The 57,671-nt window shown below is 59.1% G+C and carries 38 protein-coding genes (1 of these 38 running past the window's edge); 21 read left to right on the top strand and 17 right to left on the bottom strand.

Going from position 1 to position 57,671, the window contains the following annotated elements; translation table 11 throughout:
- Nucleotides 1-851: the beginning of a PQQ-dependent sugar dehydrogenase gene (locus QEH54_RS11220; RefSeq protein WP_309018767.1), read on the bottom strand. The gene continues 8,725 nt to the left of window position 1, outside the view; only the first 851 of its 9,576 coding nucleotides appear in the window; the start codon lies at nt 849-851; its stop codon lies beyond the left edge, outside the window.
- A gap of 734 nt (nt 852-1,585) precedes the next feature.
- On the opposite strand from QEH54_RS11220, the gene QEH54_RS11215 reads away from it, so the two are divergent.
- Entirely contained in the window at nt 1,586-1,726 is a 141-nt protein-coding gene (locus QEH54_RS11215; RefSeq protein WP_309018766.1) for a hypothetical protein, read from the top strand.
- Between the two features lie 304 nt (nt 1,727-2,030).
- Here QEH54_RS11215 and QEH54_RS11210 read toward each other — a convergent pair whose 3' ends face one another.
- Nucleotides 2,031-2,411, bottom strand: a complete 381-nt coding sequence (locus QEH54_RS11210; protein WP_309018765.1) for an STAS/SEC14 domain-containing protein — start codon at nt 2,409-2,411, stop codon at nt 2,031-2,033.
- 162 nt (nt 2,412-2,573) lie between these two features.
- Between QEH54_RS11210 and QEH54_RS11205 the strand changes: the two genes are divergently transcribed.
- The 3 genes from QEH54_RS11205 (at nt 2,574) to QEH54_RS11195 (ending at nt 4,557) form a co-directional block, all read left to right on the top strand.
- Complete coding sequence (locus tag QEH54_RS11205) at nt 2,574-3,176, top strand: cyclic nucleotide-binding domain-containing protein (protein WP_309018764.1); 603 nt, start codon at nt 2,574-2,576, stop codon at nt 3,174-3,176.
- An 89-nt stretch (nt 3,177-3,265) separates the two neighbouring features.
- The gene (locus tag QEH54_RS11200; RefSeq protein WP_309018763.1) at nt 3,266-3,724 is read left to right on the top strand and encodes a DMT family transporter; all 459 of its coding nucleotides are present in this window, start codon (nt 3,266-3,268) and stop codon (nt 3,722-3,724) included.
- Between the two features lie 2 nt (nt 3,725-3,726).
- Nucleotides 3,727-4,557, top strand: a complete 831-nt coding sequence (locus tag QEH54_RS11195; RefSeq protein WP_309018762.1) for an arylamine N-acetyltransferase — start codon at nt 3,727-3,729, stop codon at nt 4,555-4,557.
- A 42-nt stretch (nt 4,558-4,599) separates the two neighbouring features.
- Here QEH54_RS11195 and QEH54_RS11190 read toward each other — a convergent pair whose 3' ends face one another.
- Genes QEH54_RS11190 through QEH54_RS11170 form a run of 5 tightly spaced genes read right to left on the bottom strand, consistent with a single transcriptional unit; the run spans nt 4,600 to nt 11,422 of the window.
- Nucleotides 4,600-4,977 carry a response regulator gene (locus QEH54_RS11190; RefSeq protein ID WP_309018761.1) on the bottom strand — a complete coding sequence of 126 codons (378 nt, stop codon included), beginning with the start codon at nt 4,975-4,977 and terminating at the stop codon, nt 4,600-4,602.
- 10 nt (nt 4,978-4,987) lie between these two features.
- Complete coding sequence (locus tag QEH54_RS11185; protein ID WP_309018760.1) at nt 4,988-6,247, bottom strand: hybrid sensor histidine kinase/response regulator; 1,260 nt, start codon at nt 6,245-6,247, stop codon at nt 4,988-4,990.
- Entirely contained in the window at nt 6,248-8,899 is a 2,652-nt protein-coding gene (locus QEH54_RS11180; protein ID WP_309018759.1) for an ATP-binding protein, read from the bottom strand.
- A gap of 19 nt (nt 8,900-8,918) precedes the next feature.
- Complete coding sequence (locus QEH54_RS11175; RefSeq protein ID WP_309018758.1) at nt 8,919-10,346, bottom strand: class I SAM-dependent methyltransferase; 1,428 nt, start codon at nt 10,344-10,346, stop codon at nt 8,919-8,921.
- The gene (locus QEH54_RS11170) at nt 10,346-11,422 is read right to left on the bottom strand and encodes a hybrid sensor histidine kinase/response regulator (RefSeq protein WP_309018757.1); all 1,077 of its coding nucleotides are present in this window, start codon (nt 11,420-11,422) and stop codon (nt 10,346-10,348) included. Before QEH54_RS11170 ends, QEH54_RS11175 begins: the two co-directional genes overlap by 1 nt.
- A gap of 357 nt (nt 11,423-11,779) precedes the next feature.
- On the opposite strand from QEH54_RS11170, the gene QEH54_RS11165 reads away from it, so the two are divergent.
- Nucleotides 11,780-12,835 carry a hypothetical protein gene (locus tag QEH54_RS11165; RefSeq protein WP_309018756.1) on the top strand — a complete coding sequence of 352 codons (1,056 nt, stop codon included), beginning with the start codon at nt 11,780-11,782 and terminating at the stop codon, nt 12,833-12,835.
- Nucleotides 12,836-12,886: 51 nt separating this feature from the next.
- Here QEH54_RS11165 and QEH54_RS11160 read toward each other — a convergent pair whose 3' ends face one another.
- The 5 genes from QEH54_RS11160 to QEH54_RS11140 form a co-directional block, all read right to left on the bottom strand.
- Nucleotides 12,887-13,930, bottom strand: coding sequence for an aldo/keto reductase (locus QEH54_RS11160; protein WP_309018755.1), 1,044 nt, complete (start codon nt 13,928-13,930; stop codon nt 12,887-12,889).
- Between the two features lie 57 nt (nt 13,931-13,987).
- On the bottom strand, nt 13,988-14,761 hold the full coding sequence (locus QEH54_RS11155) for an AraC family transcriptional regulator (protein ID WP_309018754.1): 774 nt from the start codon (nt 14,759-14,761) through the stop codon (nt 13,988-13,990).
- A gap of 66 nt (nt 14,762-14,827) precedes the next feature.
- Entirely contained in the window at nt 14,828-16,741 is a 1,914-nt protein-coding gene (locus QEH54_RS11150) for an ATP-binding protein (RefSeq protein WP_309018753.1), read from the bottom strand.
- A 20-nt stretch (nt 16,742-16,761) separates the two neighbouring features.
- Nucleotides 16,762-18,663, bottom strand: a complete 1,902-nt coding sequence (gene amt / locus QEH54_RS11145; RefSeq protein ID WP_309018752.1) for an ammonium transporter — start codon at nt 18,661-18,663, stop codon at nt 16,762-16,764.
- A gap of 235 nt (nt 18,664-18,898) precedes the next feature.
- The gene (locus QEH54_RS11140) at nt 18,899-20,317 is read right to left on the bottom strand and encodes a malonyl-CoA decarboxylase (protein ID WP_309018751.1); all 1,419 of its coding nucleotides are present in this window, start codon (nt 20,315-20,317) and stop codon (nt 18,899-18,901) included.
- Between the two features lie 492 nt (nt 20,318-20,809).
- Between QEH54_RS11140 and QEH54_RS11135 the strand changes: the two genes are divergently transcribed.
- The 9 genes from QEH54_RS11135 to QEH54_RS11095 all read left to right on the top strand — a co-directional run bounded on the left by QEH54_RS11135 (nt 20,810) and on the right by QEH54_RS11095 (nt 32,176).
- On the top strand, nt 20,810-22,720 hold the full coding sequence (locus tag QEH54_RS11135) for a DNA translocase FtsK (RefSeq protein ID WP_309018750.1): 1,911 nt from the start codon (nt 20,810-20,812) through the stop codon (nt 22,718-22,720).
- 139 nt (nt 22,721-22,859) lie between these two features.
- Nucleotides 22,860-24,359, top strand: coding sequence for a hypothetical protein (locus QEH54_RS11130; RefSeq protein ID WP_309018749.1), 1,500 nt, complete (start codon nt 22,860-22,862; stop codon nt 24,357-24,359).
- 4 nt (nt 24,360-24,363) lie between these two features.
- Complete coding sequence (locus tag QEH54_RS11125; RefSeq protein ID WP_309018748.1) at nt 24,364-24,711, top strand: hypothetical protein; 348 nt, start codon at nt 24,364-24,366, stop codon at nt 24,709-24,711.
- Between the two features lie 89 nt (nt 24,712-24,800).
- Nucleotides 24,801-25,202, top strand: coding sequence for a hypothetical protein (locus tag QEH54_RS11120; protein WP_309018747.1), 402 nt, complete (start codon nt 24,801-24,803; stop codon nt 25,200-25,202).
- A gap of 53 nt (nt 25,203-25,255) precedes the next feature.
- Complete coding sequence (locus tag QEH54_RS11115) at nt 25,256-26,239, top strand: PEGA domain-containing protein (protein ID WP_309018746.1); 984 nt, start codon at nt 25,256-25,258, stop codon at nt 26,237-26,239.
- Between the two features lie 311 nt (nt 26,240-26,550).
- Nucleotides 26,551-27,879 carry a VWA domain-containing protein gene (locus tag QEH54_RS11110; RefSeq protein WP_309018745.1) on the top strand — a complete coding sequence of 443 codons (1,329 nt, stop codon included), beginning with the start codon at nt 26,551-26,553 and terminating at the stop codon, nt 27,877-27,879.
- Entirely contained in the window at nt 27,876-29,372 is a 1,497-nt protein-coding gene (locus QEH54_RS11105; protein ID WP_309018744.1) for a HAMP domain-containing sensor histidine kinase, read from the top strand. The genes QEH54_RS11110 and QEH54_RS11105 overlap by 4 nt, the downstream gene beginning before the upstream one ends.
- A gap of 13 nt (nt 29,373-29,385) precedes the next feature.
- Nucleotides 29,386-30,087: a response regulator transcription factor gene (locus QEH54_RS11100; RefSeq protein ID WP_309018743.1), complete on the top strand. Its 702-nt coding sequence runs from the start codon at nt 29,386-29,388 to the stop codon at nt 30,085-30,087.
- 121 nt (nt 30,088-30,208) lie between these two features.
- Complete coding sequence (locus tag QEH54_RS11095; protein ID WP_309018742.1) at nt 30,209-32,176, top strand: VWA domain-containing protein; 1,968 nt, start codon at nt 30,209-30,211, stop codon at nt 32,174-32,176.
- 163 nt (nt 32,177-32,339) lie between these two features.
- On the opposite strand, the gene QEH54_RS11090 is transcribed toward QEH54_RS11095, so the two are convergent.
- Complete coding sequence (locus tag QEH54_RS11090) at nt 32,340-35,072, bottom strand: valine--tRNA ligase (RefSeq protein WP_309018741.1); 2,733 nt, start codon at nt 35,070-35,072, stop codon at nt 32,340-32,342.
- 276 nt (nt 35,073-35,348) lie between these two features.
- On the opposite strand from QEH54_RS11090, the gene QEH54_RS11085 reads away from it, so the two are divergent.
- Complete coding sequence (locus QEH54_RS11085) at nt 35,349-36,242, top strand: TIM barrel protein (protein ID WP_309018740.1); 894 nt, start codon at nt 35,349-35,351, stop codon at nt 36,240-36,242.
- Nucleotides 36,243-36,434: 192 nt separating this feature from the next.
- Here QEH54_RS11085 and QEH54_RS11080 read toward each other — a convergent pair whose 3' ends face one another.
- Complete coding sequence (locus QEH54_RS11080; protein ID WP_309018739.1) at nt 36,435-37,358, bottom strand: sugar phosphate isomerase/epimerase family protein; 924 nt, start codon at nt 37,356-37,358, stop codon at nt 36,435-36,437.
- Nucleotides 37,359-37,563: 205 nt separating this feature from the next.
- On the opposite strand from QEH54_RS11080, the gene QEH54_RS11075 reads away from it, so the two are divergent.
- The 6 genes from QEH54_RS11075 to glnD all read left to right on the top strand — a co-directional run bounded on the left by QEH54_RS11075 (nt 37,564) and on the right by glnD (nt 53,099).
- Nucleotides 37,564-40,920 carry a HEAT repeat domain-containing protein gene (locus QEH54_RS11075; RefSeq protein WP_309018738.1) on the top strand — a complete coding sequence of 1,119 codons (3,357 nt, stop codon included), beginning with the start codon at nt 37,564-37,566 and terminating at the stop codon, nt 40,918-40,920.
- A 343-nt stretch (nt 40,921-41,263) separates the two neighbouring features.
- A complete protein-coding gene (locus tag QEH54_RS11070; RefSeq protein WP_309018737.1) occupies nt 41,264-47,230 on the top strand; it encodes an alpha-2-macroglobulin family protein in 5,967 nt (1,988 codons plus the stop codon).
- Between the two features lie 271 nt (nt 47,231-47,501).
- Nucleotides 47,502-47,888, top strand: a complete 387-nt coding sequence (locus tag QEH54_RS11065; protein WP_309018736.1) for a GntR family transcriptional regulator — start codon at nt 47,502-47,504, stop codon at nt 47,886-47,888.
- On the top strand, nt 47,881-48,789 hold the full coding sequence (locus tag QEH54_RS11060; RefSeq protein ID WP_309018735.1) for an ABC transporter ATP-binding protein: 909 nt from the start codon (nt 47,881-47,883) through the stop codon (nt 48,787-48,789). The genes QEH54_RS11065 and QEH54_RS11060 overlap by 8 nt, the downstream gene beginning before the upstream one ends.
- The gene (locus tag QEH54_RS11055) at nt 48,776-50,197 is read left to right on the top strand and encodes a hypothetical protein (RefSeq protein WP_309018734.1); all 1,422 of its coding nucleotides are present in this window, start codon (nt 48,776-48,778) and stop codon (nt 50,195-50,197) included. Before QEH54_RS11060 ends, QEH54_RS11055 begins: the two co-directional genes overlap by 14 nt.
- Nucleotides 50,198-50,294: 97 nt before the next feature.
- Nucleotides 50,295-53,099 (top strand): [protein-PII] uridylyltransferase, encoded by a 2,805-nt coding sequence (glnD, locus tag QEH54_RS11050; RefSeq protein ID WP_309018733.1) that lies wholly within the window; start codon nt 50,295-50,297, stop codon nt 53,097-53,099.
- A 77-nt stretch (nt 53,100-53,176) separates the two neighbouring features.
- Here glnD and QEH54_RS11045 read toward each other — a convergent pair whose 3' ends face one another.
- From QEH54_RS11045 to rho, 3 genes are all read right to left on the bottom strand, one after another.
- Nucleotides 53,177-54,259 (bottom strand): type IV pilus twitching motility protein PilT, encoded by a 1,083-nt coding sequence (locus QEH54_RS11045; protein ID WP_309018732.1) that lies wholly within the window; start codon nt 54,257-54,259, stop codon nt 53,177-53,179.
- Nucleotides 54,260-54,427: 168 nt separating this feature from the next.
- Nucleotides 54,428-56,143, bottom strand: a complete 1,716-nt coding sequence (locus QEH54_RS11040; protein ID WP_309018731.1) for an ATPase, T2SS/T4P/T4SS family — start codon at nt 56,141-56,143, stop codon at nt 54,428-54,430.
- 147 nt (nt 56,144-56,290) lie between these two features.
- The coding region (rho, locus tag QEH54_RS11035) for a transcription termination factor Rho (RefSeq protein WP_345785653.1) at nt 56,291-57,671 on the bottom strand (1,381 nt) is incomplete at its 5' end.

Below are 57,671 nucleotides of genomic sequence, written 5' to 3'. Positions count from 1 at the left end.
TCCTCAGCGGTTCCGTAGTCGTCGTCCACGATCTGATTGGATTCCGGATCCCATTGGATAACATGCAGATCCTCCCAAGCAGTAGTCTGAGTGTTGCCTCCAACCTCGCCAATGTAGTAGCGGTTGGTCTCCAAATCCCAACGGGACCGGAAGGGATTTCGCAGACCATAGGCGACGATCGTGTCGACTGCCCCACCTGGCCCATCCACAAACGGATTGTCCTCTGGAATGGAGCCGTCCTTGCCGAAGCGATGAATCTTGCCACCTCCAGCTTCGAGGCTTTCAGCGTAAGACCCTTGGAAGTGGTCGCCAGTGGAAAGCCACAGGTTTCCATCAGGGCCAAAGTCCAAGCCGCCACCAAAGTGGCAACAGGAGTCGTAGCCGTGCGTATCCTGCCACAGCATCAGTTCGGACGCTGGATTGCCACGGCTCGTCAAACCGCCAGAATTCTCCACGTGCGCGAACCGCGAAACGCGGGACCTCGGACCGTTCGGCCCGGACGCCGGGGTGTAGAAAATGTAGATGTAAGGATCCGTGGGGAAATTCGGATCGAGGGCGATATCGATAACCCCTCGCTCCTGAGTGGAAACAAGGCCCGCCGCATGCGACGGATCGCTCAGGTCCATGTAGGTCGCGAATGTCGCCGGCCCCTCGCCCGTCACGTCCGCGATCAGAATCTCACCCCGCTTGAGAAGAAGCAGCAATCGGCCATCCGGGAGAAACCGCATGCTCATCGGTTGCTCCAGATCCGATAGGACGACCTCGACCGCGAAATCGCCAGGCGGCGCTGACTCCGCGTCTTGCACCTGGTAGGACATGATGCCGAGCACCAGCGCGCATAATAATGTCATTCGGATTAGGAGCTTGCGCAAGCTCCGCCCTCCAGAGCGAGATGAATGAGCCATAGTTGATACAATGTTGGATTCCTGCCTCCCCTCTCGCTCACATCCGCTGGTAAGGCGGCTGATCACAAAGAGAGTTCTTCACTAAGCGGATTCACTAGAAATTTAAACTTACTAATCATGGCAATAAAATTAACAACTACTTCGACACGAGCAAACCATGAGACATCTCCTTTTCACTATATAGTGCATTTACAACACCTCCTCAGAGAATTCCTCATAGGATAAATTGAGCGCCTTTTAAGCCTTTACCCTTAATCCAGCAGGGCACTCTAGAGATTATCTTATCCTCCACTATTCTCTCTGATCCAATATCTTATGAAACAATTCTTAACCCTAAATCATAAACTTTTTACTAGCTAATTGTTTACCCTTATTTTATTCGCCGTTTTTACTAGAAAGTCTCAATCCATGACGCAAAAACTACACAAAGCGACTGATATATCACTTATAAATAAACTAAATTCCTCAACAAAAGGAACTTACCCTAAGAAACCCAAAACAGAGTGTTTACCCTTATTTTTTAAACTTTTATACCCTCATTATAACCGCAATATTTTACGTCTTTACTCGCAATGCGAGACCGACCGCTAAAGTTGGTTTCAGCATCCCCTGCCCGTAGTGTTCTTACCTCGCACATCCTAAAGCTTTTCCCTGTACGCCTCTCTTCCTGCGCTTAATCCGTGCCAAAAAGCGCGTTCATCTGCGCATTCCAGGAAGTCCTTCCGGAAACCATCACCTCCTATCCCTTCCGCAATCGCGTCAATCCCTGCGCTGGAACAGCGATTTCGCCGCAAATGATCAATTTGATGCCGGAAAAGTGACCTTAATCGTTTTCCCCAGTCGGCATAGCGCCTAGCTGCGGATCATTTCTGATCAAAAAGGGCCGCGAACCTTTCGGGATTCCGATCAAAGGGAAGCAATTTTACAGAATCGCAGGCTAGGTTCGTTCTCGATTTCGCTAAAACCGCCTACAAACGTAGGCTCTGATTTTCGAAATCCATCAGACGAATCCCTAGGATGCCTATCAATGACACCCTAATTCCCTGCGGCGCTTCACGCCGCAAGCGATCTCTGCGCGACCGACGCGCAAAAGAGAGCCCGAAAAGCCCTGCTCGCCTCGCCTTATCAGGTGCCTTCCCTGAGCCAAGCCTTGGCCAGATCCATATCGGAGAGGTCGTAGAAGTAGATCTGCGCTTTCGTGAACGGCTTGCAGAGGCTTGCCATGACGCGCTCCCATTTCTTGTCGCCAACCATGGCGATGCGGGTGATCGCATGATAATGGGTGATGGCGAACTTCACGTCTTCGAAAAACGCCCCTACCGTCATGCCTTGAAAGCCGGCGAAGTCCAGCAGCAGACGGACCTGGCCATGCCGCTTCACTTCCTCATCGATTTCCGGGACGAAAATTTCATAGTCCGCTCGCTCGAGCTTACCTGAAATGCTAACGAGTAGAATCTTCCCGTTCGCTTCCTTGCGAACGGATACGTTGTGAGCCACTTCCTGCATGCCGACCTCCTTTGAGTTGCGCCGAGATCACCGCGATCCCGGAGGCCTAGAGACTACTACACTGCGGACCTAAACGCAACGCTCCCTGCAACAAATGCTCTCCGATTCCCGGACGGCAGCAGAGACTTGCCAGGGAGGCCGCGTCGAGACAGCTTTCCGCTCATGAGCGACCACAAGCTCCAACTCATGCGCGACGCGATGGAGCGGTACGCCAAACTCAGCGACGACACCTGGTCGCGCCTGCGCAGCCAATGCCGGGAACGGCGATTCGACAAGGGCGACTTGCTCGTGCGCATCGGAGAGCCGAGCCGCTACCTCTTTTTCGTCTGCCACGGGCTGATCCGTTCGTTCACCCTCTCGGAGGACGGAAAGGAGTACAACAAGCACTTCTTCCCCGAAAACAGCTTTCCGGCTTCCATCCGAACCCTGCTCCGAGGAGGCCCTTCGGAGTTTGCCCTGCAAACGCTCGAGCCAAGCGTGGTTCTGGAAATCGATCATGCCGCCTATCGCCGCATCCTGGAAGCTCGCGAGGACTTGAAGTGGTATCACATCCAATACCTGGAAAAGAACTGGGTGCTAGATAAGGAGCCGATCGAGGTGGGGCTTGCCATCTCCGACTCCCGAACGCGCTACCAGACGTTTCTCAAAACGTATCCCGAGCTCGCTCACCGGATCCCGCTGCACCACATCGCCTCGCGCATCGGAGTCACCCCCACCCAGCTGAGTCGTATTCGCAAGTCGCTGACAGAGCGCGAGGCCGATTGAGGGGCGAGCTTGCGCCAACCAACTGCTTTTTTCGCCCGCTCTCAACCCATGTTGAGGCGCCGTCGACGACTCGCTGCTATGCTCCGCCCATGAACACGTTTCTTCTACCAGCCGTCGGCCTGCTCGCAGGGGCCGCCATCTCCATCCAAAGCGCCCTCAGCGGACAGCTCAGCCAACGGCTGCGCAATCCGATGCTGGCCAGCGCCTCGGTCTATCTCGTGGGGTTCGTCTGCATCGCCCTCTTTCTCTCCATACGCTCCAGCTCCTTCCCTTCACGCTCCACCCTGCTGGAAACGCCTCGCCATTTGTGGGTGCTTGGCGGCGCCATCAGCGCCACTGCCCTTTCCTCCGTCTACTGGGCCATGCCCAAGCTTGGAATCGGCTCCACGCTGATCTGGGTCATCTGCGGCCAACTGATCTGCGGCGCCCTGGCCAGCCACCTGTCATGGTTCCACCTTCCAGCCAGCCCTCTCTCGACTCAACGCCTCCTGGCCCTTGCCCTGGTATTCGCGGGAGCGCTTCTCTACACACGACAACCGACGATCTAATCATGCCCACTCTTGCCCCCCCTCCCTCCGCCGGTCCGTCGATCGACCTCGACGCGTACCTAAGACGCATCGGACTCTGCGAACGCCCGGAACCGAGCCTGGCGTTTCTCAAACGCCTTCACCGGCTGCACGAATCCACCATCCCCTTCGAAAACCTGGACGTGCTGCTCGGCCGAGAAATCTCGATCGAACTTCCCGCCATCCAACGCAAACTGGTCGAGCAAGGACGTGGCGGATATTGCTTCGAGCAAAACAGCCTCTTCGCCGCGGCGTTGCGAGCGATCGGCTTCACCGTCACCCCCATGCTCGCTCGCGTGCTCTGGATGCAACCCACGCAGGCCGTCCCCCCTTTGAGCCACATGATTCTTCGCGTGGAGACCGAGCGTGGTCCTCAGCTGGCCGATGTGGGCTTTGGCGGCGTGGGACTGGTCGAACCGATTTCGCTGAGCTCGACCAGCGTGCAGCACCAGGCCTTCGAACCACGACGACTGCTCAAATCAGGAAGCGACCTGTCCCACCAGATCCAATTGGGCGAGCGGTGGCAGGATATCTATCGCTTCACCCCGATCGAAGCGGCTCCGATCGATCTGGAAGTGGGAAACTGGTTTTCCTTCACCCACCCGAAGGCTCGCTTCCGCAACTCGCTCCTGGTGGCCCGCCTCGCCGAAACTGGGCGCATCATCATCTCCAACAACGAGCTCATCCAGCGGAGCTGGGATGGCGAGGTCTCGCGAGAGACCCTGCGAAGCGAGGAAGGGCGTCTCGATGCCCTAGGGCAGCTCTTCGGCCTCACGTTTCCCGAAGAGACCCGATTCGGCCTGCTGGACCCGTAGAAAGCGGCAGCGGACCGTCGACCGAGCTCGCCGAGCGAGCAGCTAGCGTGAGATCTCCTTCAGAGCCTCGATCATTTCCGATGCTTGGATGGGCTTGGAGAAATAGCGGTCCGCCCCGACCAGTTCGGCCGCCTCTCGAATCGCTGGATCCACGCAGCCCGTCAGCATGAAAACCGGGGCCGTGGAAATGTTTTTGAGCTCCCGGATGACTTCCACCCCATCAGCCCCCTCCATCAGGTGGTCAACCACCGCGAGTTGGTAGTCGATCGGTCGCAGGCTCTCCAGAACGATATCTCCCGATTCCACCGCCAGAACCTCCCAGCCGTAGTGCTCGAAAAGCATGGTGAGCGATTCGCGCACGCCTTGGTCGTCATCGATAACCAGCACGCGCTTGCTTGCGGCTTGCGTTGCTTGTGGCATCTGTCGCTCTCTAGTCCCCAATTAGCTTCTTCTCCCAGGCTCGTTCCGCCTCCATGACCTTCTGCATGAACGCGTCTTCGCCGCGAGGCGCCGGGATCGACGCCGGATCCTGCGGCAGCCAGATCTCAAATCGCACACCTCCCATCGCCGAGGCTCCAGCGCTGATCGATCCGGAATGATGGTGCACTAGAAAGAAGGCCGCCAATAGATTGATGCCATACTGATCCGGCTTGCCGTTTCGCGTGAAGAAGGGGTCAAACAGGCATTGCAGGTTGCTCGCCGTGAGTCCCGGGCCATCGTCCTCCATCACGATACGCACCCCTTGCACCCCTTGGCTGTCCGCTTCGTCCACCAGAGAGAGGCAGAATCGCCCTCCCTCGTTGGAGTTCGCGAGCTCATCCTTGATCATCAAATCGAAAAACCGGTCGATCATGGAGCGGTTGACCGCGATCTGCGACACCTCTGCGGGTTCGAACTCCACCGTGATCGAGCGGGATTCGAGGGCGTTTTTCTGTCGCTGCAAAGCGGCCGCGATCACCTCGTTCAAATCGACGTCATCCCCGTTCGGCACGGACGGCGGCTCTGGGATCTCCTGCACCTCCTTGAGCAGCTCGAGCACCTTCTGAATGGAATCCTGAGCCGTTGCGTAAAAGTGGTTCCAGTAGTTCGGATTGCGCAGGTTTTCCAGATCGACGTTCTCGCTTTGCAGCTTCAGCGGAGCGAGATCGAGAAAGGTCTTCACCGCAGTGAGCCCGTTGCGCATGTGATGGTTCAGTCCAGCCGCGAAAATCCCCAGGCTGATCAGCCGATCCGTCATCATCAGCCGCTGCAAGGCGGAGAGCTTTTCGCGCATCAGCAGATCGCGCTCTCGCTGGATCAGGAAGAACTCCATGGCGCGCATGATGTTCACCTCCAGCTCCGGCGTCTCGACCGGCTTGGTGATGTATTTGTAGATCGCCCCTTCGTTCACCGCCGCGATAGCGGCATCGATGTCAGCGTAGGCAGTGCAAAGAATGCGGATGGTCCGCGGCCGCGAAGCTCGGATCTTCTCTAAGAGATCGGTCCCCTGATCACCAGGCATGCGCTGGTCAGTCACGATGACGGCGAAGGAATCAGGAGCCTCCTCGAAAGCCGACCAGGCCTCCTCGGCGTCGTAAGCCGTCACGACATCGAACGTATCCAGCAGATACTCACGAACCAAATCCGTCGTCTGCTCCTCGTCGTCGACGAAGAGAACGCGAAACTTCTTATAATCGTAAGGGACTGTCATCTACTTGTGGATACTATTGGGTTTTTTACGCTCGTAAGCCGGGAAATCGATCGCGAAGCGGCACCACTGCCCAGGCTCGCTCTCGACTCTCACAGAGCCTTCATGCTGCTGAATTATTCGGTGGCAGATGCTAAGACCCAAGCCCACTCCTTGTCCAACCTTCTTCGTCGTAAAGAAAGCGTCAAAAATTCGCGTCTGCTCCTCGCGAGAGATCCCGATCCCGTTGTCGCCAAAGACCAGATACACTCGTCCCGACTCCTCGCGGCAGCTGATAGCGATCTCGCGTCCTTCGCCGCCTTTCTCCTTCAAACTGTCGACGGAGTTCTGCAACAGGTTGATGAACAGCTGCACCAGCTGGCTCTGGTTTCCCCGGATCATCGGCGCTCCCTCCATCTCCTGGGTGAGCTTGATCTCCGCAGCGGGGATCTGCACGAAGCGGATGGCGTTGGCAATGGCCTCCTTCAAGTCGACTCGCTCGAATCGAGTGGTATCTGGGTGCGTGAACTCCCGCAAGCTGGAGACAATGGTGGAGACGCGCCGGATCCCATCGTGCAGGTCGCTGAGCGGCTTCTCGATCAGCTCCGGATCCGGATGCGGCGATTTGCCAAGGCGCTTGCGTATCAGATGAATGGATGCGGTGGCGTAGTTGAGCGGATTGTTGACTTCGTGCAGCAAGCCGGCGCTCAGCTGGCCGAGCGTGGCCATCTTGGCCTGCTGCACCATTTGCGTCTCCGTTTGCTTTATGAGATCCAGGGCCTCCTCCAAGCGCTTGGTTCGATCTTCGATCTGCTGCTGCAGCTCGTACACCGAAGCGAGATTGCGACAGCGGGCCATGAGCTCGGTAGAGGAGAACGGTTTGGTCAGGAAGTCGGTCGCTCCAGCGTCCAAAGCCTGAAATTTCGATTCTTCGTCCATGCGAGCGGTCAGGATGATGATGGGCACTCCGCGATGGCTCGGCATCTCCCGCAAGCGCCGCGTCGCTTCGATCCCGTCGACCTGCGGCATCATGAAGTCGAGCAGGATCAGGTGGTGCCTCCGTCGAGCGGCCAGCTCAAGCGCTTCGGCGCCGTTGCTCGCTTCGTCCATCTGGAACCGTCCCCGAAGCTGCGATCGCAAAAACCGCATCATTTCCGGTTCGTCGTCGGCGACTAGGATTCTCGGGCGGCCATCGCCCGTTTGCTCCTCCTCGTCACCGAGCGTCTCCTCCGTCACCTTGTCCGCGTTGGCTCTGCTCTGCACATGAGCGGGGAAAAACTCCGCCCTTCGATAGAGCTGCTCCAGCCATTTCGTATCCACCTGAACTTCTCCTTCGCTCACCTCGATGGGCGCGGGCTGCAGCTCCAGCTCCACATTCAAGCTGACCTTCATCACCGTGCCCGATCCTAGTTCGCTGCTGGCCTCCACGTTTCCGCCATGCAGTCGCGCAAGGTCCCTCACCAGGGCCAAGCCGATGCCCACTCCTTGATAGCGCCGGTTCGAAGAGCTCTCCGCCTGCCAGAATCGGTCGAAGATGCTGGCCAGCTCCTCGGGAGCGATTCCCTGCCCCGTATCCTCCACTTCGATACGAACCAAAGATCCGTCTCGGCGGGCCCGCAATACGATGCTGCCGCCAGGCGGCGTGAACTTGATGGCGTTGAACAGCAGGTTCAGGAGAATCTTCTCCACCTTGTCCTGGTCAAGGTGAACCTGCCGCTTACCTTCGTCGTCTATTTCCCAACGAAACTCCAGATGCCGCTCCTGGGCCATGGGGAGAAACGACCGACAAATGCCCTCCAAATAGGGACGCAGATCGATGGCGGCCGGACGCAGCTTCAATGAACCGCTTTCCAGACGGACCAAGTTAAGCAGGTCGTTGATCAGGCGCATCAGGCGCATGGCGTTCTGCTGCATGATGTCGAGCAACTCGTCGCGCTCCCGCTCCGAAACGCTCTCCCGAGGGCTTCGCAACCGATCCAACGGACCGATCAAGAGCGTGAGCGGCGTCCTCAGCTCGTGGCTGATGTTGGCGAAGAAATTGGTCTTCGCCTTGTCCATCTCCACCAGCTTCTGGTTCGATTCCGTCAACTGGCTTCGATTCTGATCGAGCTCGTGACGCAGCACGAACTCCCGAAACTTCATGCGGTTAAGTATGTAGGTTCCGGATACGACTATAATGCCAGTCAGTCCCAGAAAGTAGAGATTGTTGAACAATATCGACTCCGACGCATTCCCGTTTGAATACACCGCCGCGCCATACATCAGCAAGGTAATCGCCACCGCCACCAAGGTATCCAAAGTATACATTTGCACCACCCAGGAGAGCCCCACGAACACAAGATTGAGCCCCGCGTAGTACGGCGATTCGGCGCCTTCGGTGAAATAGACCATCAGGCTGATGAAGAAGGATGGGAGCAGGAAGATGAAAAGCCCGAAGGGCCGATAGACGTGCTTTCCAAGCGGCGTCTTCAAAAACCACCACCCGGCAAGGGCGATGGCCGAGCACAAGAGCCTCAACTCGAGGAAGAAGCCCAGCTGACCAGGATAGACGAAGTAGTCCAGCAGGCTTCCCAGCGGCATCAATGCGACGATGAACAGGGCCGCCACTTTCGAGGTCCCCAACTGCAGCCCTTTGTTGTACTCGCGGTATTCGCGGTCCAGGCTGCTCTTCTTCATCGAGGGAGCCTGCTGCATGTTACTCCGGCTTGCGAAGCTCCAGAAAGATATTCGCAGCGGACGCGTCCTTGTGCACGCTCACCCTATCAGCGGGCGCCTCGGAAGGAGCGAGCTCCGCGAATTGCTCGGCATTGCGATAAATGAGGTGCCATTCCGTCACGTATTCCATGACGTTGCGCACGGGATTGCTATCGTCCACATTGGTCGCCACCACGATCCCTCCCGGAGCGGTCATCTTGTAGAACGTTTCCAGCAGGCGCTTGCAGACACGATCCGAAAGGTAGTCGAAAAGGCCGGCGCAATACACCAGGTCGTACACCGCCTCTTCGCCCTGCACATCGCCGATTCTCGGTCCTTCCTTCAGGATCTGGTTCACGGAGCGCTGGATCATGCGGATCGAGGTCGAGCGGCGATGCCTCGATTTCAAATCCCTCAGCAGCTGCCCCGTACGAGTGATGGTTTCCTCATTGAAGTCGAGCAATGCGAAATCCGCCATTTCGCAGAGCTCGTCCTTGGCGAGAAACTGCTGAACCTCCTTCGCCGGTCCACAGCCAAGATTGAATATGCGCGCCCGTCGGCCCTTGCTCCGGCAGCGACGCGTCTCGTTCGAAATGGTCGTAAGCAAATAATCGATACGGTTTCGATGACCCTCCGCTGGAGGTGTCGCCAAAAACTGGATATTCACGACCTTGGCGAATATCGACGCTCCTTCCATGGGGTCGCGCAGAATCATGTTCACCATTTCATAGTCGCCAGCATAGCCCAGGGGCTTTTCGAAGGTTCGATGCACAAAGGGTGCGCACAGGAGCAACGGGTGCAACTGGCGCCGGCAAAACGCTCGGTGGATGTCGCGGATCTGCTCGGGCACCTCCTCCGCTATCTCCTCGAAGCGCTTGAACTGATCGGCGATGACGGGCGCCACCAGACTGTTCACCTTCTCCACCACCTTCACTTCGTAGTTATCCCGCTCCGGTGGCGGGGCCGAACGCACCGACATCTCGATGTTCTCCGTCCAACGGCGTATGTCCGTGAGAAAGGTCTCGATGTCCGATATCAGAATCTTGAGCTCCGCGGAGATGCTGCCCACCTTCTCCCATTCCTTGATCAACCGGTCGAAGTCGTCCGACAGCCGCTCTACCTGAGCCGTGGGCGAGAGCAGCTCCACATCCAGCCAGCTGTCTTCGTCCAGCGTGGCTTCGCACACCAGCACCAGTCCGGTGTTCACCATGTTGCTGACGATCGCTCTGCCTTGGTAGACCTTACGGGAGTTGATGACGATCTCGAATTCGCCAAGCACCTCCGAGAGCTGAAGGATGCTGTAGGGATTGTAGACCTCGAAGGTGACCAGATAGCGGGTCATCCTCATCAGCGTCGCCCTCAGCTGGGTGCCTTGGCTATTGCGACATACGATTAGGCTTTCGTTCTCTAGATCTTGGGAGGCGCTCATCAAATGGCGGGAAGCTGTACGGTAAATGTCGTTCCCCGACCAGGACGAGAGCAAAGCGAAATCGAGCCGCGGGCTGAGTCGACGATGCGACGCGCGATGAACAGCCCCAATCCGGTTCCCTTCTTCTTCGTCGTGTAGCGGGGTTGAAATATCTTTTGCCCGACGGCGGGATCGATGCCTGCTCCGTTGTCGCTCACGCTAAACTCCACCATGCCATCCCTCTCCCCTGCTCGAAAGCGCACCCATCCCGCCTCGCGCGGCACCGCTTCGATCGCGTTCTGCAGCAGGTTCACCAAAATCCGAATCGTGGCATAGCGATTCAGGCGCGGGCTGACCAGCGGCGATTGCACCTCGAGAAGCAGCTCCACCTTCTTGGCCTCCGCTCGCAGGCGAACCAGACCGATCGCCCACTGAGCGATCTCCTCAGCGGAAGCGTAGTCTCCGCGCAGGTTCTCCGGTTCGGCAAACGCCCGCCATTGCTCGATCAACGACGAGGCGTACTCCACATTCTTGTCGATCATCTCCGCCAGACGAGCGCACTTTTGGGCATCGCCCACGCATTCCTGCATCATGGCGGAAATCGCCGACAGGCTAGTCAGCGGGTTTCCGATGTCATGGAGAAAGGACGAGGCGACCAAGCTGTCGTCGGACGGCTCCAAACGACCGTACGCCGCACTCGACTCCTCCACCTCAGGGCCCAGCACATCGTCAAGATTCGAAAGCTCGCGCAGCCGCGAGCGCAGAGCCAGAGCGTCGAAGGGCTTGTGCAAGCAGTCCGAAGCGCCAAGCCGCATCGATTCCTCGACCGCCTCCAAAGTGGCGTATCCAGTCAAGATCACAACCGGGGCCGAACGATTCATGCGTCGGATCGAACGCAAGGCGTCGAGCCCATGCTGATCAGGCAAATGCAGGTCCAGGACCACCACGTTCGGATTGAGCGAATCAAACAGCTCGACCCCTTCTCTAACCGTGCCAGCAGCGTGCGCATCGAACTCGTCCTTCAGCAACATGAGCAAGGCGCTGCAGACCGAAGGGTCGTCGTCGATCAATAGTATTCTCTTTTTCGTGTCAGTCAAAACGTGGCTCTCAGCAGATAGATAACAGTTGTAGGAACAGGTACTTAACATACAAGTGCCAAAGCCCGCCCGCATCGCTAAAGATGCCCTCGACTCAAGGCTTCGATTGGGGAAACTAGGATAACAAACTAGAGCTTTATACCGACGCTTGGGTGACTTACCTCAGAAAAGACCAGCGGGCAAACGCGTAGACACGATTCCGGAACATTTCCCCTTCGACGATTCGCTGGCCCAAGCTTTGGAAACCTCAAAAAGGCTTCCTCAAACGACTTCCATCTCCGCTCGCCAAGGTGAACGAGCCAGCGTAGCCAAACTATTTTTGTTGCACTTGTGTGCATCTTATATGACGTTTCGGCCATGAGGTCGCATACCCCAGTTCGCCCCTTTCTCCTATCATTCGCGAGCGCATTCGCTCTTGCAGCCGGCCTGACCAGCGCCGAGCCGCAGGGAAACGCCAGCGAGGCGACTCAGCCTGCGCTCGCCCAGTCCTCGCATGCCCTGCTCGCCAGCTGCCAGCGGGGCGTGGCCTACTCGGGCTTTCGCCATGGACAGCATCCCGATCGGGGAGACGGAGCGTCGCTGCCCACCGACGAGCAAATCCTGCAGGACCTGCGGATCATCGCCTTCGACGCCGGCTTCGAGCTGATTCGACTCTATGACAGCCAGCAAAACTCTCAGGACGTGCTGCGTCTCATTCGCGAGCATGATCTTCCCCTCAAGGTGATGCTTGGCATCTGGCTGAAGGCGGAGCTGAGCAATCACCACGATTGCGCCTGGCTCACCGAGCCGATCCCAAGCGCCCAGCTTGAAAAGAACAAGCTCGCTAATCGTCTCGAAATCGAACGCGGTATCGAGCTCGCCAACAAGTATTCGGACATCGTGGTGGCGGTGAACGTCGGCAATGAAGCGCTTGTCACCTGGAACGACCACCTCGTCTCGCTCGACTCAATGATCGACCACCTGGAAACCGTGCGATCGCGTATCCAGCAACCAATCACAACCGCTGACAACTACAAGGTGTTCGCCGACTACGGACCAGAGCTGGCGGATCACCTCGATTTTCTTGGCGTGCACACCTACCCGGCGTGGGAGAGCAAGACTGTAGAGCAAGCGCTCGAGTACACCATCGAGAACTTGCTCGAAATTCGCTCCGTCCTGCCAGACAAGCCGATCGTCATCACCGAAGCGGGCTGGGCCACAGTCGCCAGCGAATTTCCCGAACAAGCCAGCGAAGCCAACCAAGCTCGCTACTATCGCGAGCTTTTCGACTTCACCCAGCGCCACAACATCACCCTGCTCTGGTTCGAAGCCTTCGACGAGGACTGGAAGGGCAACCCAGCGAATCCCGACGGAGCCGAAAAGCACTGGGGCCTCTACGACATTGACCGCGAGCCCAAAGCAGCCATGCGATAAAGCTAGGGTGCAGGCGCCGCCCCGGACCACCACATAACGTCTCTATTGCAGCTACTCCGCAGCGCGCTCCAACCGCCCCAACATCTCCTCGCCCAGTTCGATCGCCACCGACTGCAGATTGCTGAGATACTGATCGAAACGACTAAAGCCCAGCAAGGGGATCACCTTCGGCCTTTGACTCATCAACCAGGCGTACACGAGCTGGCTTGGCAGGACGCCCATCTCCGCTGCTCGCGTTCGAATCCGTCTCAGACGTTCCCACGAGGCTTCGCTTTCAAACTGGCCCCAAGCATAGTATGCTTTCCGTTTCTGATCATCGTCGTACAAGCCTTTAAGCAGAGGCGAATAGGCAAGCAGCTGCACCTCCGGATTTTCCTTCAAATAACGAAGTAGCTCCGTATCCACATTTCGCATCACACCGAAGTCCGCCCCGGCATTTGGCTGCAGGTAGGAATACTGTTGCTGGATCGCCACGATGTCCGCCCAGCCCTCGCGCTGGCAAATCTCTCGAGCCTGCCGCAGACGCTCGGTCGAATAGTTGCTACACCCCAGATAGCGCGCCTTACCCGTCTCCACGAGGCTATTCAGGGCCTCCAGCGTCTCCTCCAACGGCACCCGTTCATCCATGATATGGGCATAGAAGAGGTCGACACGATCCGTTCTCAATCGACGTAGGCTCTCGTCCATGGAGCGCCGGATGGTCTGAGCATTCTGCAGCTCGTAGTTGTCCGGCAGCAGGCTCCAGTCAATCTCGCCAGAGGCATCCCTCATGGCGGAGAGATCCCTCAATCGGCCGCCCTCTTTCGTCGCGAGAAAGACCTGATCCCGCGCCCTTCTCTCACGCATCCATTTGCCCAATACAACTTCGCTTTCGTCGCCCACATTCTCGCCAGCGCCAACCCACCAAGCATAGCAATTCGCCGTATCCATAAAATTCCCACCAGAGGAGCGAAAATGATCCAGAACGCGAAAGGACTCCTCCTGACCGATCGAGGACCCCATCAGCATGCAGCCCAAGCATAGTTCGCTAACGCGTTCTTCCGTGGCGCCGAGCGGTGTTTTCTTCAGTTCTATTCGAGTTGATACCTGTGTCATAACAACGGACAGCGTATCAGCCTCGAACCGCCTCGTATTGAAGAAATGCGAACAGCCTTAGTCCAAGCCTCCCGCCCAGCCGGGAGGCATGAGCTCCACTCTCTCCTGAAAGCGCCGAGGAGTATATCCCGTCATATTGGAAACGTCCCTGTTCATATGGGCCTGGTCGGAAAACCCGAAGTCAGAGGCCACGCCGGACCAGTTTCCCTCGATAGCTCGGATACGGTTCGCCAAGGCGCCGAGTCGGGTTATCTTCGAAAACGCCTTGGGCGAAATGCCGAGCGAACGCTTGAAAACGAGCTCAAGAAAGCGGCGACTCACTCCTAAAGCGTCCGCCAGGTCCTCGATCCGCATGGTCCCGCGGGAGCCAATGATCCGATCCGTGGCGCGACGAATCCAAATCGTATCCGAATTCCCCTTACCGATGGAGCGATCCAGAACCGGCGACAAACAGGGCTCCACAACGCTGGCCGACTCGCCTGCGGGAAATCCCTCGACCAAATCGCTAGCGGCCACCCCTGCGATCTTCGTCAAGGACAGCTCGTCGTCTTTGGCCCGCGCCAAGCCTGCCAGCTCACTCACGAGAGGCGCTCCGGGACGCAAGCGAACGCCCGCGTAGCGAACGCCCGCTTCCATGGAAAGTAGCCTCGGCTTAGTGGCCACCCCGTACGCGACGAAGCGCGGGGTCTGCCTCGAGAGAACGATTCCCAGATCGAAACGACCATCAGGAATCACTTCGAAAGTCCCCTCCTCGGAAGCCTCGGTCAGCCAAAAGTACTCGACCCATCGGGCCCACTTCTCAGACGGCAAGGCGACTGTCCAGCGTTTCATAGCGGGAGGCATCATCGCGCAAGCTCGTCCGAAGGCAACCCTGCGATCGTCCGGATCGCGCCCCGCTTATGCGACTTGGTCCGGACTGGTCCACTTCTTAACCGCCGCTTCGAGGTCGCCCTTTTTCAGGGGCTTGGAGAGAAAGTCGTCCATGCCCGAGCTGAGAGCCTTCTCGCGATCTCCTTGCAAGGCGTTCGCGGTGAGCGCGATGATGGGCGTCTTTCGCCTTTGCTCGTCCGGCAGGGCTCGGATTCTCCGCGTCGCTTCGTACCCATCGAGCACCGGCATCTGACAGTCCATGAGGATCAGCTCGAAGCGGCGCGTTTCCAATAGCTCCAACGCCTCCCTCCCATTGCTGGCGATCGTCGCTTCGTAGCCGGCCTTTTTAAGGAAACGGGCCGCGATCTTCGAATTGATCGGATTGTCCTCCACCACCAAAACGCGGCCGTGCGATGAAAGGGCCTCTCCTGGGAGGTTCGCAGCGCTCTCGTCCGCGCGAGAGTCGCCTCGAGAGGCGACGCTTCGGGCGCAGACGGAATTGAGCGCGTTGACCAGCTGGGTCTGCCGTATCGGAGATTTGACTACGCCATTCACCATAGCCACCGCTGCCTCGTCGCGTTTTTCCCCAAAGCGTTCCACCGCGAGGACCTTTATGTCTCTGCCCGGGTACGCCCTATCGCAGGCGGACCGCAAGGCCCCTGCGTTGTCGACGTTCAGCTGACCGTTCCAGATAAGGGCGTCGAAGGGCGAAGAGGCATGAAGCAGCTGCGCGGCGAGCTGATCGACCTTCGAGACGCTCACGACTTCGATCTTGAAGCATCCCCAATTGCGCAGGTGAGCGACCAGCATTTCCGCGGCTGGCCGAGACTGATCCTGCGCGATGAGGAATCGCTTGCTGCGAATCTCGGGCAGCAAAGCCACCGAAACCGGCACCCCGCGCGGCTGTTTCTTCAACGGCAGCGTGACAGAGAATCGCGAGCCTTTCCCCAGAACGCTTTCCACCGAGATGTCGCCGCCCATCAGCTCGACGAGCCGCTTCGAAATCGCCAATCCAAGCCCGGTCCCGCCAAATACGCGGGTGTGCGAGCTATCGACCTGCACAAAGGACTGGAAGAGCTTGTCGAGCTTCTCCTCGGGGATCCCAATCCCAGTATCGCGTACCGAAATTTCCAATACAACGTCGCACCCTTTGCGGCTCACCAGCTTCGCCTGTACATCGATGGCGCCTTGATGGGTGAACTTGATGGCGTTGCTCACGATGTTCACCAGGACCTGACGGATGCGATGGCTATCCCCGATGAGCAAGGTCGGGACCATGGGCTCGATGTTGGATGACAAGTCGATCCCCTTCTCCATCGCTCGACTGGAGAGCAAACCCACCACGTCATCGAAAAGCTTCATCAGGTCGAAGCGATGGCGATCGACCTCCATCTTGCCCGCCTCCATCTTGGAAAAATCCAGTATGTCGTTGATGATGCCCAGCAACGCTTCCGCGGATTGGTAGCTCGACTCGGCGTACTCCAGCTGCTCCTCGTCCAGCTTCGTATCCAAAAGCAGCTGCATCATGCCCAGCACCCCGTTCATGGGAGTGCGTATTTCGTGACTCATGTTGGCGAGAAACTGGCTCTTGGTCTCGCTAGCCATTTCGGCTTCCTTGCGGGCCTGAAGGGAGTCTTCCAAAATGTTCTGCATGGCCTCTCCCATGTCCCGATAGAGCTTGGCCTTGCGATCTCCTTCCTCCATGGCGAGCTCCTTCACCGCGAGCGCCGACTCCAGACTCGAAACCTCGCGGCAGAGCTGCTCGACGCGCGAACCAGCCCGATCCCTTGATTCCTCCAGCAGCTCCACCTTGCGCTCCAGCAATCCGGCATAGCGGCCCAGCTCGCTCGCGCGATCGTTCGCTCGCCGAAGCGCCGTCCAGACGGAAAACAGACCGAGGCCTGCCGCGGCCACTAGCATTGAGATCCAAAACACGCTCATCTCCCGAGGGGTGACACAGTCTATCGAGACTGCAGCTCCTTGCCAAAGGGCGGTTCTCGTCCCAGCTCCTGCGACAGATCGTCTATCTGGCGCTTGAGCTCCGCCATGCGGAGTTCGCGATCGACGGCCAAGCCGTTAAACGCCTCGATCTGCCGCACCTTTTCCTCCAGCTCGTCACGCGTGCGCTCGGCCTCTTCCTTGGCCTTTTGCAGCATGGTCTTGTATTTCTCGCTGCGGGACCGATCGCGAACCTTGACCGTGAAAATGCGTTGTCCGCCGATCTTGCCCTCCGTGGTCTCCACCTCCACCGGGGAAAGCTCGCCCGACTGCGAGAGGCCGACCAAAGGGCGCTGCTGCTGCTCGGAAACATAGCTGGCAGAGACACGTATCAACTGCTCGAAGGACTCCAGCAAGCCGCCGTCAGAGCGCTGCAGGAGCTGCCAAACGCTGCGCCCCTCCAGAGTCTCAAAGCCGAACATCGCGCAGGCGCTTGGATTGGCCCGCAAGATGGTTCCCTCGACCGAGCATGTCAGGATGCCGTCCTTGGCGTCCCGCACGATCAGCTCGTTTCGGGCCACCGTCTTCTCCAAGGAATCCAGCACCTCGTTGTACTTGCTGGCGATCTGTCCGATCTCCGTGAAGGGCTCCACGGTAACGCGCCGCGCCAGATCGAACCTGCGCGACTGCAGCTCCATCTCCCGCAGGAGATCGAGGTGCTCGGTCGAAACGTGGTGCTCCGATGCGTTCAGTCCCTCCCGCTCATGATCCGGATCCACGCGCAACTTCACCCAAGCGGTCACCAATCGAAGAAACAAATACGTGGCGCCAAACGCCAGCCCGGCGCAGACCAGGCTGCCCAGGGCCTGAGTGACGAGCTGCTCGAGCCGGCCCATGCCGTTGGCGAACTGCTCCGCGTCTCCGAAAAGCGCCACCGCCAGCGTTCCCCAAATCCCCGCTGCCGCATGCACCGGGAAGGCGCCCACCGCATCGTCAAGTCCGAGCCGCTCCAGCAGCCGATCGGAAAACACCATCACCACCGCCCCGATCCCTCCGATGAGCACGGCGCTCAAAGAGGAAACCATGTGACAGTTCGCCGTGATCGCCACCAGGCCCGCGAGCAGGCCGTTCATCGCGTATTTGACGTCCGGATACCTGCGCCAAGCGTAGCCAAGAAACAGCGCGACCAGCAAGCCGCTGCACGCCGCGAGAATCGTGTTGGTGACGATCCCCGGAATGCCCTCCCCCCACGATAGGGCGCTGCCGCCATTGAAACCGATCCAGCCGAAGCAAAGCAGCAGCGCTCCGAGCATGGCCAGTGGCAGGCTTTGCCCATGTATCCGTCTCGGCTTTCCCTGCTCGTCGAACCTCCCGAGACGAGGTCCGATGACCAAGACGCTCGCCAGGGCCACCCAACCGCCTACGCCGTGCACTACAGTCGATCCGGCGAAATCGATGAATCCCAGCTCCGCCAGCCAGCCTGGATCGCCCCCGAGCAAACCGCCCCAAGCCCAATGACCGAAAAGCGGATAGATCAGGGCGGAAACGAAGAGCGAGACCAGCAGGTAGCCCTTGAAGCTCATGCGCTCCGCCACCGCGCCCGAGACAATGGTCACCGCAGTGCCGCAGAACATGGCCTGAAAGAGAAAGAACGCGACTTCGCTGGCATTCGCGGCATCCGCCTCGAACAGGAAGCGGGACTCCCCGAAAAGTCCGAATCGAGACAGGCCAAACATGATCCCAAAGCCGAACAGCCAGAACGCGATAACGGAAATCCCGAAATCAGTCAGGTTTTTGACCGCGACGTTGATGCTGTTCTTGGTGCGCGTGCATCCGCTCTCCAAGCAGAGGAAACCACCCTGCATGATGAAAACGAGAGCTGAGCAAACAATCAGCCAGAGACTGTCTAAGGAAGTCAGAACCATTTCGCGGTCGGGACGCAGCACCTAAGGTACCAGAATAAAGCGGAGCACAAGGGCTCCCTACTCCATCGATCCCTTTTAGCGAAAATTTAGAAGTTTCCTCATATTCCGGATAATAGAGGAAACGGAAGCCGCAGCTCCGGTCGACTTTTCCAAGCTCTAAAACGACTCATCGCGACCCCGTCCGGGCCGGAAGAGGACCGGTTGCAGCGAACGCCTCGGCCACACGCAGGACGCGCTAGTCCAGCAATCCCTTCACCGATTTGGAGGCGTTGATCTTGCCGCGACTTTGATAATCCTCGTGGAATCGGTCGATGCGATCGAGACGGTACAGGTAGTTCACCATCAGCCCCGCCGATTCCTGCATGCCCTTGCCGGAGGTGTCGCCCATCCAATTGATCTGCTCCACCCGAGCCCCATTGGTCAGATGGAAATGGGCCACCGGGTCGGCCGCCTTGGCCCCGCCCTTGCGCTTGGCGTTTAACAGGTAATCCGCGCACAGACGAAGCAGGACGGGCTTCAAGGCCTCGCAGACGGAGGCATCGCGAGCCCACTTGCCCGATTGGGCGACTTGGGCCAAGAGCTGCAAGGGGCTTTCCTCCAGGCCCAGAGCCTTGAACTTCTTCAGTTCGCCAGGACGCAGACTCACGTTTTCCACTTCCAACTCCCGGGCCAGCCAGCGGGCGAACCCCGGCAAGGGCGAAAGGGTGGCGAAACGCTTCAGATTCGGCAACTCCTGGCGCAGCTTGGCGACCACCTGCTTGATGAGGAAGTTGCCGAAGCTGATGCCTACCAAGCCCTTCTGCGCGTTCGAAATGGAGTAGAAGATCGCGGTGTCCGCTTCGTCCGACTCCAGGACCTCCGCCTTTTCGTCCAGAAGCTCCTGGATCTGCACCGCTAAGCCTTTGACCAGGGCGACTTCGATGAAAATCAGCGGCTCCTCCCGCATGCAGGGATGGAAGAAGGCGAAGCAGCGTCGGTCGATATCCAAGCGGTTCTTCAGGTCCAGCCAGCTGCGCACGCGGTGGACCGCTTCATAGCGGCCGAGCTTCTCCAGCAACGAAGCCGGAGAGTTCCAGGTGATGCTCTGCATCTCGAGAAATCCGATGTCGAACCACGATCGCAACAGTTCTCGCAAGTCGCGCTCCAACGGCCCGAGCTCGGGGTGCTCCTTTTTGAAATCAATCAAATCCTTCCTGAGCTGTACGAGAAAACGGGGTCCGGACTGCAAGGTGTTGAACTCACGCAACAGGTTCAAGCGAGCCGGCTCCAGGGCTTGACGCAAGCGATAGCGGGCAGTCTCCACTTCCTCGGCTGAGGTCGCCGCATCTAGCCCGGCGACCGCCCCGGCGATCAAATCCGCGTCCGCCCCGTATTCGGAACTGAGCACCCTGAGAAACGCCAAGCGCTTGGCAGGGGGAAACGCCAGATAGGCGCGGGCCAGCTCCGCCGCTCGATGTCGAGCCGAGACATCGCCCCCCTTCTTCTCCAAGCACGCCTCGATCTGCGCCCGCAGGTTTTCCGGATTCGAAATGTCCGGCGTGTCCGATTTTCTGGATACGCGAACGATCTCCCGCCACGCGCTGCGCAAGTTTTGCAAGGCGCTTCCAAAAAGCCCTTCTTTTCCGTTTCCATTCACTTCCTGCTTCGTAGCCATAACCGATCCTTATTCAACTCCGAGACCACAGAGACGTCTCTCCTCCCTCGGCCTGCTCAGCAGACCAAAGCCCCGCGGAAACGCAAAAAGATTCCTCAGCCTTCACGCTTTGACCTCCTCGCCCAGAGACCAGCTCCCCCCCTGGAAGCGGCGCCCGAAAAAAAACGGCATCTCGCCTACGGATTTCATCTTCCGCAAGAGCGACACAGAACAGCAGGGCTCCCGACGTTTCGATGAAAGCCCTTTGCTACGTATTCATTTATCAGCTACGAAAACCGCCCCATCCCTAGCCAGGAGGGAGCATTAGACGCTTCCTGCGAAAATCCCCTAGCGAGATCCCTCACAGAAAAAGGCGCCGACACGGCCTCCGCAGGGGAACGACTGGAACCTCCCATTTTCTTCCCAAAAATCCTTGAACCCCAGCCCCTCTTCGACAGCGTGCTCTGCTTCCGTTTCAGAGTCTAAAACCCATCCGTTTCACGACGCCTTTCTATGCCTCGTCCCTCTTCCCTCCACGCCAAATCCATTCTTCGCGTAAAAGACGGCGTGCGCCGCTTCCTGGAGAATATGGCGGGCGAGGGCATCAGCGAAGAGGAGGAGATGGAAAACGAGGAAACCACAGGGAAGACCGCCGCTTCCTCGCAGACGCAAGACACCGAGAATCTCCCCGAAGACCTCGTGCGCATCGCCGAAATGGAAGCCGCCACCCTGCAAGCGGAATCACGCCAGATCGCGCAATGGCGCCAGGAGCTCGAACGCATCCTGAAAGACCGCGAGGAGCGTCAGGCCTACTTCGCCGACCTGGCAAAGGAGCGCGGAACCCGCTTCGCCCAAATGCTGCAGAGCGCCCGCGACCAGCTCGCCGGCAAAACGCCCTCGGATTTCGAGCAAGCTCACGAAGCGGAATCCGAAGAGGATACTCCCGTTTCCGAGCCGACAGCCACCGCAAGCGCCTCGGAAACAACCTCTTCCATCGCCCCCCAACCCTACGCCACGCCGACCGTCGACCTTCTCGACGCCTCGGAGCTCGACGAATCGGCCCTCGTCTCCCCCGACTCTCTCGAACAGCAGGAACGCGCCCTGCAAGGCGCTCTCGACAATTTCGCGGTGGACGCCCTGGTCTACGACGCGGTGGTCGGCCCGCGAGTCACCCAGTTTCGCGTCCGCCCGGGCATCGGCGTACGGGTGGAGAAAATCGCCGCCCTGCAAAAAAACATTTCCCTCGCCCTCGCCCAAACTAACGTGCGCATCCAAGCCCCCATACCGGGCGAGCCCTTCGTAGGCATCGAGGTGGGCAACGGAAACACCCTGCCCATCCGCCTGCGCAGCGTCTTCGAGTCCAAAGCCTGGCGCCAAGGCAAGGAAACCATCCCGCTGGCCATCGGCATGGACATTCAGGGCAAGATCGTGGTGGCGGACCTCGCCAAAGCCCCGCACCTCATGATCGCAGGCGCCACGGGCAGCGGCAAGTCGGTCTGCATGAGCAACCTCATCCTCAGCCTGCTCTACAAGTTCAGCCCCGAGGAGCTGGAGCTGGTGCTCATCGACCCGAAGCGCGTCGAGTTCGGTCTCTTCCGCGAGGTGCCTCACCTCATCCACTCCGTAGTGGGCGAAGCCAAAACCGCCGTGCAAGTTCTCAAGTGGGTCGTACAGGAGATGGAAACCCGCTACGAGATCCTGGCGGAAAAACAGGTCCGCAACATCGCCGGCTACAACGCCAAGGCCGAAGCCCAAGGCTTCGAAAAGATGCCTTTCATGGTGGTGATCATCGACGAGCTGGCGGACCTTATGATGACTTCCAAGGGCGAAGCCGAAGCCTCCCTCGCTCGCATCGCCCAGCTTTCGCGAGCCGTGGGCATCCACACCATCATCGCCACCCAGCGGCCGTCGGTCAACGTCATCACTGGCGTCATAAAGGCAAACTACCCGACTCGCATCGCCTTCCAAGTTTCCTCGCTGGTCGACTCCCGCACCATCCTCGATTGCAAAGGCGCCGAGTCTCTGCTGGGCCAAGGCGACATGCTTTTCAACCCGCCGGGCTTCTCGCGCTTGCTGCGTATCCAAAGTCCTATGGTGCAGGACGAGGAACTGACCCGCGTGGTCACCCACGTCTCGCAAAACCAAGCCGAACGCCACCGCGTCGATCTTTCAAGCGTCGCCGGCCCTGGCGACGGCGAGCGCGACCCCGACCAGGAGGGCTTGGACGATCTGTTCAAAGAAGCCCTCGCCATCGTGGCCGAGTCGCAAAAGGCCAGCACCAGCTACCTGCAGCGCCGTCTGCGCATCGGCTATAACCGTGCCGCCACCCTCATCGAGGAAATGGAAGACCGCTTCTACATCGGCCCGCAAAACGGCTCCACCCCGCGTGAAGTCTTCATCACCCCGGAGGAGCTCGCTCAATGATCAGCTACTTAAAAGGTGGGACGGGGGCTCCGAACCCGTCCAAAACGCTAGCCATCAAGCCTACGCTAGCCCAATCCAGCCCAGCGGCGCTTCGCCTAGCGCGCTCTTCGTTCTTCCTTCTTCCTTTTTCGTTTAGATAATGGACATCCTTTCCATCAACGACTTGCTCGACGCTCTGGAAGAGCATGGAGCCGACGCCGTCATCAAGGGCACCCGCAAGCGGCCCATCTCCAGCTTCGCGCTTCGGGACCTGTATTCAAACTACGCGGACAAACCAGCGTATCTTCTTTTTCTCTCCCGCTACCCGCTGATCCCGTCAGAGCTCGCGCAGTCCATGGTGGACGATCTAAAGAAAAACCAGTCCGAGATCGCCCGCCACCTCGCTGCCAATCCTCGCACGCCCCAGCAATCTCTCCATAAACTGGCTAAGCGCGACGACTCGAGCGTTCGCCTCGCCGTCGCCCAAAATCCCAACGCCAGCCCCAAGGAGTGCCAACTGCTGGCCCAAGATCAATCCGCCTTCGTGCGAGCCGCTATCGCGGAAAACCCGGGCTTGCCTACCTACCTGCAGTTCATTCTGGCCGAAGACAGCGAGCCGGTGGTGAAGATCGCCCTCGCTGGTCGCGAAAATCTCGATACAGACGTCGCCCACCACCTCGGCCGCGATCAGAGCGCTCTGGTCAAGACCGCCCTGCTGCAAAACAAGGAGCTGGAACCGGAGCTGTTCCAGCTCTGGGCCGACATGGACGACGAGACCTTGCAGTCTCTCATCCTGCGCAATCTCGACGCCTACCCGGCCTCCGTCCGCAAGTCGCTGCGCTACTCCACGCGGGCTTCCGTACGCTTCGCCGCTCTCGACACAGAACCCCTTTCCCTTCCGGAAATGCTCTGGCTGGCCGAGTCCGACAGCATCGAAGATCGCGTCTACCTCGCCCAGCAAAAGAATCTCCCCTCCGCCATCCAGCGTATCCTCGCTCAGGATACATCGGAAAAGGTTCGCCGACTTCTCGCCGCCAGCGTCAGCCTTCAGCAAGACATCGCGGAACGCATCGCCGCCTCCCACGACCTACAAGCCTGCATGGCCCTCGCCAAGTCGCCCAACATCAGCGCCAGCCTGATCAGCGAGCTTTGCCTGCATCCCGATCCGGAAGTCGCCAAACTCGTCGCCTACCGCGAAGACTTGACCGAAAAACACTGGGACCTGCTGATCAACCACCGCGAAGACAGCGAGGTCGCCAAACACATCGCCTTCCAAGCCATCGATTTCCCCAACATCGAAGAAGCGGTCGCGGAACGCTTCGCCGCCAGTCGCAACCCTTCACTACGCGCCTTCGCAGCCGCCGCTCTCGAGCTCAGCCCCGCGACTCTTGGGATCCTTAGCCAGGACCTCTGCGACAAGGTGCGCGAATCCGCCGTGGCAAATCCCAAACTGCCCGAGCCCCAGCTCCGAGCCCTCTGCTACGATACCAACAAGGCCATCGCCAACGCGGCTGAAAAAGCCATCGCTCAGCGTATGCAGCCCGTCAGCGCCAGCACCAGCAGCAGCGAACCTCGCGAACGATTCGACAGACCGACCACCCTTTCCAGCGGCTCCCGCCGCACCATTCTCAACAAGATCGTAACCTTTTTCAAAGAATAGACCTATGGCTAAGAAACCACTGAAACTCGACCCCTTGACCTTCGCCGAAATCGTACTTCGCGGCGACAGCGAAACCATCCGTCAAGCCCTCGAAGCCCGCACACAGATCGACACATTGCTCGAAGAACGCGAAGCCGCTTACCAGCGTATCAGCGAACTGGAGACACAAGTAGAGTCCATCGTTGGCGAAGAAGGCGTCTTCCCCTTCCCTGAGCCTCCCGCTCCCGTCGCCGCCTTCCCAAGCAAACCCGCTGCCAAGAAAGCCGCTAAAAAGGCCGCTCCCAAGCCCAAGGCAGAGGGAAAGCCCACCGAGGAGACCAAGCCCGAAGCCCCCACCGAAGAGGAAGAATAACTCCCGCGAATCTCACTAATCTACGCGAATGATGAATTCGTGAGGATTCGTGTCATTCGTGGGAGAACAGCACCCACATGCCACCAAACATGTCCATAGACGAGCTCATCGCGGTCAACTCTCTGCTCATCGAGCGAGAGACCGAACTCGCTGAGCTCAGTCAGATCGAGCGCTCCATCACCGAGCTGCTCGGACAGCCCTACCCCTTCGACGCCCCCCAAGCCGAGCTCCCCTCATCCCATAAGCGAAAGCTGGCCAAGGCCAAGAAACGCCCTACGAAAAAAGGCCCGCCCAAAATCCGTCGGCTCAAAGACGACGAATTCGCCTACCGCGTGACCCTATCGGAAAACGGCGAGATCAAGACTCACGATCTGCTCGATTTCGCCCCTTTCCAGGACCTTCTCGCCAAGCCGCTCCCTCATCTACGTATCCATAAAGTGGAAACCATCGACGTCTCGCAATCCCCCGTCGACCTGCTTTTCGAAGCCTAGAGCCATTTTCGTATTGAGTTGCCAAGCGTGCGGCAAAATCGCCACTCTTACGCATGCTGACCCTAACACCTGAAAACCGCAGCAGAGGCGGCGTCGCCATCGTGCTGATCCTGGTTCTGTTCCTGCTCGCTGCGGGTGGAGCCGCTTTTTACTTTTACACGGAATCCAGCAAGGAAAGCTACGCAGCGGAAACCATCCAAATGGCCAGCGACCTGTCGAAGGCTGTCATCCGGTTGGACGAAAACGCTACCGCCGGCGAGATCCAACGTGTCCGCAATCAAATATCAGAGTATCTCGCCCGCACCGACGCGATCCCTTCCGCCCGCGAAACCTGGATCGCTCATATCGAAACCATAGAATCCAAACGCGAAGAGCGGATGGCAAAGGTCGAGGAACTAAACAAGCGCGTGGCCGAGTTCCCTCTCAGCAGCTCCGCGCAAGAGCTGGAAGCGTTCGAGACGGAGCTGAAGGCTTTGTCACGAAATTTGGATACGGAAACGCGAAACGAACTCCTCTCCACCTGGTCGCAACGAAAACAGCGCATCCTCACGGAAATCAACAGCGTCTCCGCCACGGTGATCGCCAAGTCGTTCCCCTCCGGAGCGAAAACCTATCTCGACGGCGAATACATCGGTCTCTCTTCACTCGGCATTCAAAACGTGCGAAAAGGGACCCATCTCCTGCGCTTCGAAAAGGAGGGTTACCTTCCCGCCGAAATCGAAGTCGAAGTCACTCGCAGCGGACAAATCGAGCCCCCCGCGGTCGACCTGCAAATGGCCACAAATCCTGTCAGCGTCAAGGTAGTCGGCGGCAAGATGAAAGCCGAAATCTCAGTTTCGATCGAAAAAACTGCCGACAACAACAAAGACATCATTCTCTACATCGAGGAACAAAAAGGCCGAGAAGCGACATTCGACCAAGCCCCGACAGGAACGATTCTCTTGTCAGTCACCTCGGACCTTCGCCTTGCCCACGAGCAGGTCATCATCAACCAGCCCGGCGACGATCAAGTGATCGAAGTCGTGCTGGAAAAATAAAATACCGCCTTCATAGGTAACCTCTGCGAACACGCATCTCGTTGCAGTCGCGGACGTTGACCGTGGTCCTAGGTCAATGAGCTCCTCACCCACGCCACCCAGCGGGTCTTAAACGCCCTAGCGAGGCAGGTGCTTGCCAGCATACCCTCCTTTCACTCCAAAAGCACCCGGGGTTATCCGCGTCCACTCGCGATTCCAAATCTCTCCACCGCCAAGCCTGCCCCTCGTATCGAATCCGTCGCGACAAGTTCGTGACAAAGTTTTACAGATCGGTGACCCTTTCTCTTCTCAGATCTGGTACACTCCGCCCCATGCGCTTGCTATCAAGGCTCGTTTTCGCGTCGCTTTCCTTCGTTCTCACCGTCTTCGCTTCCGCCGAGACGCGACTGAGCATGGAGCTCGACCGCGAGTACTACTTGGAAAAAACTCAGAACAACCTCTACCTGAAAACCACCGTCTACACCGACGAGCTTCCTTCGCAACGCGAACGTCCCCCCGCCAATATCGTTTTCCTCGTCGATCGCTCGGGCTCCATGGAGGGCGAAAGACTCGAGGCGCTCAAACGCGCGTTGCAACAGGCGCTCAACCAGCTCTCCTCCCACGACCGAGTTTCCCTCGTAGCCTTCGGCTCCAGCATCGAAACGCTCATCGCACCGATCCCGCTAGATCAATTGCAGAGTCCCGCCGCCACTATCGCGAATCTTGGTACAGACGGCGGCTCGGACCTATTTAGCGGACTCAAACAGGCCGAAGCCGAGATCAAGAAAAACGCCACTCCACAGAGCTTCGACCGCATCCTGCTCATCTGCGACGGCCCTCCCAACAAAGGTCGACGCGACAAAGAGTCTTTTGTCGAGCTCGCCACTTCACTGGCTAAAAGCAGCATCAGTATCGCCGCCTTCGCTCTCGGCGAAGACGCGCCCAGAGATCTGCTCTTCCGCTTGGTCGAGCCCAGCGCCGCCCCTTTCTACGATCTGGCCGATCCCAACCAACTAACCGAGACACTCGCCAGCGAACTGCAAACGCTCAATCAAGCCATCGGCAAGGGCGCCGTGCTGGAGATCAAGTTCGACGGCTCCGTCGACATCGTGGAGAGCATCGGTCGCCAGGCGGACCCAAACCGCCGCGCCATAACCTTCCGTTTTGAAAAACTGCTCGCGAATCAGGAGCTCAGCACCATCGTGCAAGCGACCCTGCGAGCCTCCGGCTCCTTCTATTCACCCTCCAGAATCGCCACCGCAAGACTGAGCTATCAGCCGATTGGCAGCCCGGAAACCAACGCCCCCATCGTCATCGAATCATCGGTCGAAGCGCGTTTCACCCCGAGCAGCTCCCACTCCTTCAAAAGCATTGCGACCCACGTCTATCAAGCAGTCTGCGAGGGGGAAGTCGCCGACACCGTTCGGGAATCGATCGAAGCTTTCCAGCAAGGAAATGGAAAGCAGGCCCTGCGCGATCTTAAAAAACTGGCCCGCAGCCTTCGCAGCGTCGCTAGCGATCTGCCTGAACTCCAGGTGCAAAGCGCCCTCGATCAACTCACCAGAACGATCGACACCATCGAAAACGCCAGCGAGTCTACCATCGAACAACGGGCGCTTTTCGACACCCTATTCCCCTCACTCAACGAGTCGCCCCAGTGAAGCCGTCCACAAAATCGACCTTTGTCTGGATACTCCTCGCAGCCTCCGCGCTCTGCCTTGCAGGCCTAACCCTCTTTTCTCTCTATCGCGAAAAGCACGCGGATTCGCGCCGCCGCACCGAACTGATTAGCCAACAGGAGCTGCGCCTCTCGGAGAAACTCGCCGCCTACTTCTCCGAAATCCAGCTACAGATCGCTCGTCAGCTCATCGGCTATCATCAGGAAGGGCTCGCCTCGCAACTCGATCGCTGGGCTAAGACTGCCCCCATCATTCGCAACGCTCGGATACTGCCGCCGCAAACCGATCTCGCCCCCTTTCTGCAAGGCGATGGGCAACAAACGATCGCCCTCGAATCGCCGGACGCTCCAGCGATCCTTCGCAGTGGCTACTATCAGGACAACAAGGAGATCGCCTTGCACGACGAAGGCGCCATCGACCCTATCCTCTTCTGGGCCTATCGAAGCAGCGAAAACGAGCCAGCTTGGGTGGTCGGACATCGCATGGCAAAGGGACAGCCCCCGCGTATCGTAACTCTCGATACGGAAACTCTGCTGGCAGCGTTCCACAGTCTGCTAGACGAGCTCGCCATCCCTGGGCTCTCGGCTTCGATCCAGAAAGAGCAAGCAAGCGACTCCGTTTCGCTCTCTTCGATCCTGCCTGGCTATTCTTTGCAACTTTCACTGGCTCCGGATCCGGAAAGCGCCTGGCTGAGCTCCTTTCGCTACTCACTCCTCGTCCTCACTCTGGCCATAGGCTTGCTGTGCTCCTTCCTTATCGTTCGCCAGGTTTCCCGAGATCGACGCGACGCCCTTCGCAAGACCACCTTCGTCTCCCAGATCAGTCACGAATTCAAGACGCCGCTCACTAGCATCTCTCTTTATTCGGATTTGCTTTCCAATGAAAACCTACCTCCCGAAAAACGTCAGAGGTATCTGGATACCATCAGCCGCGAGAGCCACCGACTCAGTGAAATGGTGGACAACATCCTAGCTCTCAATGCCCTCGAGCTGGGAAAGAAACGCTATCGTATCCAAACCTTCGATCCTGCTGCAGCCATTTCCCAAATCCTTTCCGACCACCAGCGCCCGCTGGAAACCGCCGGCCTCACCATCGAATGGGAAGCGCCCGGCGAACGTTGCCAAATCTCTTTCGACCCCGCTGCGCTACGCCAGATTCTTCTCAACCTGCTCGACAACGCCCGTAAATACGCCGCAGGGGGACAGTACGTTGGCATCCATCTCCATTGCTCCGCACGCTGCCGCATTCTCGTAGAAGACCGTGGACCAGGAATTCCCTCTTCTCAGCGAGATCAAATCTTCGAAGCATTCTACCAGGAGCAATCGACTCTCACGGATAAGAGCCCCGGCGCTGGCATCGGCCTCAGCATATCACGCCGCATGGCTCGCGACTGCCGAGGCGACTTGTCCTTAGATACCAAGTACACCGAAGGAGCCCGCTTCATCCTCGAACTCCCGCTCGCCACCCCATCCTGAAAAGCGAATCCCCATGAAAACCATCCTCATAGTCGAAGACGATACGAACATCCGCGAAGGCTTATCCGATGCGATCGAAGCCGATGGGCATCGCCCTCTGCTCGCCGCCGACGGAGAAGAAGCAGTGGAGCAATTTTTCGCCAAAGGCCCCGATCTCGTCCTGCTCGACATTATGATGCCTAAGAAAAATGGATACGATGTCTGTCGGCAGATTCGTGAGAAGAACAAGCAAGTCCCCATCCTCATGCTCACCGCGAAGACCGAAGAAATCGACCACGTGCTCGGGCTCGAGCTGGGCGCTGACGACTATATCGAAAAACCCTTTCGCGTCCGCGAGCTGCTGGCCCGTATCCACGCTGCCTTACGCCGGGTTGACGCATTTTCCTCCACCACCGCTACAGCGAAGAAAGCCACTTCCCATACCTTCGAATTCGGCCCGGTCACCATCGACCCGCGTCGTCTCGTAGCGATCGTCGACGACGAGGAAAAAGAACTGACCGAGCGCGAGCTCACCCTTCTCCACCTTTTCCACGCCCATCCACAAGAAGCCCTCAGTCGTGATTTTCTCTTAGACGAGGCCTGGGGCATCGATTACCAAGGCACCACTCGCACCCTCGATCAGCATATCGCTAAACTTCGAGCAAAAATCGAACCCAGCGACAGCCCGAGTCTTATCAAAACCGTACACGGCGTAGGTTATAAATTCTCGGGGTGATGCGGTGACAAGTGCATACAACGTGTCACAGGCTTTTACTTGCCGGTGACGACTTTCACAGCCCCGATCTGTATCATGATGGCAGATACTCGAAGTTATAACCCAAAATTCGAATCGCATCATGAAACAAAAATCCACTCGCGCCATCAGCGCATTCGTCGCCCTTCCGCTGTTTCTCTCTACCTTCATCCAAGGGCAGCAGAGAAACAATGACGAGGAAGAGATATTCGAACTCTCTCCTTTTGAAGTATCCTCTCCCAGCTTCGGCGTCACCGCCGGCGGAGCCCAAGACATCGCCTTCACTCGCTCGCAGATCGCCATGGGCAAGATCCCGCAACCAACAAGCTTCACTGCGGAGGGACTGCTGAGCGAATACGATCTCCCGCTGAACGAACCAAGCCGCGGGGCCAATCTGATAAACGTTTTTGGTGAAGCCATGCCAGTCAGCCTTCCAGAACTCCCCGAAGCGACCCACCTTGCTCAGATTGGTTTCTCCTCAGGCATCGACGCGGCATCGTGGGAACGCGCCCCACTCAACCTGATCGCCGTAGTCGACAAGTCGGGCTCAATGAGCGGACGTCCTCTGGACCTTGTGCGACTATCCCTGCTAGAAGCGCTCGATCAGCTCGGCGAAAAAGACCAGCTTTCCATCGTGCTCTACGGCGATCGAAGCCACGTCTATCTCGAGCCCATCGCGACTTCGCCTTTCAACAAAAAACGTATCCGAAATTCCATTCTTGGAATTCAGTCGGCCGGATCCACCAACCTGGAACATGGGCTCAAAGTAGGCTACTCCGTGGCCGACGAGACCGCTCCGGATTTTGAGGGCACCACGCGTCTCATGCTCTTCACCGACGAGCGACCCAATACCGGCAACACGAGCGAGCATGGTTTCATGCGGCAGATGAGAGAGGGGTCCAACAAAGGCTACGGACTGACCACTATCGGAGTAGGCACCCACTTCGGAGCCGAGCTGGCAAATACCATCAGTTCGGTTCGCGGCGGAAATCTGTTTTTCTTCCCCGACGCCGCGACCATGCAGGACAAGTTCGCCAACGAGTTCGAAACCATGGTCACCGAACTTGCCTACGACATGAAACTAACCCTCTCGCCAGCGGAAGGTTTCAAAATCGTCGGCGTGTATGGAATTCCTGGTGACATGCTTCAATGGACCGACGATGGGCGCTCCCTCTACATGAAAGTGGAAACCCTGTTTCTGAGCCTAAGAAAAGGAGCCATCTACTTCGCCCTGGCCTCTCAAAACACCCGCCCGTTCAGCCGCGCGACTTCAGACGAGATTGCTCAAGCCTCACTCTCCTATCAGATGGGCAACCAGAAATTTCCCATCTCTCAAACCGTATCGCTCCCTCTGCAAAGCCAACGTGACGCAAGCGTCGGTCTGCGCCGCGGCGAAGCATTGATCGACGAGTACATCTCACTCAAGAAAGCAACTACCCTGTATCACGAACAGGGAGACGTCGAGAGAGCCTACCGCATCGTGAGCAATCTCGCAGATCGTTTTCAAAATCATAACGACAACGAAATCAGGCCTGAAAAGAAGCTGATCAAGGAAATAGAGAAGAACCTAGCCATCGTATCCAAAAACGACGAGAAGCTCTTCGACGAAGACTTTGACTCGCCCATCTCTGGCTGCTGGATCGCCGATCCATCCGAAAATCCCGAACTCGGTTCCGCCACGCTTTTGACTTTCCATTCCAGCCGTATCATCGAAGTCACACTCCTAGATGAACTCGGAAATCCTGAATACGAAAGCTATGCGATCGCGTCGAAAGCCTTCAGCAAGCGTCGTCACGGTCAGTTGCGAATGATCGACGAGTACCTCATCTACGATCTCGCGGGCTCCAACGAAAGGCTCCATGCTCTTGCCAATTCGGCCGACTACGCCAGCGACATTTCACGCATCGACTACAAGCTGCGTGGCGACCGACTAGTCCTGACTGTTTACGACGAATACGGAAATGAAGAAAACGTTATGCAACTCACCCGTCACTCGAAAGACACCGCCTACCAAGCCCCGTTCCGAAGGGCTGAGATAGAACCCATCACCGGCCTGCCCAGCCGCAGCTAAAAAGTTTGAACGGCTTGTCCCAACACGTTCAAAACCTAAGGACAAGCAAACACGGTCGCCTTGAGGACAAGTCGCCCCACCAAAAAAAAGAGCGGGTCATCAGACCCGCTCTCAACATGAAAATCATCAGTGCCCATCTGCGTAATCTGTGGGCAAAAATCCGCTACAAGCTCTTCAACAGTCGCTCGATCTCGTCACGCTTGGCCACTGTATCCGCAAGCTGCTTACGTGCCCCTTCCACCACGTTGGCGGGAGCCTTGTCGACGAACTTCGGGTTCTTGAGCTTTCCTTCGCCCGCGGCGACTTGCTTGTTAAGCTTTTCGAGCTCTTTGCTCAGGCGCTCCTTCTCCGCGTCCACGTCGATGGCGCTGGAGAGATCGAGGTAAACCGTACCCAAGGCGCCGACCGCTCCTGGACAACCGTCCACGCTGTCCTTCAGCTCGATGGTCGCGGCTCCTGCGAGCTTCTTGATGGTACCCAGATTCCCTGACACCACATTGCCGCTGGCTTCGTCGGCGGGCGAAACGAAGAGCGTCACGTCCTTTTTCGACGCCACGTTGTACTCCGCCTTCACCGCTCGGGCCTTGGAAATGAGCTCCTTCACGTTTTCGATATCCTTAGCGGCAACTGCGTCGACGGACACGCCCGCGGCGGCCAACTTGGCAGCGAGCTCGTCAGCGGTGCCGATCACGGTTTGCTGCAGGAAGCCACCTTCTTCGCAGAAGCCCATGGCATGCCAGAGCTCTTCGGTGATGTGCGGCATGATGGGGTTGAGCAGCAGCAGGGCTTGGCGTATCACCAAGTCGGATACCGCGAGAGCCATGTCGTGAGCCGGGTCGTCCTTCTTCTGCAGCAACGCCTTGGACGCTTCAACGTACCAGTCGCAGTAGTCGCCCCAAACGAAGTTGTATAGGGTATGGGCAAGCTGATGCAGCTCGAACTTTTCGAACTGGCCTTCGATCTCGCGCATGGTTTCCAGCATGCGATTGAGAATCCAATTGCTGTATCCATCGAGCGGCGACGCTTTTACACGATCGATGATGGCCTCCAGCGACGCGTTGCCCTCGACGCCGCCGTTCATCTGACGGAAGCGGCAGGCGTTCCAAAGCTTGTTGCAGAAGTTGCGGCCGATCTCGATGCGGTCTTCCGAAAAGAGAATATCCGAACCGCTGGGAGCGATGTTGATAATGCCGAAACGCAGGCCGTCGGCTCCAAATCGCTCGATCAGGTCGAGCGGGTCGGGCGAGTTGCCGAGCGTCTTGGACATCTTGCGGCCCTTCTCGTCGCGAATAAGACCGTGGATGAAGATATCCTTGAACGGAATGCGGGCCTCGATCTCCTCGTCGGTCAGCGTTTTCTTGTCCTCTCCGTAGAGTTCGAGTCCCGCCATGATCATGCGAGCGACCCAGAAGAAAATGATGTCGAAGCCGGTGACCAAGGTGCTCGTAGGATAAAAATGCTGCAGCTCTTTCAAGGTCTTCTCGTCTTCATTCGGCCAGCCGAAACACGCGATGGGCCAGATGTAGGAGGATGCCCAGGTGTCGAGAACGTCCTCGTCCTGCTCCCAGTTTTCGGGATCGGACGGACCATCGACGGACACGTGCAGGTTGGCGGGATCGGTGCGATCCGCTCCCTTCTTGTACCAAACCGGGATGCGCTGGCCCCACCAGAGCTGACGGCTGATGCACCAATCCTGGATGTTGTTGAGCCAATGCAGGTAAACCTTTTCCCAACGCTTCGGGTGGAACCTGATGATTCCCTTCTCGACCGCTCGCTTGGCTTCCTCGACTTTTGGATACTTGAGGTACCACTGCTCGGATAGGCGCGGCTCGATGGGCACGTCAGCCCGCTCGGAGAAGCCAACGTTGTTTTCGTAGTCCTCCGTGTCGACCAGCAAGCCGAGCTCTTCCAGCAGGGCCGCCGCCTTCTTGCGGGCCTCGAAACGCTCCATGCCCGCGAACTCCGGTCCGGCGTTTTCGTTGAGCGTGCCATCGGGATTCATCACGTCGATCAACGGCAGATCGTGACGCTTGCCGATGTCGAAGTCGACCTGGTCGTGAGCCGGAGTGACCTTGAGGGCGCCGGTTCCGAAGTCGCGCTCTACGGCGCGATCCGCCACGATAGGGATCTGCTCGCGCGGGAAGGGACGCCAGACGTGCTTGCCGACGAGATCGGTATAGCGCTCGTCCTCCGGATGAACCGCCACCGCGGTGTCGCCCATGATAGTCTCCGGGCGCGTGGTGGAAATCTCCAGATAACGGCCGGGCTCTTCCACGACCTCGTAGCGCATCTTCCAGAACTTGCCCTTCTGAGGCTTCATGATGACCTCTTCGTTGGAGAGAGCGGTCTGGGAGCTGGGGCACCAGTTTACCAATCGCTTGCCACGATAGATGAAGCCGCGCTGGTAGAGTTTCACAAACGCGTCCTTGACCGCCCGCTCGTAGGCCTCGTCCATGGTGAAGGTGGTGCGACGCCAATCGCAGGACGCGCCGAGCTTCTTGAGCTGGTTGAGAATCTTGCCGCCATGGTCGTCGCTCCACTGCCACGCTCGTTCGAGGAACTTCTCGCGCCCGATGTCGCGGCGGCTGGTGCCTTCCTTGCGCAGGGCTTGCTCGACCTTGGTCTGAGTGGCGATGGACGCGTGGTCCGTGCCGGGAAACCAGAGCGTGCTCTTGCCCTCGATGCGGGCCCGGCGGATGAAGATGTCCTGCAAGGTGTTGTCCAGCACGTGGCCCATATGCAGGATGCCCGTCACATTCGGCGGCGGAATCATGATCGAGTAGGACTCTTGGCCCTCCTTCACTTCACCTTCGAAGCAGCCGTTTTCCTCCCAAGCGGCGTACCACTTGGGCTCAACTTCCTTCGGATCGTAGCCTTGATTGATTTCCTGTGCCATGAGCTGTGAGCGTGGATGAAAGAAAAAAGGGCCTAGCGATAAGCGTCGCCCCAGTCGAGGGCAAGCGCTTAAACAAACGGCCCGCCTGCTCTGAAATCCACACACCTTTCGCCTCCAGCCCCTCTTCCAAAAGTTTTTTCTACAACGTTGTAGCAAAAACTCACGCGGCGCTGCTTCGAAGGTTCGCGACTCTCGACAAATTTCGTTGGCGCGCCTCTTAGTGGCACCCAAGCTCTGCGATGTCCACTTTTCTCCGCACACCAAGAAGACACCCCTATGAACAACCCCATGCACCGCCGCGACGCGCTGAAGAAAGTCGCCACTGGAGCCGCCGCACTCGCAGCGACCCGAGCCTTCGCCAATCAGAACGAAACCAGCGAAGCTATGTCCATGCCCACTTCCGATCTTAAGCGAAACATCCACCACTCCGCTTGCCGCTGGTGCTACAAGGACATCGAGCTGGACGAGCTCTGCCGCCGCGGAAAGGAGGTCGGACTGGAGGCGCTGGATCTCGTAAACGTGGACGAGATTCCGACGCTGAGGGAAAACGGTCTCGACCCCTCGCTGATCTGGGGCGTCCCTGGCGGCATCGTTTCTGGGCTCAACCGGCTGGAAAACCACGACAACATCGTTTCCTTCTTCGAAACAAACATTCCGCAGGTCGCCAACGCCGGGGCCAAGCGCGTGATCTGCTTCTCGGGAAACCGCGACGGGCTGGACGACGAAGAAGGCCTGGAAAACTGCAAGATCGGCCTGCAGCGCATTACCCCGATCGCCGAAAAGCACGGCATACTAGTGGTGATGGAGCTGCTGAACTCCAAGCGCAACCACCCCGACTACCAATGCGACCATACCGCTTGGGGCGTGGAACTGGTCAAGCGCGTGGAGTCGGAGGCCTTCAAGCTGCTCTACGACATCTATCACATGCAGATCATGGACGGCGACGTCATCGCCACCATTCAGGAAAACCACCCGTACTTCGGGCACTACCACACTGGCGGCGTGCCGGGCCGTCATGAGATCGACGAGACGCAGGAGCTCTTTTATCCCGCCATCATGCGAGCGATTTTGGAAACCGGTTACGACGGCTACGTCGCTCAGGAGTTCGTGCCTAGCTGGGAGGATCCCATCGCCGCCCTCGCCCAAGGCATCCGCATCTGCGACGTGTAGCTGAAGCGTAGCTACAAGGTGGGACGCGACGTCCCCGGCGCGTTCAGAAAACCGTGCCGAACACGGTCGACGCCGCTCCCACCAACCAAGGGAGCGCCCGCAGGCCCTCGCGGGCACATGAGCCTCCCAAGCGAAATATGGCCGCCGAGCAGGTCGGCCACCACCTTCACCACTCTACCCTCGCCGCTCGCCTTACGCTCGGCCGCCGAGCATCTCGAGCAGCTTCTTGGTCTTGAGAATTCCCGTCGGCTCGTCGAGCGAGCTGCCTTCCCATTCGATGCCGATGTATCCGCGGTAGCCAGACGTCTTTACGATCTCCAGCAACCTTCCGTAGTCGAGATCGCGCTCATAGCCGTCGGGCATGAAGTTATAGGTCTTGGCGCTGACCCCTTTGGCGAAGGGCATCAGCTGTTCCGTGCCAAGATAGCGGTCGTACTGCTCGCCCGTTTCCCGATCGACCACGAAGTTTCCGAAGTCCGGCAAGGTCCCGCAGCGCGGATGGTCCACCTGCCGCATCACCGCGGACAGCCAAGCGCCGTTGCTGGAGAGGCCGCCATGGTTTTCCACGATTACGCTGATGCCGTACAAGTCGCCCATTTCGGATAGGCGGCGCAGGCCGTCCGCCGCCAGCTTGATCTGCTCGTCGAAGGTCCCCTCCGAAGCGGCATTCACGCGAATAGCGTGACAGCCGAGGGCTCGGGCCATCTCGATCCACCGGCGATGGTTCTCGATGGCTTCGCTCCGCTTGGCTTCGTCCGGATCGCCCAAACGTCCCTCCCGATCGCACATGATGAGCACGTTGCGCACGCCTTCGCCGTTGGAAACGCGTACCAGCTCGTCAACTACGGCCTGCGAAAAGCCTTCCATGTAAAACTGGTTCACGTACTCCACCGCGTTGATGCCGAATTCGTTCTTGGCGATCTGAGGGAAGCGCATCTTGTCCTTCTCGCCGTTCCAGAAGGCCTTGTTGAGCGACCACTGGGCTAGCGAAATGTCGAACCACGTGCCCTGCACGCGCTCGGCGAGCGAAGCAGTAGCGGACAGGACAGGCCGCGCGAGCAGGGAGCCAGCGGCCAAGCCGAAGGCGCCTTTCAAGAAAGTTCTACGAGAATCCATAGGTGGGGGAGCAGTGGGTTGATCGTTAGGCTTCGGGAAAGAGATTTATCATTGCATTCGCAATCCCTCGCCAAGGGTATTAACGGGATAGGTCAAAACTGACCCAGCGAACTTGGCAACCAATCCCCAGATTGCCAATACATAAGAGTCAGCTCTTCTTTGCCTCGCGCATTAGATCAGCTACAAGCCCCATCTAACACAACTTATGCTCATCCGCGCCTTACCCCTAATCGCAGCCGGCTGCGTGGTCTCGCTGGCCTTCGGCCAGAAAATGACCCTTGAACCGTCGGACCGTCTCCCCGATCCCATCATCGATGCCGCCACTGCCGAGACCGAGCTGGCCATCAACCAGCTGCGCCTTCCCGAGGGCATCGAGGCCTCCCTCTGGGCGGCCGAGCCGCTGCTGGCCAATCCGGTAGCCTTCGACTTCGACGAGCAGGGCCGCCTCTTCGTGGCGGAAACCTATCGCTACCGCACCAGCGTGCTCGATATCCGCGGCTACCTGGACATGCTGGAGGAGGACATGGCCTTCCGCACCGTGGACGATCGAGCACGAGGCATCATCGAACTCTTCGGGGAGGAGCAGGCCAAGCAGTTCGAAATCGAGAGCGAAGTGCTGCGCTTGCTGGTGGACACCGATGGCGACGGCCGCGCGGACCGCTCCACCGACTACGGAGGAAAGTTCGACTCCAGCCTCAGCGGCATCGCTTCCGGCGTGCTGGCGCGACAAGGCGACGTCTATTTCACCAACATCCCGCACCTCTGGAAACTGGAAGGCATCAGCGAGGACGGGAAAGCGCTTTCGCGCGAATCCATCCATCGCGGCTTCGGGGTGCACTTCGGCTACACCGGCCACGACTTCCATGGTTTGATCCTCGGGCCGGATGGAAAACTCTATTTCTCCATCGGCGACCGCGGCATCAACGTCACCAACCACGAAGGCGAGACCCTCGCCTACCCGGACCAAGGCGCCGTGTACCGCTGCAATCTCGACGGCTCCGAGCTGGAAATCGTGCACTGGGGCCTGCGCAACCCGCAGGAGCTGGCCTTCGACGAGCTGGGCAACCTCTTCACCGGCGACAACGACTGCGACAACGGAGACTTCGAGCGACTGGTGCACATCGTGGACGGTGGCGACTCCGGCTGGCGCATCGGCCACCAGCACGCCCCGCTGGGCGGGGCCGGCGTCTGGATGTCGGAGGGCTGGTGGAAAACGCGCTTCGATGGGCGGACCCGTTTCGCCCTGCCGCCGCTTTTCTATATCGACGACGGTCCCTCCGGCATCGCCTACCACCCCGGCACCGGACTCTCGCCCGAGTACCAAGGACACCTTTTCATCACCCACTTCAAGGGCAGCATCGCCTCCAGCGGCGTCACCAGCTACACCTTCGAGCAAGACGGGGCCACCTACAAACTTGGCGAGAAAACGGACTTCCTCGAAGGCATCCTGCCTACCGACGTGACCTTCGCCCCGGACGGGAAGTTCTACGTGCTGGACTGGGTGGACGGCTGGCCCAAGTCCAACAAGGGCCGCGTCTACGCCTTGGCCAATCCCGAAACGCTGCAGGATCCGATCATCGACGAAACGCGAAACCTCATTTCCCAGGGCATGGCCGATCGCGACTCCGAGGAGCTGGCCGATCTGCTGAGCCATCCCAACTGGAACGTGCGCCTGGAAGCCCAGCTCGAGCTCGCCTCCAGAGGCGAGGCAAACGTGCCGCTGCTCTCCCGCATCGCCGGCGACCCAAGCCGCGACCTCCACGCTCGCCTGCACGCCACCTGGGGACTGGGCGTGCTCGCGGATCGCGATTCGCCAAAAGCCGCTTCCGAAATCAGCGCTCTCGCCCACAGCGAAACCGCCGAAGTCCGCGCCCAAGCCGCTAAGCTCATCGGCGATCATCGCATCGCTGGAAACATCGATCAGCTCGTCTCCCGCCTGCAGGACGCCAGCCCGCGCGTACGTTTCTTCGCCGCCCAAAGCCTCGGCAAACTGCAAGCCGCCGACGCCGCTCCCGCCCTCGTCGAGGCCGCGCGAGAGAACGACGGGGCAGACGCCTACCTGGAGCATGCCATCGTCATGGGACTCGTCGGGGCCAACCACCGTCCTGCGCTGCAAGCTGCCATCGACGACGATTCCACCGCCGTGCGCATGGCAGCGCTGCTCGCCTTGAGACGCCTGCAGGACCCGCTTGTCGCCCGATTTCTCAAGGACCCGGACAAGGAGATCGTCCTGGAAGCTGCCCGTGCCATCAACGATCACCCCATCGAAGCCGCCTTCCCTGCGCTCGCCGCCGCGATCGAGCATCCACTCATGCAAGAGCCGGCTCTAGCCCTCCGAGTCATCAACGCCCACTTTCGTCTCGGCGACGCCGAAAACGCCCAAACCATGGCCCAGCTGGCTGCGGATGCCGACATCGACACCCGCTTTCGGCTCGAAGCCCTCGCCCAGCTCGGATCCTGGCCGGACCCGCTGCAGCGCGACCGCATCATGGGCGTGTACCGGCCACTGCCGAAACGCGACGCCCTAGTCCCCGCCAAGGCCTTGGCCACCGTCGCTCCGCAAATCCTAGGCGCAGCCCCCGGCACGGTGCAGGCCGCCTATATCGAAACCGCTTCGAAACTCGGCGTCACCGGAATCGCAGACGCCCTGTTCGCCCTAGCGCTCGATGAGGCTCAGGACGGCGCCGCTCGGGTGGCGGCGTTTGAGAGTCTGGTCCAGCAGAACGACCCTCGCATGGACCAGCTCGTCATCGCGGCCAGCGAATCAGACGCCTCCGAACTGCGCCTCGCCGCTCTGCCCCTAGTGGCCCGAAAGGCGCCTGAACAAGCCAAGCGCACGCTCGCCCTCATGAGCGAGGGCAGCGCCCAAGAGCAACGCGTCGCCTTCAAGACGCTGGCCAAGACCGAGCAACCCTTCGCCAGCGAGCTGCTAGCGAGCAGCCTGCAGCGACTCGCCCGAAACGAAGTCCCTCTCGACGCCCAGCTTGAGCTCATCGAAGCCGCCGAAAACCATCCCGCTCCAGAGGTACGAGCCGCCTACCAAGCCTACCAAGCCGCCATCGCAGCAGACCCCGATCCGCTCGCCCCCTACCGCTTCGCCCTCGAAGGCGGCTCCAGCCGACCGGAAGGCAACGACGTCTTTTTCAACAACCAGATCATGGCCTGCGTGCGCTGCCACATCGTGTACGGCCCCGGGGAAGCGGCAGGACCAAATCTCTCCGATATCGGTCTGCGCCTCGACCGCCGCGAGCTGCTGGAAGCAGTGGTCGCTCCCAACGCCACCATCGCGCACGGGTACGAAAACGTCATCCTCACGCTTGGGGACGGCAGCTCAAAATTCGGTCTCGTATCGAAGGAAGACCAGAAGACCATCACCCTCACGCTGCCCTCCGGCGAAGAAGAAACGTTCGCGAAATCCACCGTCGTCAAACGCGACTCCATGCCCTCCAGCATGCCCGCGGTGTTCGCTGACAACCTCAGCCGCCACGACCTGCGCGACGTGGTGGAATTCCTCGCCCGCCAACGCACCGACCCCAACGCCCGCGCCACCCACGGCGAATAAAGGCGGTGGCCTTACTGCAGGGCGGGGCGCCGACCCGCCATGATCCTCTCGCCCCAGCGCCGTAACCTACAACCCCAGTTTCCCCAAGCGTCTCCCACCCGGAGGCGCTTTTTTCGGCCCCAAATCCCGCGTCTCTCCAGCCCTGATCCCGAAGGGACTCTAATCGCCGCGTGCGACCTGACAGGCCAACCGCGCCCCCATCCCCGCCATACCCTTGGCAAAGCCATTTTCCTCTAAGATTTCTAAATCCAAAATCGTCTGCTAGTAGTACTACATAACAATCCATCAAACATATCCGTAGGGCGAGGCCCACGCGCCTACCTGAATAAACAAACGTCCACTCATGCGCCCCTCATTCCGAATCCTGCTCGTCTCCCTCGCCGCACTCATCACTCCGCTTGCGACCTGCTTCGCCCAGGCCGACGAAGACCTTTGGCTCCAGGTCGAAGAAGCCCGCCAAGACGGCCTCCCTCGCACCGCTATCCAGATTCTCGATACGATCATCGAGCAAGCCGAACAAAGCGGCCAAGCTGCGCAAGCCCTGCGGGCCAACCTGCAGAAGATCTCCTTGGAGATCGAGATTCAAGGAGGCGACACCACCTACGCCATCGAGCGCCTTCGAGAACGCGCCCGCGACGTACCGGAGTTCCTTCGCCCTGCAGTCAGCGCCATCACCGCTCACTTCTACTGGAGCTATTTTCAACAAAACCGCTGGAGCCTGCTCGAGCGCTCCACCGTTTCGGCGAACGACAGCGACGATATCAAAACCTGGGACCTGTCGAAACTTCTCAGCGAAATCGACCGGCATTTTTCCGCCGCCTTGGAAAACGAAGCCGTCCTGCAGAGCCTCCCAATCAGCGACTACTCCGCATTGCTGGACATGGGAAACGTGCCGCTCGCCTACCGCCCCACGCTCTACGATTTCCTGGCCCACGAAGCCCTCGCCTTTTATCAAGCCGGAGAGCAAGCGGCCATGATCGCGGAAAACGCCTTTCAGCTCAGCGAAGACGACCCACTCTTCGCCCCAGTTGAGACCTTTCTTGACTGGCAACTGCCGCCCGCCGAGGGGTATTCCCCCGAGCTCAAGGCGCTCCACCTCTACCAGAAGCTGCTGCGCTTTCATCTCGACGACGAAGATCCGACCGCCTTTTACGATGCCAACCTTTCCCGACTGATCTACGCAGGAAACATCGCCGTAAGCGACCAGGCCGACCAGGAGCTCCTCCACGCCCTGCAAGCCTTCGCCCATCAGACCGCTTCGCACGAAGTCTCCGCACGCGCTTGGGCCAAAATCGCTGAGCTGCAACTCTCCGCGGACGCCCCAGACGAAGCCCACCAAGCCGCCAGCCGAGGAGTCGCCACGTTTCCCGAGAGCATTGGAGGTCTTCGCTGCCAATTGCTGATCGACGACATCGAAGAGAAATCGCTTCGCCTGGAGAGCGAAATGGCCTGGACCACTCACGGGCCCGAACCGCTGTTTCAGGCCGTTTATCGAAACGTATCCAAACTTCACTTGCGCCTCTATCGACTAGACTTCGAAGACAACAAACCCGTCGAAAACCCCAGCGAACGCGCCCTGCTAAGCGAATGGACGGAGGAGCTTCCGCAAACCAGCGACTTCCGAGAAAACCGCTTCGATCTGCAACATCCAGAACTCCCGGAGCCGGGTCGCTACCTTGTCGCTGCGAGCGCGTATCCAGATTTCCCTGATGACTATTCGGAAACCTTTCGCTTCACCCACAGCGACCTCGCCTTGGTGCTCGAACGGCAGCCCGCGACAAATCAAATCTACGGCATCGTGGTGGACGCGGTATCGGGCGAACCGGCGCCTGACGTGAACGTGCGCGTCTGGAGCAGGGGCAACTATCAAAAGCTCATCGCGGAAAAAGGCGCCCGCAGCGACGCCGAGGGCCGTTTCCAATACAAGGCCTCAAGAGACTCCCGTCTCGTTTTTCAGGCGGAACGCGAAGGACATCTCGCCACGCAGGAGATCTATGTCGGAAGCCCATACCAGCCCAACCAACATCAGGTTCGAACCACTCTATTCACCGACCGAGCCCTCTATCGCCCGGGCCAGACCATTCACTTCAAAGGCATCTGCACCGAAAGCGATCCGCAACACGGTCGCCAGATTATCCTCCCCCGCAAAAAGGTCACCCTCGGCTTGGTCGATCTCAACGGACAGGCGATCGATCGACTCGAACTGCTCTCAAACGACTATGGCTCCTTCAGCGGCTCCTTCACCGCCCCCAGTTCGGGAGCCTTTGGAACCATGCGCCTGATCGTCCAAAAGGGTCCTCGAGGCAGCGTCGACTTTAACGTCGAGGAATACAAACGCCCCAAGTTCGAGGTCACCCTGGAGCAGCCGACGAAAGCCACCAAACTCGACGAGAACGTCCTGATCGAAGGCGACGCCAGCGCCTACACGGGTGCGGCCATCGACGGGGCGAAGGTGGTTTGGCGTGTCGAGCGTAGCGTGGAACGCCCGCTCTGGTGCTGGTGGTGGCAGCCTCCGGAAACCAAGGCCATCGCCCACGGTCAAAGCGTCACCGACGCTCAAGGACGCTTTCAAATCGAGTTTGTGGCCGAGCCCGATCTCGACGCGCCCCGCGAAAACGAGCCTCGCTTCGCCTTCACCATCCACGCGGATGTCACCGACAACAGCGGCGAAACACGCAGCGCTCAGGCTGTCACGCTTTCCGGATACACCGCCATGAAAGCGAGCATTTCCACAGAGGAGGAATTGACCACCGAGCGACCGGTCGCATTCACTCTCACTACCGAAACTCTCGACGGCTCCCCGCTGAGCGCCAAAGGGCGCCTTCGCATTCACCGCCTAGAAGAGCCGGAAAGCGTTCACCGCGCCCCTTGGGGCAGCCATCGCCCACAGGGCCCTTACGCTTGGAAGGATTCCCAGCCCGCCGATCGTCCTCCCTACGACGCCAGCAATCCCGAAACCTGGCCGCTCGGCAAGCAGGTTCGCAATAAGAGCTTTCGCACCAACGCGTCCGGCATTGCCGAACTCCCTTTCCCCCTCGAAGCCGGCATCTATCGAGCCGCTCTCGAAAGCAAAGACGCCTTTGGCAATCCGGTCACCGCGAGCAAGACCTTCACCGTTATCGATCCCCATAGCGATCGTTTTCCGTATAAGATTCCCCACTACCTTTCGGTACGATCGAACACGCTCGAACCCGGCCAGACCTTCTCCGCCCTCTGGGGCACAGGCTACCCGAGCGGTCGAGCCTACGTGGAGTTCACCGCCGACGACGAGACACTTGTCGCATATTGGACCGAAGCGGGAAATACGCAGCAGCGTATCGAATTTCCGGTGACAGATGAGCTGCGGGGCGGTTTCACCCTAAGCCTTACCTTCGTGCGCGACAACCGAGCCTACCTTGTTCAAGAGCAGATTAACGTTCCTTGGAGCAACAAGCGCCTGCAGATCGACTGGGAAAGCTTTCGCAGCAAACTCGAACCCGGGCAGCGGGAAACCTGGACGGCCACCATCACCGGACCGGAATCGGAACTGGCTGCCGCAGAAATGCTGGCTTGTCTTTACGACGCCTCCCTGGACCAGTTCCGCTCGCACTCATGGACTCAGTCCATCGCGACCTATCGTCAGGAAAACAACTACCGCTTCCGTCGCTTCAACAATTTCCCTCACCAGTACCATCTGAACTTCCCTAGAGAGTACAAGAATTTGGATACAAGCTGGAACTACCCATCCTTTCCGATTCCCACGATGATGCCAGGCCTTGAGGAAATCTATGAACTTTCCCCTTTCAGCGTAGCCGATGTGGACCATGAGGGATATCGCGCCGTATCGACGCTCGCCGGATCACGAATGAAAACACGGCTTGCCGACCACGGCTCCGCCATATCCGTGACGACGATACAAACCATGCAGGATACGGGCGCCACGGGAAACGAAGCCCTCCTTTCCTACACCGCGAATACCGAAGTCGGCGGAGCCGCCCCGCCTCCGCCCGCCCTCGACCAAGTCCAATCCCGCGCCAATCTCGCCGAGACCGCCTTCTTCTTCCCGCACCTGCTTTCCGATGAAGACGGGGTCGTGAAGATCCAGTTCACCTTGCCCGACACCTTGACCCGCTGGCGTTTCATGGGGCTGGCTCACGACAAGGACACCCGTGTGGGCTTCCTCAGCGATTCCGCCGTCACCGCCAAGGACCTCATGGTGCAGCCCAATCCGCCACGCTTTCTCCGAGAGGGCGACGAGGTGGAGTTCACGGTAAAGGTCACCAACCTTTCCGACGATGCCCAGTCCGGCCAGCTGCGCCTCACCTTCGCCGAAGCAGCTTCCCTCCAAGACGTGAGCGACGAGCTGGGCATCCGCCAGACCGAACAAGCCTTCGACGTACCAGCTAAGGCATCGCGCTCCTACTCTTGGCGCCTCAAGACGCCTGATGGAGCCCGAGTGCTGAGCTACAAGGTGGTGGGAGCTTCCGACAGTCTCAGCGATGGAGAGGAGGGTTACCTTCCTGTACTCAGTCGACGAATACTGGTCACCGAATCGCTACCGCTTCCCATACGCGGAAACGGCGAAAAGGTTTTTCGTTTCGAGAAACTCCTCGAATCCGAAAACTCCGACTCCTTGGTCCACCAAAGCCTGAACGTGCAGATGGTCTCCCAACCGATCTGGTACGCGGTCCAGTCTCTGCCCTATCTCATGGAGTACGCCTACGAGTGCAACGAACAGCTTTTCAATCGCTACTACGCCAATGCCCTCGCCGCTCATATCGCGCGTTCCGACCCTAAGGTTCGCCGCATCTTCGACCTCTGGAAAAACACCTCGGCCCTCGATAGTCCGCTAGAGAAAAACCAGGAACTCAAATCGATGCTCATCGAAGAAACGCCTTGGCTGCGCGACGCCAAAAGCGAGAGCCAAGCCAAACGACGCCTCGGCATTCTCTTCGACGAGAACCGGCTCCAATCCGAAGCGACCCAGGCCTTGCGAAAGCTGGAGCAACGTCGCCACGACGATAGCAGTCTTTGGTCATGGTTTTCCGGATACTGGACTGATCACTACATAAGCCTCTACATCACCACCGGATTCGGACGCCTGCGCCACCTTGGAGTCGAAACCGATATGCAGCTCGCCCTCGACGCGCTTCCGGCTTTGGACGATTGGATAAAAGACCGCTACCAAGACGTCCAGAAACTCGATAGTCCTCAGGCCTACGCGCCCGCTCCCCTGGAATGCCTCTACCTCTACGGACGTAGCTTCTTCCTCGCCGATCGCCCCATCTCCGAATCGCATCGCGAAGCGGTGGATTTCTTCATCGAGCAGGCGAAGGCGCGCTGGCTCGACGTTTCCTCCCGCCAAAATCAGGCTCAGCTGGCCCTCGCTCTGCAGCGTTTCGGCGAGGGTAAAACCGCTATCGACATCGTGCGATCACTCAACGAACGCAGCCTCAAGTCGGAAGAGATGGGCATGTATTGGTCTGGCAATGACAGAAGCTGGTGGTGGCATCAGGCTCCTATCGAAACCCAAGCCCTCATGATCGAGGCCTTCGACGAAGTGGCCCAAGACGCTCAAGCAGTGGAAGACCTGAAGGTCTGGCTGATCAAGCAAAAGCAAACCAACAGCTGGAAAACGACCAAAGGCACCGCCGACGCCATCTACGCCCTGCTCCTGCGCGGCGACGATCTTCTGTCCTCGGACGAGCTGGTCTCCGTCACCCTAGGGAGTTACGAAGTGAAGCCGGAAAACGTGGAAGCCGGCACCGGCTTCTATCAGAAGACGTTTACCCCCGGTGAGATCGAGCCCGCCATGGGGCAGATCACCGTCTCCAAGCCCGACCAAGGCGTGAGCTGGGGCAGCCTTCACTGGCAGTACCTCGAAGACATGGAGAATATCACTGCCCATACCGCCACCCCGCTCACCCTAGAGAAACAGCTGTTCGTCAAGGAAACCACCGCTCAAGGTCCCGTGCTAAAAGCGGTCGACGGCCCCGTCTCCGTCGGCGATGAACTGGTCGTTCGCCTTATCCTGCGCAGCGACCGCGACATGGAATACCTGCACCTAAAAGACCAGCGCGGCAGCGGCACCGAGCCGGTCGACGTGATCAGCCAGCAACGCTACCAAGACGGCCTAGGCTATTTCCAAAGCACCCGCGACACCGCCAGCCACTTCTTCATCGATCAACTCGACGCCGGAACCTACGTCTTCGAGTACTCGACCCGCGTCCAACTCAAAGGCCGCTACCAGACCGGTATCGCCGAGATCCAGTGCATGTACGCGCCCGAGTTCAACAGCCACTCGGAAAGCATCGCCATCGAAGTCGACTAGGAGCCCGACGCCCCCCCCACCTGTAGGGCGGGGCGCTGACCCGCCACCAGCTTGTCCCTCTTGCAGGGCGGGGCGCCGACCCGCCATCAGCTTGTCCCACCTGTAGGGCGGGGCGCTGACCCGCCATCGACCTCGCGCCTCAGCGCGGCGAGCTACAGCTTCAGCGCCCGCCGAGACGTCGGGCGCCACCCGAAACCCGTCACCGGAAACCCGGCATCCAATTCTTCCTTGACCAAGTGCATTACCAAACTAATACACTTATACACATAAGATGCTGATCCGAATCGAACACCACAGCGGCGTTCCCGCCTACCGGCAGCTGATCGAGCAGATCAAGCGGCAGATCGCGCTCGATCATCTGAAGCCGGGCGACGAGCTTCCGTCCACCCGGGCGCTTTCGGCTCAGATCGGTCTGAATCCGATGACCATCAGCAAAGCCTACAACCTGCTGGAGCGCGACGGCGCCCTGCTGCGTCAGCGCGGCAAACCGCTCGTGGTGGCTCCGCAGCTAGACGCCTCCCCCAAGCAAACCGTGGAGGACGCCATGAAAAACGCCCTACGCGACGCCGCTGCTCTCGCCCATCAGCTGGGCGTTTCCCAAGCCGACGCCGTTAAGATCTTCAAAGCCCTGCTGAAACAAAACAAATCCCATGACTAGCCCTCTCGAAATCAACCAGCTCACCAAACGCTTCGACCTGAAGGTCGCCCTCGACGAGATCACCACCGCTTGCAAGCCTGGCAGCATCGTGGGCCTGCTCGGCCCCAACGGCTCCGGAAAAACCACCCTGCTCAGAAGCGTCGTCGGGCTAGTCCTGCCCAGCTCCGGCTCCATCCGCACCCTAGGCGTCCCAGCTGACGCGATCGGGAGCGAGGCGCTTTCGCAAATCGGATTCGTGCAACAGGAAAGCGATTTCCTGGACTGGCTGACGGTGGACGAGCACCTGCGCTACATCGCCTCGTATTATAAAAACTGGGACAGGCAGCGGGAAACGGAACTGGTCGAGGCCTTCCACCTCGATCGGGAAGCGAAGGTCGCGACCCTCTCGACGGGAGATCGCCAGAAGCTCGCCATCGCCTTGGCAGTCTGCCACCACCCGAAGCTGCTGCTGCTCGACGAGCCGGCAAGCGCTCTGGATCCCGAATCGCGCGCGAACCTGCTGCGCTTCCTCCTGAGCATCGCCAGCACCGAGGAGAGCTCCATCATCATCTCGTCCCACATTCTAGTCGACGTGGAAAAAGTCATCGACCACGTCTGGTTCCTTAAGTCCGGCCAGCTCATCGCCGACTCCGATCTCGACGAACTGAAGGAGCGCTACGCCGAGTGGACCGTATCCGCCGCCCCAGGACAAGCTCTCCCCGAGCGCTTCGAGGAGGCCTACGTTCTTCAACAGCATGGGGATTTCTCCCAACGCGTCCTGCTCGTGCGCGATCCCGAAACCCATCGCTCCGCATTCGAAACGTCCCATGGGCTGGAGATCCGCGAACGGTCGCTCAACCTCGAAGCGATTTACCCTCTGCTCAGTTCAACCTCAAACGCGCCTCGCCATGCTACTGTCTAGTCGACTAAAGCTGTTCAAGCAACCGACGCTGGCAATCGGCTTCTTCGGGTATTTCTTCGTTCCAAGCATCAGCTTCTTCACAGATCCACAAACCGGATACGGGACGATTTTCATTCTTTGCGGCATCGTGTTCGCCATTTGCATGATGCTTTCCCAAACCCAGATCGCGATCAGAGCGCGGGCCTGCTACCCCGTGCTGCCACCGCGCCGCCACAGTCTGTTGGGCGACACCCTTGCGACCATCGCCTTGGGTGCCGCATGCACGGGGCTCGCCTTTCGATTGGGGATGGAAGGTCACGCATTGCCACTGCTTTACGCGTCCCTGTTCAATCTCGCCTGGCTCCTCACCCAAGCCCGCAGCTCGCGCCCCAAGTTCGTGGTGACCGGTTTTCACATCGCCCTGGTGGTCGCCCTGCTGGCTAGCGCTCCCTTCAAGACACAGCTTATCGAATTCGCGGATCAGGTTACCTTGTCTGGCTTGGTGGCCGCGGCGCTGCTGCCTATCGGAGCGACGCTGATCATGGATCCAGTCGTTATCAAAAACTGGATACGGCTGCATCGCGCTGGCCTACCGCCCGTCTATTCGAATGATACCAAGAAGCTCGCAGAGGTCATGCATTCCAGAAAGAACCGGTGGAGCCCGAAGCAACGGATTTTTCCAGCCGCTCAGGATTCCGTGCAGCAAAGGATCCGAAACACCTACGAGGCCTCGACTGGCTTTCCCCGCGCCATGCGGCGCCCCGGGCGCTTGACCTTGATCTACATCCTGGGATTTCTCGCCTCCTACCTCGCCCTCTACGCGACCTCGACCGCGATGTCCAGCGACCTGCAGGAACCCCTGAAAGCATTCAACTCCATCGGATTCATCGCCATGATCGTTCCCATGATCGGTCTCGCCACCTACACGCCAGCCGAGCTGTCCGTCTTTCTGACGCGCTTGGGACGGGCCGAATGCTTTCGTTTCACCGAAAAACTGATCCTTCGCTCCGCCACTTGCCTAAGCCTCGCCTTGCTGGTTTTCTTTCCCGCCCTGCAGTTTGCGGTCCACTACCGCATGGGCTCTCTCTTCACCTGGTTCGACTTTCACACCGCCCTGCTCGGCCTCGCCCTCACCCTGGTGGTGCTGGCGCCTGCGGCGATCTGGCAGTTCAGCGTTCTCCAGCTCAAGCACAACCAGACCGCCCCTTTGAGCGGCGCGCGGCTGGCCATCATGCTGGCCGTCGCTATCCCCATGGCGTTCTGGTTCGGCTTCAGCTCCATCGCCTTCACGCATCTCGCTCAGGAGAAGCCCGACACCGTCCCGCTCTATCTCGCCATCGAAGCGGCGGCGCTCATCGCCACAGCCGCCTTCAGCTGGCTCTGGCTGGTGCCGCGATCCCGAAAGCGCTTCCTGCGAAAGGACCTCTAGGGAGTTCGCCTAGCTTGGCTGTTGACCCGTCCGGCCTCTTGCATCTTTCTCGCAGTCGAAACCGCGCCCCCTCCACCGGGCGCGATCCTTTTCGACGATGATCCAAGCCTTTGAGAAGAGATTGAAAAGCGAAGTCGCCAGCCAGCTGAACTTCGCAAACGACACAACGCCCGCCAAGAAGCTCGCCGCCCTGAAGAGCTTCCTCAAGTCGGAGACGGCTGTCATCAAGGAGGAGCATCGCAACGGCGGCACCGGCTTGGACATTTCCAAAGCCCGCTCGCTGATGATCGATTCCCTCATCATCGCCCTGGCTGACCCGGCCATCGAAAAGGCACAGGAAGCCACCGTGGACAACGAGATCGCCGTATCCGTCATCGCCCTCGGCGGCTACGGACGCGAAGAGCTCTGCCCGCTGAGCGACATCGACATCATGTTCCTCTACCCGCCCAACACGGCCAAGAAGGATCTCGATACCGCCCAGGAGATCCTGGTGCGCGAAGTGCTCTACCCGCTTTGGGACGCCGGGTTGAAAGTGGGCCACTCCACGCGAACCATCGACGAGGCCTTCTCCGAGGCCAAAGCCGACATCCAAACCAAGACCGCCCTGCTGGAGGCGCGTCTGATCACTGGCTCCAAGCCGCTTTTCGAGGGCTTCCAATCCTCCTACACCCTGTTCTACCGCAAGGAGAAACCGAAGGAGTACATCAAGGAGCGCCTCGACGACCAGCGCAGCCGACGAGCAAAGTTCGGCGGCAGCGTCTTCATGCAGGAGCCGGACATCAAAAGCGGCGTCGGCGGTCTACGCGACTACCACAATACCCTCTGGATGGCTCGCGTGCGGCTCAACCTCACTACAGTGGAGGGCCTCTCCGAGCTGAACTATCTCAGCAAGCAGGAGCTCGCCGAATTCAAGGAGGCCTACGACTACCTGCTGCGCGTGCGCAACGAGCTGCACTTTCGAATCAAGCGCCCCAGCGATCTGCTTTCCCTCGAAGCCCAGCCAAAGGTGGCGCGCCGCCTCGGCTACACCCAACGCGATATCCTGAAACGGGTGGAAGCCTTCATGCGCGACTACTATCAACGCGCCCAGACCATCTACCGGATCTCCAAGAACGTCGAAAAGCGACTGGCCCTCTCCAACGAGGAGAGCAGCAAGAAAAGCGCCCTCGAATCGGTGAAGTCCTTCCTCATGGCCCGGCGAAAGGAACGCATCAAGAACGTCGACGGTTTCGTGATTCGGGGCAAGCTGATCACCACCGAGAACCCCGCGGTTTTCGAAGAGGAGCCCGCCCGACTGATACGTGTCTTCCGCCACAAACAGCAGAACAACGTCGAGCTAGATTTTGAGCTGAGCGCTCTAATTCGAGCATCGCTCGAGAAAATCGACGACGGCGTGCGGCAGTCCCCGGACGCAAATCTCAGCTTCCGCACCATCCTGCAGGAGACCGGCAACGTCTACCCCACGCTCTCCGAAATGCACGAGCTCGGCGTGCTCGGAGCCTTCGTTCCCGAATGGGGAAGACTCACCTGCCTGGTGCAGCACGAGTACTACCATCGCTACACCGCGGATGTGCATACGCTTCATACCATTAGGGAACTCGATGAAATATTTTCCAACCCGGACCGCATGTATCGCAACTACCGCGAAGCCTTGCACGAACTCCGGCTGCCCAACCTGATCTACCTGATCCTCCTGCTCCACGACATCGGCAAGGGGATCGCCATCCGGGACCATGCGGAAACCGGCGTGGAACTGGCCGAGCCCATTCTCGATCGCCTGCAGATCGACGAGGAAAATCGAGGGCTGGTCCGCTTTATTATCAAAAATCACCTGCAGATGGCGCGATTTTGGCAACGGTTCGACATCGATGACCCTGAAGCCGCAAAAGCCTTCGCCAAACAAGTCGAGACTCCCGAACGACTTAGACTGCTGTACGTGCACACGTTCTGCGATGCGAGGGGGACGGCCAAGGGCCTCTGGAATCAGTACAAGGACACGCTCCACACCACTTTATACCGGCGCAGTTTGGATGTGTTCGCAGCCGAGGGCCGCCTCGAGGAGAAGCACGAGGAGCATCGCAACATGACGCAGAAGGAATTGCTCGCGCTCAGCATCGAAGGTGTCGGCAAGGAGGAGATCAACGCCCACTTCAGCCTGCTCCCAGATCGCTACTTCATCAACACCTCCCAGCAGGAGATCATCAAACACATCCAGATGATCAACCAGCTGCTGCAGGAGATCAATACCGCGGAATCCGTCGGAGCCCTCGCCCCAGTCATCGATTGGTACCACGACATCAATCGAAGCCTCACGGTGGTGAACATCATCACCTGGGACCGAGCCGGACTCTTCCACAAGCTGGCCGGAGCCCTCAACATCGCGGGCTTCAACATCCTCAGCGCCAAGGCCATTTCACGAGACGACCACATCGCGATCGACACCTTCTACGTGACCGAAAGCGGCCGCGGAAACGCCAGCTCCGACCAGGCCCAGAAGATTTTCGCCGACGCCGTGAGCGACGCTCTGGTCTCCAACAAAGACCTGTATCCACGCATCCAGGACATCATGCGCAGGGAGGCGGCCGACCTATTCAAGCGCGACGAGAATCCTCTGGCGGAAAGCTTCGAGCCGCGGGTCGACGTCTATCACGAGCTCTCTCTGCAGCGCACCATTCTGGAAGTACAGGCCACCGACCACTTGGGCCTTCTCTACCAGATCTCCTACGCGATCTACAAGCACGGCTTCGACATCACCTTCGCCCGCATCAATACCGAGCGCGGCATCGCCATCGATACCCTCTACCTTAGCAACGTGGACCCGAATACCGAGACCGATGGGGAAAAGCTGATGGAGCTTCGCGACAGCCTGAGCAACACCCTCGCAAAGGACATCGCTCTCTAGCCCAAAAACCAAAAAAAAAGCTCGACCCAAAGCGAGTCGAGCCAGTCGAAAGCGAGAACGCGAGCCGCAGGAGGTTTTCAGGAATCCTCCAGCTCGGCTCCCAGATCGATGAGACGCTTGCGCATGTCCTCCGGCTCCTGAGATTTCTCGAAGCACTCGCGAGCTGTGATCAAGCCGCGATTGTACAAGCTCAGCAGGTGCGTATCCATAGTTATCATACCAAGCGCAGCTCCGGTCTGGATGTCGGAGTTGATGCGGTAGGTCTTGTTGTCGCGAATCAAGGCGCTGATCGAGGTGGTGGTCACCATGATCTCCAGCCCCGCGACACGGCCGCCACCGATCTTCTTGCAAAGCACCTGCGAGATGACGCCTACCACCGAAGACGCCAGCTGAGTGCGGATCATCTCCTTCATGTTCGCCGGAAACGCGTCCACGATTCGGTCGATGGTCTTGGCGGCGCTGTTGGTATGCAAGGTGCCGAAAACCAAATGTCCCGTTTCCGCGGCGCTGATAGCCGCCTCGATGGTCTCGAGGTCGCGCATTTCGCCCACTAGGATCACGTCCGGGTCCTGACGCAGGGCCCGGCGGATCGCTTCGGAAAAGGTGGTCACATCCACCCCGACCTCACGCTGCGTCACGATGCATTTCTTGTGATCGTGGTAGTATTCGATCGGATCCTCGATGGTGATGATGTGCCCGCTGCGGCGCTCGTTGATGTAGTTGATCATGGAGGCCAGCGTGGTGCTCTTGCCTGAACCGGTCGGCCCGGTGACCAGCACCAGCCCGCGCGGACGGTACAGCAAGTCGCGAATCTTGTCCGGGATCCCGATCTGATCGAGAGCGAAAAAATCGTTGGGAATCTGGCGAAGCACCAGGCCATAGGAGCCCTTCGCCTTCAGCACGCTCACGCGAAAACGGGACTTGTCGCGGAACGCGAAACCGAAGTCGGCGCTGCCCTCCATCTTGAGCGACTGGATGTAGGACTCGGGAGTGATGGACTGCATCAAGCGCTCGGTGTCGCTCGGAGTCAGATCCGGTCCGTCCACGGAAACCATTTCCCCATGCAGACGCAGCGTGGGTGGTCGTCCGACTTGAATGTGAAGGTCGGATGCGTCCTCTTCGAAGACCAGATCCAGCAGTTCATCCATTTCGTAGCTCATATAGCTGCTTTATCGTCCAAATGAGGCTCCACCTGAGCTCCGCAGCGACACGAATCTCCCCTACGCGTCCATGCGTACCACCCGCCCCTGTCGGCTAGCCGGGCAAGGCCGATGGCCGATTCTTCCTCTCAGATCGTCAGGACGCGGCGGCTGCTCAAGCGACTCGAACTAGACCCCCAGCGGCTCCGCCACGGTGACCGAAAGCACTTCCTCGATCGTGGTCATGCCCGCCATGACCTTGCGCACGCCATCCTCCCGCATGGTGCGCATGCCGAGCTGGCGGGAGAGCGAGCGCAGCTGGCTGGTGGCGCCACCGGTGTAGATCAGCCGTTCCACTTCCTCGTTGACTCGAAAGAGCTCGAATACCCCGAAGCGCCCTCGAAACCCCAGCCCATGGCACTCCGGGCAACCGCGGCCGCGCATGAAGGTAGAATTCGCCGCAGTGGTGGCGTCCAGTCCGATCGCCGCCAGCTCGCGCAGGCTCGGCTCGTACCGTTCGCGACAGGCCGGACAGCTCCGTCTTACCAGACGCTGAGCCAAAGCCGCTCGCAGAGAGGTCGCCACCAAGTACGGCTTTACCCCGATGTCCACTAGACGCGTCACCGCGGAAGGGGCGTCGTTGGTGTGCAGCGTGCTAAAAACCATGTGACCCGTCAGCGAGGCGTTGATAGCGATCTCCGCCGTCTCGCGATCGCGAATCTCCCCCACCATGATGATGTTAGGCGCCTGGCGAAGCATGGCCTTCAACGCCGCCGCGAAACTCATGCCGATCTCCTTCTTCACCGGCACCTGGTTGATCCCGTTGAGCTGATACTCGATCGGATCCTCCACCGTGATGATCTTGCGGTCGGGCTTGTTGAGAAAGTGAAGGCAGCTGTAGAGCGTGGTGGTCTTGCCCGAACCTGTAGGGCCGGTGACCAGCAAAATGCCGTCCGGCAGGGTGATCAATCGCTCGAAGTCCTCCTGATCGTCGGGCAGGAAGCCGAGCTCCGGCATGCCCATCATCAAGCTGGTCTTGTCGAGGATGCGCATCACGATGCTCTCCCCGTAGGTGGTCGGCAGGGAGGAAACGCGCAGATCGTACTCCTCGCCCTCCACCCGGACCTGAATGCGACCGTCCTGCGGCAATCGTTTCTCCGCAATGCTCATCTTCGCCATCACCTTGATGCGGGAAATCACCGGCAGCTGAAGGTGACGCGGCGGCGGATTGGGCACCTCCTGCAAAATGCCGTCCACGCGGTAGCGCACCCGAAAACGCGCTTCCAGAGGTTCCAGGTGGATATCGGAAGCTCGCATGCGGATGGCCTCCGAGATCAGCACCTGCACCAAGCGAATGATCGGAGCGTCGTCCTCGCCCTTGAGCGAGCTCTTGATCTCCACCGATCGCTTGGCCAGAGAAACCTCTTCCACGAGCCGACGCTCCTCTCGGCTGAGGCGCGCTGCGGCGCCCTCATGCGGGGCGAGGTAGGAGGCGTCGATGGCGATTTCCACATCCTCCTCCGATGCAAGGCAGGGCTCGACCTGCAGTCCGAGCAAATGGGAGAGCACGTCCAGCTCCATCAAGGGATCGGAAACGGCGACCCGCAGGCGATTGCGGTTCTTCGCCAAGGGAAACACCTTGAACCGCCTGGCCAGCTCCTCGTCCAAAAGCTCCTTGGGATTCTGCGGCCAATTCGCGGTCGACAAATCGATGGAGTCGATCGCGAACTCCTCCGCCACCGCTCGCAAAACGGATTTGCGATCCACGTAGCCCTTGGTCGAAAGCGCCTCCAGCACGTCCTCGTCGCTCTCCGTCTCCAAGGAATCCCGCAAGAGCTGAAGTTGCTCGCTGGATACAAGTCCACGGGATTCGACGATCTGTAGGATGAGAGTTGCGTCCGCCATTGGCCTGAACATAAAAGCCCAGCTCGAGCACCTTATCCAGCCTTAAAAACCGGCGCCCATTCAGGCTGAATCGAGACAAGCGAACGGCCGCCTCCCAGAGAGGAAGCGGCCGTGAAAAAACAATACCGTTGCGACAAGCGCAGATCGCTACTTGAGCGACATCAGGAACTCCACGTTGTTCTTGGTGACCTTGAGGCGCTTGATAAGCATCTCCATGGCTTCCACGCCTGGCACGCCCTGCATCACGCGACGCAGACTGTAGACCTTTTCCATCTCCTGCGGGTGGTAGAGCAGCTCCTCCTTTCGGGTGCCGCTGCGCTCGAAATTGATGGCGGGGAAGATACGCTTGTTGATCAAGTCGCGATCGAGGTGGATCTCCATGTTGCCAGTGCCCTTGAACTCTTCGAAAATGACTTCGTCCATCTTGCTGCCTGTATCCACTAGAGCAGTACCCATGATGGTCAGGCTGCCGCCTTCCTCGATATTGCGTGCGGAGCCGAAGAATCGTTTCGGCTTCTGCAAGGCGGTGGCTTCGATACCGCCCGACATGATCTTGCCGCTGTTGCTCGCCAATGCGTTGTATGCGCGAGCGAGACGGGTGATGGAGTCGAGAAGAATGATCACCTTCTTGCCCTGTTCCACCATGCGTCGGGCTTTTTCAACTACCATTTCGGCCGCGTGGACGTGGCTGGTCGGCGTTTCGTCGAAGGTGGAGCTCACCACCTCGCCGTTCACGCGGCGCTTGAAATCGGTCACTTCTTCCGGTCGCTCGTCAATGAGCAGGACAATCAGGTGCGCGTCCGGCCAGTTCTCCTGGATGGAGTTGGCCAGTCCCTGCAGCAGCACAGTCTTGCCGGTGCGCGGCGGCGCTACGATCAGCCCGCGCTGGCCAAATCCGATCGGCGTCAGCAGGTCGAAGGCGCGCATGGAAACGTCCTTCTTGTTGTTGGAGGGCATGGGCGTCTCCAGCACCAAACGCTCCGTGGGATAGTACGGGATGAGGTCTTCGAAGGGCGTCACGTTGGCCATTTCCTCCGGCTTGCTACCCATCGCCGAAACGATGCGCAAGGCCACCGGACAGCGCATGTTTTCTTCTGGGGCTACCGCGATCACCTCGACTTCGTGGCCACGCTTCAAGCTGTACTCCTTGATCAGGCTGGCCGGCACGTAGACGCTCTCCGGCTTGAGCTGGTAGTTGCTCGCTGGATGCACCACGAAACCGTAGCCATCGTCAGTCGTATCCAAGAATCCGATATCCTTGAAAAGGCGCTTGTTTTCGCGGCAGTGCTTGAAGAGCGCTTCGAGGGCGGTCTTGCGGCCGGGCTTGGGCTCGAGCTCCGCCCCGAGCGCTCGAACTTCGGAAGCCAGCGGCTCGACTTTCATCTCGAAAAGCTGCGTCAGATCGACGGTGTTTTCGGTGTCGAGATCGGCCAAGGCCGCTTCGCAGGCGTCCTTGCTGGGGAACTGGTCCGCCTTGGGCAGATCACCTTCGATGTAATCGTTTTCCGACGGGGGTGGCGGCTGGCGC

Source organism: Pelagicoccus sp. SDUM812003 (genome assembly GCF_031127815.1).
GTDB lineage: Bacteria > Verrucomicrobiota > Verrucomicrobiia > Opitutales > Opitutaceae > Pelagicoccus.
This window is presented reverse-complemented; position numbering and strand designations above follow the sequence as displayed.

What these genes read in the sequence shown, in the direction of transcription:
- QEH54_RS11210 (WP_309018765.1), bottom strand. Translation starts at nt 2,411, where the DNA reads ATGCAGGAAGTGGCTCACAACGTATCCGTTCGCAAGGAAGCGAACGGG.
- QEH54_RS11205 (WP_309018764.1), top strand. Translation starts at nt 2,574, where the DNA reads ATGAGCGACCACAAGCTCCAACTCATGCGCGACGCGATGGAGCGGTAC.
- QEH54_RS11200 (WP_309018763.1), top strand. Translation starts at nt 3,266, where the DNA reads ATGAACACGTTTCTTCTACCAGCCGTCGGCCTGCTCGCAGGGGCCGCC.
- QEH54_RS11195 (WP_309018762.1), top strand. Translation starts at nt 3,727, where the DNA reads ATGCCCACTCTTGCCCCCCCTCCCTCCGCCGGTCCGTCGATCGACCTC.
- QEH54_RS11190 (WP_309018761.1), bottom strand. Translation starts at nt 4,977, where the DNA reads ATGCCACAAGCAACGCAAGCCGCAAGCAAGCGCGTGCTGGTTATCGAT.
- QEH54_RS11185 (WP_309018760.1), bottom strand. Translation starts at nt 6,247, where the DNA reads ATGACAGTCCCTTACGATTATAAGAAGTTTCGCGTTCTCTTCGTCGAC.
- QEH54_RS11180 (WP_309018759.1), bottom strand. Translation starts at nt 8,899, where the DNA reads ATGAAGAAGAGCAGCCTGGACCGCGAATACCGCGAGTACAACAAAGGG.
- QEH54_RS11175 (WP_309018758.1), bottom strand. Translation starts at nt 10,346, where the DNA reads ATGAGCGCCTCCCAAGATCTAGAGAACGAAAGCCTAATCGTATGTCGC.
- QEH54_RS11165 (WP_309018756.1), top strand. Translation starts at nt 11,780, where the DNA reads ATGAGGTCGCATACCCCAGTTCGCCCCTTTCTCCTATCATTCGCGAGC.
- QEH54_RS11160 (WP_309018755.1), bottom strand. Translation starts at nt 13,930, where the DNA reads ATGACACAGGTATCAACTCGAATAGAACTGAAGAAAACACCGCTCGGC.
- QEH54_RS11155 (WP_309018754.1), bottom strand. Translation starts at nt 14,761, where the DNA reads ATGAAACGCTGGACAGTCGCCTTGCCGTCTGAGAAGTGGGCCCGATGG.
- QEH54_RS11150 (WP_309018753.1), bottom strand. Translation starts at nt 16,741, where the DNA reads ATGAGCGTGTTTTGGATCTCAATGCTAGTGGCCGCGGCAGGCCTCGGT.
- amt (WP_309018752.1), bottom strand. Translation starts at nt 18,663, where the DNA reads ATGGTTCTGACTTCCTTAGACAGTCTCTGGCTGATTGTTTGCTCAGCT.
- QEH54_RS11140 (WP_309018751.1), bottom strand. Translation starts at nt 20,317, where the DNA reads ATGGCTACGAAGCAGGAAGTGAATGGAAACGGAAAAGAAGGGCTTTTT.
- QEH54_RS11135 (WP_309018750.1), top strand. Translation starts at nt 20,810, where the DNA reads ATGCCTCGTCCCTCTTCCCTCCACGCCAAATCCATTCTTCGCGTAAAA.
- QEH54_RS11130 (WP_309018749.1), top strand. Translation starts at nt 22,860, where the DNA reads ATGGACATCCTTTCCATCAACGACTTGCTCGACGCTCTGGAAGAGCAT.
- QEH54_RS11125 (WP_309018748.1), top strand. Translation starts at nt 24,364, where the DNA reads ATGGCTAAGAAACCACTGAAACTCGACCCCTTGACCTTCGCCGAAATC.
- QEH54_RS11120 (WP_309018747.1), top strand. Translation starts at nt 24,801, where the DNA reads ATGTCCATAGACGAGCTCATCGCGGTCAACTCTCTGCTCATCGAGCGA.
- QEH54_RS11115 (WP_309018746.1), top strand. Translation starts at nt 25,256, where the DNA reads ATGCTGACCCTAACACCTGAAAACCGCAGCAGAGGCGGCGTCGCCATC.
- QEH54_RS11110 (WP_309018745.1), top strand. Translation starts at nt 26,551, where the DNA reads ATGCGCTTGCTATCAAGGCTCGTTTTCGCGTCGCTTTCCTTCGTTCTC.
- QEH54_RS11100 (WP_309018743.1), top strand. Translation starts at nt 29,386, where the DNA reads ATGAAAACCATCCTCATAGTCGAAGACGATACGAACATCCGCGAAGGC.
- QEH54_RS11095 (WP_309018742.1), top strand. Translation starts at nt 30,209, where the DNA reads ATGAAACAAAAATCCACTCGCGCCATCAGCGCATTCGTCGCCCTTCCG.
- QEH54_RS11090 (WP_309018741.1), bottom strand. Translation starts at nt 35,072, where the DNA reads ATGGCACAGGAAATCAATCAAGGCTACGATCCGAAGGAAGTTGAGCCC.
- QEH54_RS11085 (WP_309018740.1), top strand. Translation starts at nt 35,349, where the DNA reads ATGAACAACCCCATGCACCGCCGCGACGCGCTGAAGAAAGTCGCCACT.
- QEH54_RS11080 (WP_309018739.1), bottom strand. Translation starts at nt 37,358, where the DNA reads ATGGATTCTCGTAGAACTTTCTTGAAAGGCGCCTTCGGCTTGGCCGCT.
- QEH54_RS11075 (WP_309018738.1), top strand. Translation starts at nt 37,564, where the DNA reads ATGCTCATCCGCGCCTTACCCCTAATCGCAGCCGGCTGCGTGGTCTCG.
- QEH54_RS11070 (WP_309018737.1), top strand. Translation starts at nt 41,264, where the DNA reads ATGCGCCCCTCATTCCGAATCCTGCTCGTCTCCCTCGCCGCACTCATC.
- QEH54_RS11065 (WP_309018736.1), top strand. Translation starts at nt 47,502, where the DNA reads ATGCTGATCCGAATCGAACACCACAGCGGCGTTCCCGCCTACCGGCAG.
- QEH54_RS11060 (WP_309018735.1), top strand. Translation starts at nt 47,881, where the DNA reads ATGACTAGCCCTCTCGAAATCAACCAGCTCACCAAACGCTTCGACCTG.
- QEH54_RS11055 (WP_309018734.1), top strand. Translation starts at nt 48,776, where the DNA reads ATGCTACTGTCTAGTCGACTAAAGCTGTTCAAGCAACCGACGCTGGCA.
- glnD (WP_309018733.1), top strand. Translation starts at nt 50,295, where the DNA reads ATGATCCAAGCCTTTGAGAAGAGATTGAAAAGCGAAGTCGCCAGCCAG.
- QEH54_RS11045 (WP_309018732.1), bottom strand. Translation starts at nt 54,259, where the DNA reads ATGAGCTACGAAATGGATGAACTGCTGGATCTGGTCTTCGAAGAGGAC.
- QEH54_RS11040 (WP_309018731.1), bottom strand. Translation starts at nt 56,143, where the DNA reads ATGGCGGACGCAACTCTCATCCTACAGATCGTCGAATCCCGTGGACTT.